The sequence below is a fragment of the Rhodospirillales bacterium RIFCSPLOWO2_02_FULL_58_16 genome, from assembly GCA_001830425.1.
In the GTDB taxonomy this organism is placed as follows: Bacteria; Pseudomonadota; Alphaproteobacteria; order Rhodospirillales; family 2-02-FULL-58-16; genus 2-02-FULL-58-16.
Window position 1 is genome coordinate 1 of the sequence record MIAA01000001.1, and the last position, 42,490, is coordinate 42,490.

Genomic DNA, 42,490 nt, shown 5'->3' on the forward strand with positions numbered 1-42,490 from the left:
AAAAATACGATTTCTTGCAAATCCGACTACGTCAAATCGCTAAAACCGCCCGGCAAATCAAGGGCGTTCGGAGTTTTTAACAGGGGACTAATTTGCGTGAAGCCCATGAGTGGCTCGTAACCGAGAATCCGATATACGCGGCAAAGTGGCTCGCGGGTATTCGCGAAGCGATCATCGGCCTGGAAGTCATGCCGGAATCTCGCGCCCTTGCGCCGGAAAGCGAGGCATTCGATTGTGATATCCGCCAAGCCCTGTTCGGGCGCGGGACTCCGTGGCGCATATTCTTCACCATCAAGGGCGAGACCGTGCAGATACTTCACGTCCGGCATGGCAACCGTGATTACTGGAAACCATGATCTCGGCGTCAGGCGGCGGTGCCGCCGACGGTAAGGCGGTCTATCTTCAAGGTCGGCAGGCCGACGCCGACCGGCGCTCCCTGTCCATCTTTCCCGCAAGTGCCGATGCCGGGGTCCATCTCCAGGTCGTTGCCGATCATCGACACTTTTTTCAGCACTTCGGGACCGCTGCCGATAAGGGTCGCCCCCTTGACCGGGGCGCCCACCTTGCCGTTTTCAATGAGATAGGCTTCGGTGCAGGTAAAGACGAACTTGCCGGAGGTGATGTCCACCTGCCCGCCGCCGAAGGTGACGGCGTACAGCCCCCGATCAACGGAGGCGATGATTTCGCCCGGATCATCCGCTCCCGCCAGCATGAAGGTATTGGTCATTCGCGGAATGGGAGCGTGGGCGTAGCTCTGCCTTCGCCCGTTGCCGGTAGAGACGGTCCCCATCAGGCGGGCGTTCAGCCGGTCATGCAGGTAGCCGGTAAGAATGCCGTCCTCGATCAGCGTGGTGCGCCGGCTTTGGGTTCCTTCGTCGTCGATGGAGATCGAGCCTCGGCGGTCGGGCATGGTTCCGTCATCAATGACGGTAACCCCCGGCGCCGCCACCCGCTCGCCCATAAGCCCCGAAAAGGCCGAGGTCTTCTTGCGGTTGAAGTCTCCCTCCAGACCATGGCCGACGGCTTCATGGAGCAGGATGCCGGGCCAGCCCGGCCCCAGCACCACCGCCATCTCGCCGGCCGGCGCCGGAACCGAGTCCAGATTAACCAGCGCCTGGCGCAGCGCCTCGTCGGCAACCGCCTTCCAGGTTTCCGGCAACAGGTAATGTTCATAGGCGACGCGCCCGCCGGTCCCATAGCCGCCGCTTTCCATGCGGTCGCCGTCCGCCGCCACCACCGCCACGTTGAGGCGCACCAGAGGGCGGATATCGGCGATGCTGCGCCCGTCGATGCGTATGATCCGCACCGCCTGCCATTCGCCGCTGAGGGCGGCCGTCGCCTGCATCACCCTGGAGTCCTTGCCCCGCAGGTAAGCGTCGATATCCGACAACAGTTTCACCTTGACGGCAAAGTCCACCATTCCCAGCGGATTGTCGTCCGCATAAAGCGCCCGGTTTGTGCCGACAGGATGCTCCGCCGATATGCCCGAGCCGCTTGAGCGCACCGCCTTGACGGTCGATGCCGCCCGCCGCAAGGCGTCTTCCGACAACTCCGAGGCGTGGGAATAGCCGGTGGCCTCGCCGCAGACGGCGCGCAGCCCGAACCCCAGGCTGGTGTCGAAGGAGGCGCTTTTCAGTTTACCGTCATCGAAGGCCAGCGCTTCCGACTGACGGTATTCGAGGAACAGTTCGCCGTCATCGGCGCCGTGAAGGGCGTCGTTGACGACGGCTTCCACCTTGCCGGGGTCAAGCCCGGCCCGTCGGAAAAACAGGTCATGAGTTGTGACAAGAGCGCTCATAATCATTCAGCCAGAAGGTTGGCCTTTTTCAGGGTCCGCACGAACAGCGCCAGAATGATTATCGCCGCCGCCCACAAGGCGGCGCCCTTGATGTCCGCCGCGCCCCGCCACGCCCAACCTTCATAGGCATGCGTCAACACCGCCGCGACAAACCATCCGCCGACAGTGGAATAATCCTTGGCGAGCACCCGCTTCCAGTGGAAGGTCATATCTTGCGAGGCCCGGCGGTACAGACGGAAATCCGGCAGGAAGCGCGGCACTTCACGGCAGTAGCGTTGATAATCCTCGCCGAATTTGTCGGCGAGAAAAGTTTCCTCGGCGCGCACGATGCACCAATAATAAAAACCGAAAGCGAGACACCCCAGAACATACACCCAGACGCCGTTATGAAGGATGAACAGGCCCAGATAGGCCAACATGTTGCCGACATAAAGCGGGTTGCGGCAAACGCCGAACATGCCCTGCGTCACCAGGGTCGCGGCGTGGACGCGCTTGTTCAGGCCGCCGCGCTTGATATAGGCGAGTCCGATCACCCACCCGCGAAACGACATGCCGGCTACCGCCGTGGCTATCCCTATGAGATTAAGCCAAAAATCGGCGGCGGGGTCGCCGTTGAAAGGCGCCGGACGAAAGGCGGCGAACAGGGTCACGACCGTCAACGGAAAGACCCAGTTACGGGTCCTGAACAACCAGTTGCCGACGGTAACGGTGAACGGCGTGTTTTGCGTGGATGCGAGGGCCATCGGTAAAAACTTATTTCAACGCCAGGATGCCGCAGAAATTATACCAGCGGAAAAATACCTCGACCGAACGGAAGCCCGCCTGATGAAGCAGTTCGACATTCTCGTCAAGGCGATAGGGGATCAGGATGTTTTCCAGGGCTTCGCGCTTCTGGGTAATTTCCGTTTCTGAATAGCCGTTGCGCTTTTTCATGTTGTAATAATAGTTGATAAACAGGCGGTTGAGCCGCGAGTCGTTTTGCGTCAGCTTTTCGACCAGAATCAGGCAGCCTTGTTCATGCAGGCTGCGCGCAATCTGTTCCATGATTCGTCCACGATGAAGCGGGCGCACGAATTGCAACGTCAGAAGCATGATAACCATCGATGAATTATTCAGTTCCGGCATGGCGTGGAGATCGGACTGCACCAGTTCGATCTTGCGCCCGGTTCCCAGGGAATCCAGCTTGGCGCGGGCGGTCGCCAGCATTTCCGGCGAGTTGTCGATGCCGATGAAAGAGACTTCAGGGTCAACCGTCTGGTCAAGAAGCGACAGGGTCGTGCCGGTGGCGCAGCCGAGGTCATACAACTGCGTGCCGGGGACGGCGAAATCTCCCGCCATCTCCGCGACCATGCGCTGAATCTCAGCGTAGTAAGGCACGGATCGCCCGACCATGTCATCGAAAACCTGAACGGTCTCCTTGCCGAATTTGAAATCCCTGGCCAGGGCCGTCGGCGCCTCGAACAGGCGATCCTCTCCACCCAGCGGTTTCGGAAAAGTTAAATCTTTTTTGGCCATCGTGATCCTTGCCCTGATATCAACGCTTGTTCATCGGCTTGTACTCCCGCAGCACGGAACCCCTGTAGAGCTGGCGGGGGCGGCCGATGCTGGTGGTCGGGTCCTGGATCATCTCGTTCCATTGGGCGACCCAGCCGGCGGTGCGCGCCATGGCGAACATCACCGTGAACATGGATACGGGAATGCCCATGGCCCGGTAGATGATTCCGGAATAGAAATCGACGTTAGGGAACAGCTTTTTGGAAACGAAATATTCGTCTTCCAGGGCGATGCGCTCCAGCTCCATGGCCAGTTCCAGCAGGGGATCGTTCCTGATGCCCAATTCGTTCAACACATCGTGGCAGCTTTCCTTCAGCACCCTGGCGCGCGGGTCGTAGTTCTTGTAGACGCGGTGGCCGAAGCCCATCAGGCGGAAGGGGTCTTCCTTGTCCTTGGCCCGTTTGATGTATTCGGGAATCCTTTTCTTCGAGCCGATCTCCGTAAGCATGTTCAGCACCGCTTCGTTGGCGCCGCCGTGGGCCGGTCCCCACAGCGAGGCAATGCCGGCGGCGATGCAGGCAAAGGGGTTGGCGCCGCTGGAGGAAGCCAGCCTCACCGACGACGAGGAGGCATTCTGTTCGTGATCGGCATGGAGAATGAAAAGCCGGTCCAAGGCCCTGGCCAGCACCGGATTGATTTTGTATTCCTCGCACGGCGTCGCGTACATCATGTGCAGGAAATTTTCGGCGAAGCTCAGGTCGTTGCGCGGATAAACAAAGGGCTGGCCGATGGAGTACTTGTAGGAGACGGTGGCGATGGTCGGCATCTTGGCGAGCAACCTGTAAGACGCTATCTTGCGGCAGCTTGCGTCGCTGATGTCGGTGCTGTCGTGATAGAAGGCCGACAACGCGCCGGCGGCGCCGCACATAATCGCCATCGGATGGGAATCGCGCCTGAACCCCTTGAAGAAGTTATACATCTGCTCGTGCAGCATGGTGTGGTAGGTGATGTGTTTGTTAAATTCCTTTTCCTGCTCCGCCGTCGGCAGCTCGCCGTTAAGCAGCAGATAGCTGACTTCCATGAAGTTTGATTTTTCGGCAAGTTCCTCGATGGAATAGCCGCGATGGCGCAGGATTCCCTTTTCGCCGTCAATGAAGGTAATGGCCGAATCGCAGCTTGCCGTCGATTTGAACCCCGGATCGTAAGTAAACATCCCGGTTTGGGAATATAACTTGCGCACGTCGATAACGTCGGGGCCTGTGCTTCCCTTGAGAATGGGGAACTCAAATTCGCGCCCGTCCCGGTTATCGATAAGGGTAACCGTATCCTTGCCGCTCTTGCCGTTCATGATGCCCTCCCGCCGACTTTAAGTTATCCGGTTGCTCGCCGGTTTAACTATAGTTATGGATTCTTCCCATTGAAAGCGTCCTCGATTCGCCCCAGCGATTCATCCTGGCCCAGCGCCTCCATTACCTCGAAGATGCCCGGCGAGGCGTTGGAGCCGGTCAGCGCCGCCCGCAAGGGCTGGGCGATCATTCCAAGGGAGAAAGAAGAATCTTTCACCGCTTTCTCCGTGGAAGCGGCGGACCATTCCGCTAATTCCGCCAGAACAGGGTAGACGTCTTTAAGGCGGGCGCGGCCGTCATCGTCCAGGATACTGATTGCCTTGGGGTTCAAGGAGAGCGGTCTTTCCTTAACGTAAAATGCCGCGCTTCCGGCGAGTTCGACGATTGTCTTGGCTCGTTCTTTCAGGGCGGTCATGCCCTTTTTAAGGCGATCTTCGGCTTCCCCGGAAAGGGGGCGTCCCACCATTTCAGCAAGCAGGGGAAGGATCAGGGCGATCAACCTGTCATTGTCGGCGGCGCGAAGGTAATGACCGTTCAGGTTGGTCAGTTTGGCCATGTCGAAACGGGCGGCGGCGCGGCCCACGTCGCCGATGTCAAACCATCGGATCGCCTGTTCGGTGGAGATGATTTCATCGTCGCCATGTCCCCACCCCAGACGCAGCAGATAATTGCGCATGGCCTCGGGAAGGAAACCCATGTCCCGGTAGGCGTCAACGCCGAGCGCCCCGTGGCGTTTGGACAGCTTGGCCCCGTCGGCGCCATGAATCAGCGGAATATGGGCGAAGTGCGGAGTTTCCCACTCCAGCGCCCTGAACAGTTGGGTCTGGCGGAAGGCATTGGTCAGATGGTCGTCGCCGCGAATCACATGGGTGATCCCCATGTCGTGGTCATCAACCACCACCGCCAGCATATAGGTCGGCGCGCCGTCGGCGCGCAGCAGCACCATGTCGTCTAACTGGTCATTGGCGATAGTGACCTCGCCCTGCACCTGATCATTGATGACGGTTACGCCGTCCTGCGGCGCCTTGAAGCGGATTACCGGGTTCACGCCCTCGGGCGCCTCCGAGGGGTCGCGGTCGCGCCATTTCCCGTTATAACGCATTGAACGGCCTTCTTTTTTCGCCGCATCGCGCATTTCAGTCAGTTCTTCCGGCGAGCAATAGCAGCGATAGGCTTTGCCGTTCGCCAGCAGTCGCCTTGCGGCCTCGGCGTGGGCGTCGGCTCGGGGGAACTGGAAAACAACGTCGCCGTCCCAATCAAGGCCCAGCCATTTCAGCCCCTGATAGATGGCCTCCACCGCCTCGTCGGAAGAGCGCTTGCGGTCGGTATCCTCGATGCGCAACAGGAAGCGACCGCCATGACGCTTGGCGTAAAGCCAATTATAAAGAGCCGTGCGCGCTCCTCCGATATGGAGGAAGCCGGTGGGCGAAGGGGCGAAGCGGGTGACTACGGTCATGGCGGACAGATATTCTTTCTCGATTTTGTTTTCTTAGAGCATATCCTGTCGGCCTAAAGAAGTATGTTATGCGTTTTATTATTTATGTTAGTTTTGGGGCAATGTCGTTATGAAGCGGAGCGTATTGTAAGTGTTCAACCTTCTTCGTTTTTTTTCTCTTGTCAGCGCGATTGTGGTGATTGCCGTCACCACCGCCATGGTCATTCTCTATAACCGGCATGAAATGAACCGGCTTATCGAGTTCGGCGAAATGGAGAATGTTGCGTTGACGCGCTCTTTCGCCAATTCCATCTGGCCGCAATATTCATCTTACATAACATCGGTTCAGGAAACGGGCGGCGACGCCTTGCGCTCCCGCGAGGAAACCGTCGAAATCAGCGATAACCTCAAAGTCCTCGCCGCCGGGCTACCCGTGCTCAAGGTTAAAATTTATAACCGGCGGGGAGTCACCGTTTTCTCGTCCGATCCAAGGCAGATCGGCGATGACAGAAGCGGCAATCCGAACTTTATTCGGGCGCTTAACGGCTCTCCCGCCAGCGACCTGATCTATCGGGATGACGGCGCGGCCGACAGCCGCGACATGATTTCCAGTTATGTGCCTGTGCATACCAGCGACGGTAATGTGGCGGGAGTTTTTGAACTCTATACGGATGTAACCGCCCTTCTGGACAAGGTCAAGCGCACCACGACCAGAGTCACGGTCGGCCTGTTCACTGTCTCAGGCATGTTGTTCGTCCTGTTTCTGCTGATCACCCGGTACGCCGACCGCATTCTCAGACGCCAGCACGGCGACATCATGGCCGCCGAGAAACGTTTCCGCGATATCGCCGAGTCGACGGCCGACTGGTTCTGGGAAATGGGTCCTGACCTGCGCGTCAGCTTTATTTCAGACCGCTTCCTTTCCGATACCGGCCTCAGCCGCGATGATATTATCGGCAAGACGTACCAGGAATTTATCGGATCGGAAATAATGCATGAAGAACCCGAAAAATGGCGCCAGTATGAAGAAACCCTGAAAGCCCGTCGTCCGTTCAGGGACTTTGAATATTCGGTGAATGACCAGAAGGGACGCCGGCGCTATATCAGGGTAAGCGGCAATCCGGTTTTCGGCGCTGACGGGGATTTCCAGGGGTATCGGGGAGCGGCGACGAACACCACCTTGCGCCGGCTGGCCCAGCAGGCCATGCACGACGCCATGGAAGAAGCCAAGCACGCCAACATGGTCAAGTCGGAGTTTCTCGCCAACATGAGCCATGAGTTACGCACCCCGCTGAACGCCATCATCGGATTTTCCGACGCCATCATAACGGAAATCTTCGGGCCGATGACGGGCAGTGAAAAGTACAAGGAATACATTAAAAACATTCATGGTTCGGGCAAGCATCTTCATAATCTGATCAACGATATCCTGGACGTATCGGTGATCGAAGCCGGCAAGCTGGAGCTATCCGATGACGAGGTGGAGTTTGCCGCCCTGGCCGAAGAGTGCATGAATCAGGTGAAAACGCGCACCGACAAGAACGGAGTGCGCCTTTATTGCGAGATCGAACCGGGCTTCCCCAAACTTATCGCCGATGAACGCAGGTTAAAGCAGATATTGATCAATCTGCTGTCCAATTCGGCGAAGTTCACGCCCAGGGGCGGCGTGATTTGCCTTGCCGTCCGCCTTGACGCCGACGGCTCGCCGGTTTTCTCCGTCGCCGATACCGGAATCGGCATGTCGCCGGAGGACATCCCCAAGGCTATGGCGGCTTTCGGGCAGGTCGGAGACGACAGGTTGCGAAAACAGGAGGGCACGGGATTGGGGCTTCATCTGTGCCGCAGCCTGATCGAAATGCATGGCGGGACCATGACTGTTGAAAGCGAAAAGGGAAAGGGGACCACGGTAACCGTTCGTTTCCCCAAAGAGCGTTCGGCGTGAGCGTTCTTGTCCGGCGCCTTGAAGCGGTGCTGGAACAAGAGCGGGAACGCTGGGTTTTGTGGCTGCCGATAGGCCTGGGCCTGGGCATATCCGTTTATTTCTCGTTGCCGGTCGAGCCGCCCTTGTGGCTGGGGCTGGGGTTGGCGGCGGCAACTCTGATTCTGGGCCTTGCCGGACGCAGTCGGCAGGCGGCGCTGATGACGTTGATCGGACTGGGAGCCGTTTCCCTGGGATTTGCCGCCGCCCAATGGCGGACGGCGCTGGCGGCGGCGCCGGTATTGACGGAGCGCATGGGGCCGACCGGGGTCAGCGGACGAGTCGTTCTGGTCGAGAACTACCCCGACGGCGACCGCATAACCCTTGATCTCCTGCGCATAACCGGGCTTGGTCCGGATCGCACGCCGGACATGGTGAGGCTGGGCCTGCGCGGCAACCAACCTCATCTCTCTCCGGGAGATTGGATCAGGGTAAGAGGCATGTTGTCGCCGCCGTCGCCTCCCGCCGCGCCCGGAGCTTTCGATTTCCAGCGCCAGTCATATTTTCAGCGTCTGGGCGGCGTCGGCTTCGCCATGGGGCGGGCGGAATTGATCGCCAAGGCCCCTGAGAATGGTCTTGACGGCGCATGGCTGATCATAGAGAGGCTTCGCCAACACATCTCTGACAAGGTCATCGCGGCGTTGCCGGGGTCCAGGGGAGCCGTCGCCCTGTCATTAATGAACGGAGACCGCAGCGCCATTTCCCTCAGCCTGATGGAAGATGTGCGCGATTCCGGTCTGGCCCATTTATTGTCGATCTCCGGACTGCATATCGGGCTGGTGGCGGGGATTCTGTTCGGCGTCGTTCGCGGGGGATTGGCTTTGGCGCCGTTCATCGCCCTGCGCTATCCCATCAAGAAGTGGGCGGCCGGCGTCGCCGTCATCGGGGCGCTGGCTTATTCCCTAGTCGCCGGGGCCACGGTGCCGACCATGAGATCATTCCTGATGATCAGCATTGTCATGATGGCGGTTATGCTGGACCGGCGCGGAATATCCATGCGTGTGGTCGCCTGGGCCGCCGTCGTCATCATGCTGATTCAGCCGGAAACCATGCTGGGCGCCGGCTTTCAGATGTCGTTCGCCGCCGTCGTCGCTCTCATCGCCTTCTATGAGTTTGTAATAGATCGCCGTCGCGGCCGGGAACAGCCGCCGCCTGTCTGGTGGCGCTATCCTCTCCTCGGCATCGGCGGCATCGCCATAACCACCTTGATCGCCGGCGCGGCGACGGCCCCGTTCGCTCTCTATCATTTCAATTATTTCCAGGCTTACGGTCTGGCGGCCAATCTGATTGCGGTGCCGGCGACATCGGTATGGGTCATGCCGTGGGCGATAGTCGCCTTTGTCTTGATGCCGCTGGGCCTGGAAAGTCTGGCCTTGACGCCGATGGGGTGGGGCGTGGAGGTGATTATTCAGGTCGCCTCCGGCGTTTCCTCCTGGCCGGGAGCGGTCAGCGTCCTGCCTTCCATGCCGTCTTACGGATTGGCGGCGGTCGTCCTCGGCGGGGCATGGCTGTGCATATGGCGTCTTAAATGGCGACTGTGGGGCTGCCTCGGCGTCGTCGCCGGGGTGGCGACCATATTCTTCGTCCGTCCGCCGGACATCATGATCGATGAACGGGGAAAATTGCTGGCGGTGCGCGCGGCAAAGGGCGGCCTCGCCTTGTCATCGACGAAGGCGGGAGGCATCATCCGCCAAACCTGGCTGCGCCGGGCAGGACAGGTCGAGACTTCTTTTCCGTGGCCGCGCTCGGGGGTCGGCGTCGATGGCCGCCTGTCGTGTGATTTCATGGGATGTATCTATCGCAAGGGAAAGCATGTGGTCGCCCTGGTAGCGCACGCCGGCGCCCTTACCGAGGATTGCCGCGTCGCCGATGTGGTCGTCAGCGCCGAGCCGGTGAGGATTTCCTGCCCGTCCGCCCATACGGTAATCGACCGCTTTGACCTGTGGCGCAACGGCGGTTATGCGCTGTGGCTGGATGAGGACGGCGTGCGTTTTCAAAGCGTCAACGGAGTTCGGGGAAAGCGTCCCTGGGTAGTGAGGCCGGAAAAGAAAAAGAAAGAAGAAAAGGAGAAAGAGGGGGGACTGTGAGCTTACCCCAAAAAACGCCTCAATCGCGTGCGCAACTCGTCATTATTCTTGATCTCGCACTCCCAGATAACCAGCACGCGCCATCCTTTCTTTTTGAGCGCCTTAAGCTGCTCCGCGTCCCTGGCCGCGTTGCCGTCGAGTTTCACCGTCCAAAAGCCGGCATTTGATTGAGGCTTGCCCGCTCTTCGGCAGCCCTTGTGCTGATGCCAAAAGCAGCCGTGGACGAATATCGCCTTCCGTCGCGAGCGGAAAACGAGGTCGGGACTTCCCGGCAATTCTTTGCAATGAAGCCTGTAACGGTAGCCCATGCCGTGGACAAGACGCCGCACGATCATTTCCGACTTGGTGTCTTTTCCCCGTACTGCGCTCATGTTGGCGCTTCGGCGTATTTGCGACAGCCTATCGGTCATTCCCGCAAAACTTCATCGGTTCTTGCCCCGCATAGAATAAATAGCGCAACAATTCTTCACCGATAAACCTGGTATAGGCCGGCGGGATAGATTCGTTAATTTCGTTCTTCGTCATCCAGTCGATACCCATGGCGTGTCGTGCGGCGGCCAGAGTGCAGTTGCCGCCGCCGGTGACCTGAACAAAATCCTCCCATTCATTCGTTTTTCCGAAATGGGACTTGCGGCGGTCAAAGGTATGAACCTTCGGGTGTTTTTTGTGAGGCGGCGGCGTTATTTCAAAATTCGCCTCGAACAGCCGATGACGAAGCACGCGCAGACCGGAAAACATCGTGCCGCACAGGACAACCGGATTAAGCAGAGGAGGCCCTCGACATTTTCGATGACATAAGGAAGCCCGGATCGAACAAGCATATCCCGAACCGGCTCAATGAGGCGCGGCCATTCATCCGCATTGCCGTTCCGCTTGGCCAGGTCGGAATAAGACTGGCAAGGCGGCGAAGCGTGGATGGCGTCAAACGACGCAATAAATTCAGGATCAAGCGCGAGCGCGTCGGTCTGAATGAATGAAAGCGGGTAGTTCGGCTGGGGCTTTATATCCACTCCGACAACTTCAAACCCGGCTTGGGAGTAGCCTATCGCGGCGCCGCCGGCGCAGCAGAACAGGTCAAGAATCCTGAGTTTGCGCGGCGGCGGCTTGAGCGCTTTTTCGTTCCGCTTTCCGCCGGCCGGCGGATATTTCAGTATTTTGCCGGCGGCGGCGTCAAATGCGGCAATGCTCTCACTCATATCGTCAACTCTCTGTAGGGACCATGTTGGAACGGATCAATACTTGCGGATCAGGCCGATCAGTTGACCCTGAACCCTCACCCGGTCGGGACCGAAGATACGGGTTTCGTAATTCTTGTTGGCGGGTTCCAGGGCGATGGAATGGCCCTTGCGGCGGAACTGCTTGAGCGTCACTTCGTTATCGTCGACCAGGGCGACGACGATGGAGCCGTTGTCGGCCGTCTCGCAACGCTGGATGATAACCGTGTCGCCGTCGAGGATGCCGGCCTCGATCATCGAATCGCCGTCCACGCTGAGGGCGAAATGGTCGCCGATTCCCAGCATGTCGATCGGCACGCTGACCAGGGTTGATTGATCGCGAAGGGCCTCGATGGGGGTGCCGGCGGCGATGCGTCCGTAGAGGGGCAGTTCAATGGACTCGCTGTCGCGCGACGAAATGGCGGCGCCCGACAGCTTGAAGTCGCCGTGGATAACGTTAGGCTCGAAGCCGGCGTTTGACGTCTTTTGCTTTTTCTTCGGCTGCTCCGCGAAGTTTTCCGGCAGGCGCAAAACTTCCAGGGCGCGGGCGCGGTGGGGAAGGCGGCGGATGAAGCCCCGCTCCTCAAGCCCGGTGATCAGGCGGTGAATCCCCGATTTGGAGCGAAGGCCGAGCGCGTCCTTCATTTCATCGAAAGAAGGCGATACCCCCATCTCACGCAATTGACCGTCGATATAAACCAAAAGCTCGTACTGTTTTCTGGTCAGCATATGCACCCTCCACCCGGTTGCCGCCCGCTTGCGCTACGGACGCAACACAAAAAGAACAAAAGAAAAACCGTCCTTTTGTTCTACTTAGGTTCTGCTGCGTGGTCAAGCGATTTTTCGAATCGACTATGAAACTTGCCGTCATTGCGAGGAGCGTCATAGCGCGACGTGAATTTTGTCCGCAGATTGCGCAGATTTTCGCAGATTTTCTTTAGGCGTTCTTAATCGGCGTTCATCTGTGTAATCTGTGGATAACTTTCTTAAGCGAACCCCTCCCGGGGTTGCTTGCGTAACGGCTACTTTATGCGTGGGTCCAGACTGCCTGCGGCGTAGCGTTCGAACATGGCTTCAAGGGATATCACCTTGATCCTGGAGGCCCGACCGGCGGCGCCGAAGGCTTCGTAGCGGGACTTGCAGATTTCGCTCATGCCGTCCTGGGCGACCTTGAGATACTTGCGCGGATCGAAGTCGGAGGGATTCTTCGCCATGTGGCGGCGAATCGAGCCGGTGGAGGCCATGCGCAGATCGGTGTCAATATTGACCTTGCGTACGCCGTGCTTGATGCCCTCGACCACTTCGCTTACAGGCACGCCGTAGGTTTGGCCCATCTCGCCGCCGAAATCATTGATGATTTTCAGCCACTCCTGAGGCACGGCGGAAGAGCCGTGCATCACCAGATGGGTATCGGGAATGCGGGCGTGGATTTCCTTGACCCGACTGATCGCCAGAATGTCGCCGGTGGGAGGCCGGGTGAATTTATAGGCGCCGTGGCTGGTGCCGATGGCGATGGCCAGGGCGTCAACTTTGGTTTTCTTGACGAAATCGGCGGCTTCGTCAGGGTCGGTGAGAAGCTGGGAGTGTTCCAGCTTGCCTTCGGCGCCGTGGCCGTCTTCCTTGCCCGCCTTTCCTGATTCCAGCGAACCGAGGCATCCCAGTTCGCCCTCCACCGAGACGCCGCAATCATGGGCCATGGCCACCACTCTGGAAGAGACCTCGACATTGTACTCGTATGAAGAAGGGGTCTTGCCGTCTTCACGCAGCGAACCGTCCATCATCACCGACGAAAACCCGGACTGAATGGAGCGTTGGCACACCGCCGGCGAGGTTCCGTGATCCTGGTGCATGCAGACCGGAATGTGGGGATAGGCCTCGATGGCGGCCAGGATCAAGTGACGCAGGAAGGTTTCGCCGGCGTACTTGCGCGCCCCCGCCGAGCCTTGAAGAATCACCGGACTGTCGGTGGCGTCGGCGGCGATCATGATCGCCTTGACCTGTTCCATGTTGTTGACGTTGAAGGCGGGAAGGCCGTAGCCGTTCTCCGCCGCGTGGTCGAGAAGCTGACGCATTGATACCAGTGCCATTGCCGTTCCTCCCTACAGTTTTTCTTTGGCGGCGGCGACGATGTTTGCCGTGGTTATGCCGAAATGCTCGTAAAGCCGCTCGGCCGGAGCCGAAGCGCCGAATCCCTTCATGCCGATGAAGACTCCATTATCCCCCAGATAGCGATCCCAACCAAGGGAAATAGCCGCCTCGACGCCGACGCGCACGGCGCCGGAAGGGCCGAGGACCATGCTGCGATAGGCGGCGTCCTGGGCGTCAAACAACTCCCAGCAAGGCATGGAGACCACGGCGGCGGGAATGCCGTCGGCCTGGAGGCGATCACGGGCCTCCATGGCCAGGCTGACCTCCGAGCCGGTAGCCAGCAGGGTGACCTTGCGCTTGCCGCCTTCCGCCTCGGCCAGGACATAAGCGCCGCGAGCGCAGCGGTTTTGGTCGGTATGCTCGGCGCGCAGCGTCGGCAGACCCTGGCGGGTCAGCACCATGGCTGACGGGGTATCCGCAGCGGCCAGGGCCAAGGCCCAGCACTCGGCGGTTTCCACCGCGTCGGCGGGGCGGAAGACATTGAAATTAGGCATCGCCCGCAGGCCGGCCAGAGTCTCCACAGGCTGGTGAGTGGGGCCGTCCTCGCCGAGGCCGATGGAATCATGGGTCAGCACATAGATTACCCGCTGCCCCATCAGGGCCGACATGCGGATGGCGCCGCGCATATAGTCGGCAAACACCAGAAAGGTGCCGCCGTAAGGAATAAATCCGCCGTGCAGGGCCATGCCGTTCATCACCGCCGCCATGGCGTGTTCGCGTACGCCGTAGTGGATGTAGCGGCCCGAGAAATCGGCGGCGGTAACGGGCTTGGTGCTGGGCGTCTTGGTGTTGACCGAGCCGGTGAGGTCGGCGGAGCCGCCGATCAGGCCGGGAATAGCGGCGGTCAGCGCCTCAAGAACCTTGCCGGAGGCCTGACGGGTGGCCGGCTTCGGCCTCTCCTTGGCGAAGTTACGCTTGAGATCATTGATAATATCCGGCCAGTTTTCGGGCAAACCGCCCGCTATCATGCGGTTGAATTCCTCTTTGTTGTCCGCCGCCGCCAGGCGTTTCTCCCAGGCGGCGCGTTCGGCGACGCCGCGCTTCCCCGCTTGCCGCCAGGAAGAGAGCACGGCGTCGGGAACCTCAAAGGGGCCATGATCCCAGCCCAGCTTTTTACGGGCGGCAGCTATTTCGTCATTTCCCAGCGGCGACCCGTGAGTGGCCGAGGTTCCCTGCTTGTTGGGAGCGCCGTAGCCGATGATGGTCCTGCATCCGATCAATGACGGCTTATCAGAGGCGCGGGCTTTTTCGATGGCGGCGGCAACAGCCTTCGCATCGTGACCGTCGACGGATTGAACGTTCCATCTGCTTGCCGCAAAGCGGGCAAGCTGGTCGTCAGACAGGGTGGCGGAGGTAGCGCCGTCAATGCAGATGGAATTGTCGTCCCACAGCACGATCAGCTTGGTCAGGCAAAGGTGTCCGGCCATCGAGATGGCCTCCTGGCTGATGCCCTCCATCAGGCAGCCGTCGCCGGCGACGGCATAGGTATAGTGATCGACTATATCGTCGCCGAAGCGGGCGTTCAGCATCCTCTCGGAAAGAGCCATGCCCACCGCCATGGCGATGCCCTGTCCCAACGGCCCGGCGGTGGCTTCAATGCCGGCGGCATGACCGTATTCCGGGTGGCCGCAGGTTCTGGCGCCGAGTTGGCGGAAGTTCTTGATCTCATCCAGCGTCATATCCTCGTAGCCGGTAAGATAGAGCAGCGCGTAAAGCAGCATGGAGCCATGCCCGGCTGAAAGCACGAAGCGGTCCCGATCCGGCCATTTCGGCGCCGTCGGATCGAACTTGAGAAACCGGGAGAACAGCACCGTGGCTACATCCGCCATACCCATCGGCATTCCCGGATGCCCGGAATTAGCCGCCTGCACGGCATCCGCTGAAAGAAAGCGAATGACATCGGCCATATCCCGGTGCGAGCTGGTCGTCATCGATTTGATCTCCCCTGTTTATTTTAAAAGGAGATGTGGCCAATTTAACATGGAATGTCCATTAGATTCCTGCGGAAGATTTCATCCCGCCGTGAGATTTCAGGTAGCAGGAGACGGCCTGCGCCCGATTTTTCACCGTCAGCTTACTGTAAAGGTTTTTCAGGTGGAATTTGACGGTGTTGAGGGATATTTCCAGTTCTCCGGCGATCTGGTCATTGGTGCTGCCTTTGGACAGGGCCGCCAGCAACTCCTGTTCGCGGGCGGTAAGGGTGCCGAACGGGTCGGATCCGGCCCGGTTGATATCCATGAAGGGAAACACCATGCGCCCTTCCGAAACGGCGATGACGGTCTCCAGCAGGGTACTCAAGGCTTCACTTTTGGAACAGAACCCGGCGCCGCCCAACTGCATGGCCTGACGGGGGATATTCAGCGCCGCATTGCCGGTATAGATGACGATGCGCGGCGGATTTTGACGCTTGCGAAGGGCCTGTAGTATTTCCTGGCCGTTGCGATCAGGCATGTCCCAGCCGATAACGCCGACGGCGAACTCCGTCCGCTCGACGATTTCCATGAAAGCCTCGCCGCCGGCGACGGCAGCCAGCAGATTGAACCGACCGTCGTTCTCGAAGAAACCGGACAGACCGGCCCTGACCAGCGGCGACTTGTCCGCGACAACGATCCTGATGCTTTCGTTGATTGCCTCACTCATCCGCCCGCGCCCTCCCTGAAAGGGTAGCTATCCTACCCGGCGTCGCAAGTAAAGAAACATCTTTATCGTAAGGGCATAAATTTGCCGTCCGGAGTGTATACTGATTCTTGATTTTAGGGTGCTGACCAATGAACTTCGGCAGGTTGCGTCGTTTGCTTTTCCTGGGAACGCTGACATTTTCCCTGCTTGCCGCAGAGCGGGCGGGGGCCGAGGAAACGCGCCCCAGCTTCTTCAACAGCACGGAGACCATCTCGACGAATCTGAAACCATTTAACAAATGGACCGACGCCGTAGCGCGCTTTTCCAAAGAACAGGCGGAAAAGATAAAAGGCGACTGCAAATCCACCAAGCTCAACAAGTGCCATTACAAGGAATGGATGGAGTTTCTCGAAAGCCTCAAGGACAAGGACGAAATGACCCGCGTCAACGAAGTCAACCGGGTTATGAACAAGGCCGCCTACATCATCGACAAAGCCAACTGGGGGGTGGAGGACTACTGGGCGACGCCCAACGAGTTTCTGGAGCGTTTCGGCGACTGCGAGGACTACGCCATCGCCAAGTACATATCGCTGAAACATCTGGGGTTCAAGGCGGAGCAAATGCGCGTGGTGGCGGTCAAGGACCTGAACCTGAAAGTCGGCCACGCCGTCCTTGTCGTTTACCTTAACTCAAGGATTTATCTTCTTGATAATCAAATAAAACAGGTGGTGGAGGCAAACAGCGTCTACCACTACTCGCCGGTCTATTCGATCAACGAAAACAACTGGTGGCGTCATAACCCCTTAACGAAGTGAAATTGCAAAACCTTCCCCCGGATTTTTGAGATATTTTTCTATCCTCAAAGGCAATAATTAGAATATGCTCTCGAAATATTTGTATTAAAGGAGATGAAAATGCCTAAGGTAAGAGTGTGGGCGGTTTTGGGCGATTCAGATGCCGGGAAATCTACGACTATCGGGCATCTCACTTCACGGTTAAATCAAGGACCGGTAGGAATAGTTAAGGTACTTTTGCGCGGAGGAGGCTACCTGCACATCTATGGGAAAAAGATGGCGTTACAAGAAGCAGAAGTGTATCCGGATGATGAGACTACGCCAGCTATAGACCAGAAGGGCTTTATGACAAATATAAATGATAGGGCGGCGGAACTTCAACACAATCCCACCATTAGCGCCGGATACTTTAACATTTTGATTGCTCTGCGATTTAACCAAGTAAATAATTATCCATGTGGCTTGGATTATCTTTCATCTTTCGTCGAAAAAGGCTGGTCGATTGAATCGCTCGTCCTCCTGTCGCCTACCCCTGAACAGCAAGAAGAGTATGGCCGATTCGGCGCACCAACCTTATCTGTTGATAATTCTAGGAATATCGAAATTAACCATATGGTTGGACAAGTTCGCAACCACTTTGGCTGGGCCTAGTGGAGTGACGCCTAAAGATATGGGGACAACGCATATGAGGACACAATACTTAATTGCTCACGTTTTTCAGGGCTGAATTAAATATTATGTCCCCATATCTCCCCGTGACTAATAACCAAAATGAAAAAACCACGGATGAACGCCAATTAACGCGGATAGCAATTCAAAAACGGCATTTCTGGGTTTTATGATTTGCGAAACAAGTAATGAGTCCCCGGAACGGGTCCAAAATGGGAGCAGACGGCAGGCGGTATGCAGATGGCGGCAGTTTGGAAGCGTTTCATGCGATAGTTGTCCCACCGCACACGGAAATGATTGTGTTCACCATTTTCTTAAGCTCCGTGCATTGATTGATCGCGACAGATAGGTCATTCTTGCGAAGAATCCGCCCGGCGTCGCGCGGCTTGACATAGCTGTCCCGACACTGCCCTTTCTCAAAGATTTCCCTAATATGATAAGCGGGCGGCTTGTTATGATTCACCGTCTCGGGATGCCCGGCAGGAACTGTACTGTTGTGGCCCGCCAACTTCTGGATCGTCAGCCAATCAAGGACCTGAACCTGAAAGTCGGCCACGCCGTCCTTGTCGTTTACCTTAACTCAAGGATTTATCTTCTTGATAATCAAATAAAACAGGTGGTGGAGGCAAACAGCGTCTACCACTACTCGCCGGTCTATTCGATCAACGAAAACAACTGGTGGCGTCACAACCCCTTAACGAAGTGAGCTTGAGCGGTCGGTCGCCGCCGTCCCAGCCACCACAGCACCAGCAGTCCCGGAACGGCGAGGGCGGCGCTGAAAATGAAAAAGCCGAACCAGCCCATCGTCTCCGCCGCCCATCCCGACGACGACGACAGCATGTCGCGGGCGAAGGCCATCAGGGAACTCAACAAGGCATACTGGGTGGCGGTGTAGGCCTTGGTGCACAGCGAGGACAAATAGGCGACAAAGGCGGTGGTGGCCATGCCGGCGGTGACGTTTTCAGCGGTAATGGTCGCCATCAGCATCAAAACGTCGTGGCCGACCACGGCCTGAACGCAAAACATCAGGATGCCGGCGATCTGTAGAATTCCACATATCATCAGGCTTGGCATAATGCCGTAGCGGCTGACCGCGATGCCGCCGATCAGGGCGCCGACCAGCGTGGCCCCCAGGCCGAAAACTTTGCTGACGGCGGCGATTTCGGTCATCGAAAATCCCATCTCCACATAGAAGGGATTGGCCATCACCCCTTGGTAGGCCTCGCCCAGCTTGTAAAGCATGATGAACAAAAGAATGGCGACCCAGCCGGGACGCCGCATAAAATCGTTGAACGGCGCGATAACGGCTTCGTAAAGCCAGGCCAGCCCCCGCGCCGACCACAGGGGAAGCCCGGCGGCCAGATGGTCGGCGATGCGCTTTTCCTCGTTATCGGCCAAAGTCAGGGAAACATCCGGCCGAGGCTCCCCGGCGCATAGAACGGTGATCATGCCGACTGCGCCCAGCGCCGCCATGACCATATAAACCTGGGGCCACGTCAAAACCGAGGCCAGCCACAAGGCCCCGGCCCCGGCGCTCAACATGCCGACCCGGTAACCGAGAACGATGGTCCCGGCGCCCGCGCCTTGTTGGTCTTCGTCCAGGGATTCCACCCGATAGGCGTCGATTACAATGTCCTGACTGGCCGAGCAAAACGCCACCAAAAGGGCGAACAAGGCGGTGGCCGCAGGATTGACGCCGGGGCCGGTCATGGACATGGCGAAGATCGCCGCCATCAGCGCCGCCTGGGTAACCAGCGCCCATCCGCGCCGACGTCCCAGCATCTTACTCAACACCGGCAACGGCAAGCGGTCGATCAACGGCGCCCACAGGAACTTGAGGGCGTAGGGGGTGCGGACCAGGGAAAACAGCCCGATGGCGGTCAGCGACACGCCCTCCACCTTGAGCCACACCGACATGGTGGAAAAAACCAGCAACAGGGGCAGGCCGCTGGAGAACCCAAGGAAAAAAATGACGACAACCCGGCGATCAAAATAGACCCTGGCGGCGTCATGCCAGCTTTTCATGCCGCCCCGCCTTTTTTCAGAAGCTTCAAGACCGCCGCCGTCACCTTATCGGGATCAAGGCGGGCGACGCACGGATAGACGCCGTTCTCCGGGGGATGAATACACTCGCCGAGGCAGCCCCGACACTCCATGTCGTGATAAAGGAAGACGACATTATCCGGAGTCATACGGATATCGTAAGGAATGCTGTCAACGACATGGGCGGCCCCGGCCAGACATAGAGTGGGAACGCCGATTCCCGCCGCCAAATGCATCACCGAGGTATCCACCGACGCCACCAGACTCGCCGCGCCCAGCAATGCCGCCTTGGCCTCAAGCCCCTCCTCGTTGACGATGACGCCGGCAAGCTCCGAATATTCAGGATTGCGCGCAAGGTCGCCCGGTCCCGCCGACAGGATCACATCAAAATCCGCCTTCACGGCGTCGATAATCCGCCGGTATTGCCTGATGGGATGTTGGCGCAGGGCGACGGCGGAAAACGGATGCAGGACGACAAACGGCCGCTCGCGCTTGGCCGGATTAGGCACCCTTTCCGGCGCGAAGCGAACCATGGGCGGCGGATCATCGCGAGCGGTCAAGGCATTGGCCAGTTCCGTCCACCGCACCGCACGATGAGCCATGCCGCTTTTGACCTTGACCCAGCGGTCATACCAACAACGGTTGGCTAAAAGCTGCTTGTCGTGCTTGGGCCAGGAGCGCGGCTCCATGGCTATGGAGTATTCGGCGTTACAGGCCATGACGATGACATCATCCACCGTCGGCAAACGCAAATGATCGGCGCTTACGACCAGCCGGTAGCCGGCGTTATTGAAATCCAGGCAGACGCCCAGACGATAGACGGGATTGCGCAGAAAGCGGCGGTAATCCATCCCGATCAACCGGACATCGGGAGGAAACAGGAAGGCGACGGCCTGCGACTTGGTCTGGACCAGCACATGAATCGGCTCGCCGTCCATGGCCAACGCCCTGAAGCGGGGAATCATCAGCGAGAACAAGATAGTGTCGCCCAGTCCGCCGCTGGAAATCAGCAGCACGCCGCGCCGCCGCCGGCTTCGGCCCTGCCGCCGCCTTCTCAGCATCACATAGCGGTCAACCAGAGCGGAAAGTTTCAGGCGCGACACGTCAGGCCGCCCCGCCGCTTTTCAGCAGCCCTTCTATTTCATCCCACACCCGGTCCTCGCCGATGGCGCTGATGCAGGGGAAAACATCGAACTTGGTCGGTCGTTTGTGACATCGCCAGAAACAGTGATAGCACTCCATCTCATGGAAGACGAAACGGGCATTGGCGGGGGTTACGCTTTCAGGATAGGGAACAAAGCTGCCGAAATGTCCGCCGCCGACGATGACCAGGGTCGGCGTCCCGAGGGCGATGCCGAGGTGGGCCGGCCCGGTATCATTGCTGATCATGCCCGCCGCATGGTTGATGATATCCAGTAAAACAGGCAGGCCGGTCAATCCGATGAGGTCGATAACGCCGGCTTCCCTGCCGATTTCGCTCATCCGCTCCTCGCCGGTTTTTTCTTCCTGGGCGCCGACGAAAACCACGCGATAGCCTTCCTTGAGCAGCCGGCGGGCGATGTTCAGATAACAGGCCAAAGGCCAGCGGCGGCCCGGCTCGTTGCTGCCGGGATTGAGAACCACATAGGGCGCTCCGTCCTCAATCGGCGGCGCATCGCTGCGCCAGGCAATTTTCGGCGGCGTCGGCGTGATTTCCGAACCGGCGACGGCCGAGACAAAGCGAAAATGGCGGATCACCTCGTGGGTGGGGTAGTCGCCGGTCGTGATAATATCGTCAACCTGACTCAGATAGTACAAGAACTCAGGCCGCGTCGGCTCATTGATATAGGGCAGGGAAACGACGGTCCTCGGCGCTCCTGAAACCCAGGTCAGGCTGTCGGCCATCATCGCCCGCCGCAGAAATGAATCACAGACGGTGACCGCAGGCGCCAGGTTGCGCACCCAAAGCGAAACCTTGAACCGATAAAGCGGACGACGCGCATAGGCGTGTTCGTCGATAGTGTAAACGCGGTAGCCGGCGAAAATCACATCGGCGATGACGGCCCAACTGGCGCAGCCGAGCACCGTAATATCTTCGCGCGCGATGCCGAAAACCTCGGAATAATGATCCAGAGCGCCGCGAAACAGCACCATATCGCCGATGCCGTCCATGCGCACCACCAGCAGACCGCGACGGGGCTTGAACACCGGCCAGAAGCGGGCAATCAAATCCGGCGCCCGAAACATCCACCAGCGCCGCCGCATGCCCGCCGGCAGGGAGCGCCAGAACCATGACGTTTCAAACCGATGACCGGGGATCGCCGGAAGCCGCCTGTTATTGTCCGAACCGACCATGGGTCAAGTACTAGAGCATTTAAAGATTGATTGGAACACTCAAGACCGTTGTGGGCCATGCCTTATCGTCTTTGCGAGGATTGCGAGAAGCGGAGCGACGAAGCAAGACGAAGCAATCCAGAGAGCGCCACCGGCCACTGGATTGCTTCCCGTGTCGCTGACGCTCTCACGGTCGCAATGACGCCAAGGCGCAACGCGGGTGATCCTGATCAATCCTGATGCGCCGGCTTCTTCTCACTTCCCGCATTGGGCCTTGTGGCGCAGCAGGTGATCGGCCAGGACCAGGGCGATCATGGCCTCGGCCACCGGCGCGGCGCGGATGCCGATACAGGGATCATGGCGGCCCTTGGTGATGATCTCGGTGTCTTCGCCGAGGGCGGTAACGGTCTTGCGGGGGATCAAGACGGAACTGGTCGGCTTGACGGCGATCCGGGCGATTATGTCCTGACCGCTGGAAATGCCGCCCAGAATGCCGCCGGCGTTATTGGAAAGGAATGCCGGGCGTTCGCCGTCCATGCGCATTTCGTCGGCGTTCTCGGGGCCGGTGAGTTCGGCGGAAGCGAATCCGGCGCCGATCTCGACGCCTTTGACGGCGGGGATGCTCATCAGGGCCTTGGCGATATCGGCGTCCAGCCGGTCAAAGACCGGAGCGCCGAGGCCCGCCGGAACGCCCGAGGCCACAATTTCAACCACGGCGCCGATGGAAGAGCCGTCCTTACGAATGGCGCCCAGGTAATTTTCCCAAACTCCCGCCATCGCCTTGTCGGGGCACCAAAATGGATTATTTCCGGTCTCGGCCCAATCCCAGGCCTGACGGTCGATACGGTGCGTTCCCATTTGCACCAAAGCGCCGCGAATATTCACCTTAGGCCCAAGCACTTTGCGGGCGACGGCGCCGGCGGCGACCCGCATCGCCGTTTCCCGGGCGCTGGAGCGGCCTCCGCCGCGATAGTCGCGGATGCCGTATTTTTGCTGATAGGTAAAGTCGGCATGGCCGGGACGGAACTTGTCCTTGATCTCGGCATAGTCCCTGGAGCGCGCATCCTCGTTGATGATCAGCAATCCTATGGGGGCGCCGGTGGTCAGTCCCTCAAAGACGCCGGAAAGGATTTCGACCCGATCCGGCTCTTGGCGTTGAGTGGTAAATTCGGATTGACCGGGGCGACGCTTGTCCAGGTAGGGCTGGATATCCTCTTCGCCAAGCTCGATCATGGACGGAACGCCGTCGATAACACAGCCGATGGCGGGACCGTGACTCTCGCCGAAGGAGGTGACGCGGAACAAGTGGCCGAAGGTGTTGCCGGACATGGAAGACCTATACGGTTGAAATGTCAGGCGCGTCCACCGCCTTCATGCCGACCACATGGTAACCGCAATCAACGTGATGTATCTCGCCGGTTACGCCGCTGGACATGTCGCTCAAAAGATATAGGCCGGCGCCGCCGATGTCTTCAAGGGTGACATTGCGCCTGAGCGGTGAATTGTATTCGTTCCACTTGAGGATATAGCGGAAATCGCCGATACCCGACGACGCCAGGGTCTTCATCGGACCGGCGGAAATGGCGTTGACGCGGATGTTGCGCGATCCCAAATCCTCAGCCAGATAACGGACGCTGGCTTCGAGCGCCGCCTTGGCGACCCCCATGACGTTATAATGGGGCGTAACCCTTTCGGCGCCGAGATAGCTGAGGGTCAACAAGCTGCCGCCATTGGTCATAAGCGGCGCCGCAAGCCGGCACAGGGCGGTGAAGGAGTAGCACGAGATATTCATGGTCCGGGTGAAATTATCAAGCGAGGTGTCGATGTATTGGCCCTTCAGTTCCTCTTTGTCCGAATAAGCGACGGCATGGACCACGAAATCCAGCTTTCCCCAGCGTTTGGCGATAACGGCGAAGACCGCGTCCATGCTTGCCGCATCGGTAACGTCGCAAGGAAGCAGCAAATTGGACCGGATCGATTCGGCCAACGGCGTCACGCGCTTCTGCAAGGCCTCGCCCTGGTAGGTGAACGCCAGTTCGGCGCCTTGGGCGCTGGCCGCACGGGCGATGCCCCAGGCGATCGAACGGTCGTTGGCGACGCCCATGATCAGGCCTCGCTTTCCGGCCAGGAGCGGCATAGGGGCCGTCATCGTTTCATGGCTTATTGGGTCCAGCAATTTTCCCCCCTTTGAGGAGATACGAATAAGCCCGTATAGAGATGGTGTCCATTACTCTAATCACCCTTGGCAATATATGGTATAGCGGGGAACCGTCAATCGCTTGTAGTGCCCGGCGTGATCACAATGCTGCAATGGAATGAAACATTTGCCGGGAAAATAATTTGTCCGCAAGCGGGACGCCGTGCATGATAAAGTTAATCCTGATTTGTCGGCGATCATCGTTATAGAGTGATGGAACATGGCTGAGAAAAAGAAACCCGAAGAACCTAAAAAAGAAGCCCCTAAAAAGGAAGACCCTAAAAAGGAAGCGCCCAAGAAAAAGGAAAGCTTCTGGCGCTCCAAGGCCGCCAAGCGGGCCATTTTGGTGTTCGGATTGCCGATCATCGGGATACTGGGATGGTATGCCTACACGGTGACCTACGAACTCAACAAGCCGACCATGAAGAAGTTCGAAGAGGAAATGGTCAGTAAAGCCAAAAGCATGGCCGAGAAGGCGATCAAAGAAGGATTCGCGGTCAAGGATGTCGATGCCTGCCAAAAAATGATTGACGAATACACCACGCCGAAAGGATGGACCTACACGGACGCAACACTCTATGAGCTTGTCGGCCTGCCGAAGACGACCTCCAGGGAAAAAATGGAGGAACGCTGTATCTTCTACGCCAAGACGGTAGTCGAGATGGAGAAGTTGTCCCACCACACCCGGCATGTTTTTGTCTGTGGAGAGTCGCGCTTTGAGGCGGGAAAAAGCGGTCACCACTATATCACGGCCGATCCGGGCGGACGGGGAGCAATCGAGCATGTCGGCGCCAAGGAGACTCTGGTCCCCATCCCCGTCGGGAAATCAAAAGTCCATACGCTATGGCAGTTCTACAACGTCGGGGACGGCTGCATCATCGTCGGCTTGTCAAAGAGCGAAGCTTTCAGCATGTCGGGGCATGTAACCCACGCCAAGGAGGATATGAAAGAGGAACCGAAAAAGGAGGCGAAAGAGGAGCCGAAAAAAGCTCCGCCAAGCGGGCATTAATACTCTAAAGCCCGTAGTACCATGGGACAAACATGGTGAAGACGGTCCACATTACGATGGCCAGGGGGATGCCGACGCGGGCATAGTCAGTGAACTTGTAATGACCGGGGGCCATCACCAGCAAATTGGTCTGATACCCTATCGGCGAGAAGGAGCAACTGGCGCCGATAATCACGGCGACGGCGAACGGTTCATGGGGGAGACTCATCGCCTGGGCCAGATTAACGGCAATGGGCGTAAGCAGGACGGCGACGGCGTTATTGGCGAGCACGTTGGTGAACCCCACCACCATCAGGAAAAAAAGCGACAGGATTACGGTCGGCCCGAAGCCTTCAAAGGCCTTCACAAAGGCATTGGCCAGATAGGCCGCCCCTCCGGTCCCGTGCAGAGCGGCGCCCATAGCCATGGAGGCCAGGATCATGGAAACGAGCATCGGATCAATGGCGCGGGCCGCCTGGCGGACATTGAGGACGCCTAAAGCCACCATGGCGGTGGCCCCCGTCAATGTCGCCGCCACCACCGGAAGCAGCTCCGAAGCGGACAACAAGATGGTTATCAAAAAAATCAGGCTGGCCCGCTTGGCGTGGTCCAGCGTCGGCAGTTCCTCCGTTGACCATTCGATCAGCACTACGTCGCCTTGCCTTTTCAGGGCGCTGATGTTCTTGGGCTGGCCCTGAACCAACAGCATGTCCCCCGCCCGTAGCTGGATATCGGCGAGGCGAGAGCGAATCATCCGCGAGCGGCGCTGGATGCCGAGTACGATGCATTGCGTCTTGTAGTGAAATCCGATCTGGGGAAGGGTCTGGCCGATAAACCGCGAGGCCGGAGCCACCATCACCTCGGCCAGCATCCGCTGGCTGTTTCGCTGCGAACGCTCGCCATCGGGGATACGATCATCGTCAATATCCGGGTCCAGCAGGCCCGGATCATGGGACAACGCCATGGTCAGCACCTTGCGGGTGGCCGCCACCACCAGCACGTCGCCGGCTTGGGCCTGATAGTTTTCGAAGGGAGGAAGGATGCCTTCTTCGCCCCGCTGAACCATGCGCACCGTCATGTCGGGCAAACTGGCGAAGTGGCCGCCGGCCGCCTCCTTGCCCACCAGTTGCGAACCCTCGGTGATGATGATCTGGGCGATGAACTGCTTGCCGCCGCCTTCGAACATGGTATTGACCAGCGAGGTTCTATCCGGCAGCAGACGCGACGCGAACAGCAAAATAAAGAGCAGCCCGGCCCCGCCCACCGCCAGACTGGGAATCGTAAAATCAAAGAAGCCGAAGGGCCGAACCGACATCTGGATCAGCGCACTGTTGACCAACAAGTTGGTGCTGGTGCCGACCAGCGTCGTCATGCCGCCCAGCAGGGCGACATAGCTGAGGGGGAGCATTATCCTGCTCGCCGAGAAGCCCAGGCGCGTCGCCAGCGCCTGCATAATGGGAATAAACATGATAACGACAGGAGTATCATTGATGAAGGCGCTGATCGCGAACACCATGATCAGGGAAACGGTTATGGACACTCCCGCATGGTGACCGCAGATACGCATCAACAGCCGGGCGCTGCGATCCATCACGCCGGTGCGGACCATGCCCTGACCCATCACCAGCAGCGACAGCATCGCAATCAGCGCCGGATTGGCGACCCCCTCAAGAAGATCGGCGGGGCCAAGCAGGTTGCCGCCCTTCCCGTCGGCCACAGGAAACACGGAGAAAAACAGCAGCAATGCGCAGATAACGCCGAAAGACGACACCTCCATAGGCAGCCGCTCGCTTATATAAAGCGCCAGCGCCCCCAGAATGACGGCAAACACCGCCCACATCTGAAAATCAGTAGCCGCCGCCGCTTGTGTTATCTCATGCATTTGGTCGGATAACGCTCTAATGATTGGGAATAGACAAGGACCGGCGGCGGGTGAACCGATTGTCAAGGCTACCCCTTCGGGAAAGAATGGTCAACCATCCCCGGACAGGACTGTCCCCGGACAGGATCTTCCCCAAAAATTTCAGCAAAAAAGTTGAGGATAAGCTGCGGTCGCCTTGCCGTCATTGCGACCGCGCCCCGAGCGTAGCGAAGGGGGCAGCGACGCGGGAAGCAATCCAGATGGCGGTTTTGCTGACTGGATTGCTTCGTCGCTCCGCTCCTCGCAAAGACGGTGAGGCTCGGCCCGGCGCGGACTTGACGGCGGCCAAAATAACTTGGCGTCTTAGCGTCTTCGCGTGAACAGACCATGTTTCACGCGAAGACGCTAAGACGCGAAAGCATGATGAAAGGTAAGCCGTTTCATTACCGTCATGCACGGCCAAGAAAGGCTGTTGTGAACAACTTTTTGTTATTATGGAGACATTCAATAGATTGCCCTGCGAGATATATTAATAGGCCTTGCGGTCGGGAAGAACCAGAGAAACAAAAGCCGAGCACAAAAACGTGAAGCCGATGAAGATGGTTCCAAAGACGGTAGTAGCCAGAAGAGCATACAGGGTATCCATGACGGACCTCCCATGGTTTGACGTTAAGCTGAGCGAATTATCGCACTGACGCCCTTAACCAGGGCTGATCATGCCGTTAATCCGGCATTCATAAAAAACATTCGGTGGTTATCAATAACTTTATAAACAAATAACTTTATAACTGTTAGCATTACAGAATAACTACGCAGGATCAGGCATGGCGCGGAGCAAAACCGGCAGGAAGGGCATCCTAAGCAGTCGTAGGAAGCTTCGGATATCAATGGCTTTCAAGAAAGCCGTTGCCGCCGCCGCCATGACCAAGCTGCTGGAAGGGGCCTATAGCAAGGATTATGCGGCCTTCTATGTCATCACTCAACTCGGAGATATGGTTTTCCCCTCCGAAATTACCAGGGAGGCGGCGGAGGCGCTTAAGGAGTTCCACGGCAAGATACTGGCTATAAAGGCCGTCAAGGGAAAGGAAGAGAGCGTCGCTCGTTTTCATTACCATGAATGCCTGAAGCAAATTAACGGCTACCGGTTTGATCCGAAATTTTCCGCCGATACTCTGATCAAGACACTGCGCTTAGGTCAGTAAAAAAAAGGGAAAAGGAATGAGCGCGAAGACCGGAGTAATGATCTGCGGTCATGGAAGCCGCGATAAACAGGCCGTCAATGAATTCAATGAGTTTGCCGGAATCCTGCGCCGGCGACTGTCGGGCCGGGAGATAGAAAGCGGTTTTCTCCAGTACTCGCTCCCCACCATCAGACATGGCCTGGAGACACTGAAAGCGCGCGGCGCCGAACATATCATTTGCCTGCCGTGTATGTTGTTTTCCGCCGGGCATGTGAAAAATGACATTCCTTCCGCAATCAACGCCTTCACCGATGCCGCCCCCGGCGTTCGGGTGATGACGGCCCGCGAGTTGGGCGTTGACGCCAAATTGCTGACGCTGGCGGCGAAACGCATCGCCGAGGCGGAGGATGCCTCATCATCCGCCGGGGCCGCCCGCAAGGACAGTCTGCTCCTGGTGGTGGGGCGCGGGAGCAGCGATTCCGGCGCCAACTCCGATATCTCAAAAATCACGCGCATGTTGTGGGAAGGAATGGGCTTCGGCTGGGCCGAAACGGCGTTCAGCGGCGTCAGCGCCCCCGGCGTCGGCGAGGCGCTGGACCGTGCGGCGATGTCGGGCTACAGGCAGGTCGTCGCGCTGCCCTATTTCCTGTTCACCGGCGTCCGGGTCAAGGGGGTGCAGGCCGAGGTCAAGCAAGCGGCGTCACGATGGCCGAACATCAAAATGCTGACGGCCGGTCACCTGGGGCCGCACCCGCTACTGGTGGAATGCTTTGTCGAACGCCTGGAGGAAATGATTTCAGGCGTTGCCGACATGAACTGCCGGGACTGCGCCGCCAGAAAGCGGGCGTTATTACCGGCGGTCGTAAAAAATGACTCTGAAAATTCTCCCCCTTGCTTCAAGGGGGAGTTAGAGAGGGTCGTTGCAACAACCTCCCCTGACCCCTCCTTGGTAAGGAGGGGAAAGAATGATTAAGGCCGCGGGCGTTATTACCGTGATTTGGCGACGGCGGCTTCTCCGGCCAGACAGACGGCGACATCCACCCGCGTCTTCAGGTCGGCGATATGGGCTTCGAGTTCCTTTCCTTGCAGCAAGGCGCCGTCCTTGGTCTTGGCGGTCCCGTCCCGGGATAAAATGTCTTTCATCAAAACAAGTTGCTGTTCCCACTTGGCGATGTAGGGCGCCCAGTCTCCGGCATGTCTTTGATTGACGTATTCAACCATGTTTTTGTGGGTCAGCGTCCCCCACCACGATACCTTGGGGATAGCCCCGCAACTTGTGTTCTTTACCCAATCCACAGATGAAGCGCGGCCCGGCGAATCGGGCTTGGCCGGGATGTACGACCTGGATTGCGGGGCGTCCGGCGGCGCGGGAGAATCCTTGAAGTATTTTCCATAGCCGATGCCGGCAAAAAGCAAAAGCGCGGCTACGGCGGCAATCTTGCCTGTCTGCCGGGACAGCAGTCTGTTTTTCAAAGAACTGCGGTCGTTTTTCCCGGCTCTGCGGCATCCGCCCTCCACGGCCCTGCGACCGTTACCCTCGGCCTTGCGGGGAGCATCTGCGCCCCTGCGGCGACTGTCGGCACTACCATTAACGGTCGAGGCGGGCAAGTGAGCAAGCAGACTCTTCACCTTTGCCGCGATGATCGGCAAATTGAAGGGCTTGGTGACGTAATCTACCGCGCCCAGTTCAAAGCCCCGGGTTTGGTCATGGCCGTCATCTTCGGCGGCGATAAAAATTACCGGAATGCTTTTGGTCTGCGGGTCATTTTTCAGCTTGCCGCAAACCGCAAAACCGTCCATTCCCGGCATCGCAACGTCCAACAGGATCAAGTCGGGTTTGTTGGCCTTGGCGATCATCATGGCGTCCTCGCCGCTGGTGGCCAAGGTTACGCTTGCCTCCTCGCGCAATAAACTGCCGAGGGTCTGGATGATCCTCGTATCGTCATCGACGATAAGAACCTTACGCATCGGGAGTCGCGCCAACATTTTTAAACCATATCCTCAAAAAGTTGTTTTATGTTCGAGTATGGCAATATCAACCGATTCGGATGACCTTAGCCTAAACACTTCCCGGAGCCTGTGATGGCCGTCACACCCTCCTTTACGCCGGTGGCGATCCCTCGGCAAGGAAAAGGCGCGCAAGAACATATCATGACCATTAATTATACACATAAATTATATGGTCTTTAGGCGTATTTTATACAAAAGCCAGTTGTCAGGCCGTTGTCAGGAAGGGCGACCGTATTTTTATAATCCTGATATAATTTATAATTGGTATAACTAGGCGCGTTCATATTGTCAGTAGGATTTTTTTCTGCTACCGGAAACAGCGGCTCCCGCAGCAACGACGAGGCTCCGCCGCGAAGCAATTGCTTACAGCCGATGATTGATTGTTCTTTGACGGTATTGAAGGATTTATTGTGGGTTATAATGCCGGTGGCCGTAAAGAGTGACTCTGAAAAATCCTCCCCTTCTTACAAAGAGGGAATTATCAGTCTGTGTGCTTTGAACACAGAGGCGCAGAGGCGCAGAGAAGATCAAGCGAAGTTTTCTTCCTGCTTTTTATTTATCTTCTCTATCCTCCTCTGTGTCTCTGAGCCTCTGTGTTTCATAAAACAGTATCGGCTCCTTGGCAAGGAGGGGAAAGCGCGAAAGGCCGCATCCTTTCCCAAACGCCCGGAAATTTGTGCTATTGCTGCGTCATGAAGATGCGGTTGTTTTATTCTTTGGTCGTTTTTTTGCTCTTGAGTCCGGCGGCGGCGGATGAGGGGCGTCTCAGGCTTGGCCTTCCCCTTGATTGCGTTCCCGGCGCGACCTGCTGGATTGCCAATTACGTCGATCTCAAACCGGGCAAGGGGGTATTGGATTATAATTGCGGCGTCGCCACTTATGACGCGCCGCCGGACGACCGGCACAAGGGAACCGATTTCGCCGTCCGCGACATGGCGGAGGTGCGCCGGGGCGTCGCCGTGACGGCGGCGGCGCCGGGGGTCGTCATCGGCGTGCGCGACAGCATGCAGGATGTCGATTTCAGGAGCCTGCCCCAAGGCCGCCTGGACAACAAGGAATGCGGCAACGGCGTCAGAATCAAGCATGACAACGAACTGATAACCCAGTACTGCCACCTGCGCCGGAACAGCGTCATCGTCAGGGAGGGGGAACGGGTGGGGCGCGGCAAACCGCTCGGCATGGTCGGCCTCTCGGGCATGACCATGTTCCCCCATCTTCATTTTCAGGTGGAGAAAGCTAAAAAAATCCTTGATCCCTTCTCCGGCGCCGATGAGATGATCCGTTGCGGACCCGGCGAACAGCCGCTTTGGGACGACGCGGCGCTGGCGGCCCTTCCTTACCGCCCCACGGCTATCTATAACTCAGGCTTTGCCCCCCTGGTTCCGAAAGATGAAGATGCCCGCGAGGGACTTTATCGGGAGGCGAAGTTCCCTATGGATACGCTTCACATCGCCTTGTGGGCCGATATTTTCAATGTGCAGGACGGAGACGAGGCGACTCTCGCCATCACCGGCCCCAAGGGCGAGAAGGTTATGGAAAAAACCAACAAGATCAAGAAAACCCAGGCGCGGCGCTATTTCTTCATCGCCAAGCGCCGCGACGGATCAATCTGGACGCCGGGAATCTACCGGGGAGAGGCGAAGCTGGTTCGCAAAAACGGCGACCCCAAGGAGTATTCCGTCAGGCAGGAGATAACTGTGCGCTGATGCCAAGCTCTGCGAACAATTCTCGATCCTCGTCAAGATCACGGTTGTCGGCGGTCAGCAGCTTGTCGCCGTAAAAGATGGAATTGGCGCCGGCGAAGAAGCACAAGGCCTGGGTCTCCGCCGTCATCCCCTTGCGTCCCGCCGACAGGCGCACATAGGAGCGGGGCATGAGAATGCGGGCCGCCGCCACCATACGCACCATCTCCAGCGGACTCAGCGGCGGAACGCCCGCAAGCGGCGTCCCCGGCATCGCCACCAGCATGTTGATGGGGACGCTGTCGGGGTGAGGGTTCATGTTGGCCAGGGTCTCCAGCATCCCGGCCCTGTCGTCGCGGCTCTCGCCCATGCCGATGATGCCGCCGGTGCACACCTTGATCCCCGCCTTGCGCACCGATCCCAGCGTCGCCAGCCGGTCATGGTAATCATGGGTGGTGACCACCTTGCCGTAGTACTCCGGCGAGGTGTCGATATTGTGGTTGTAGTAGTCCAGACCGATTTCCTTTAACGCCGTCGCCTGGGCGTCGGTCACCATGCCCAGCGTCATGCAGGTTTCCATGCCCAGCGCCTTCACTGCCCGGATCATCTCGACGGCGGCGGCGAGATCACGGTCCTTGAGTCCGCGCCAGGCGGCGCCCATGCAAAAGCGGGTGGCGCCCGCCGCCTGGGCCTTTTTCGCCGCCGCGACCACTTCGCCGACGGGCGCCATCGAAGTGACCTCGGAGCCGGTGTCAAAATGGGCGCTTTGCGTGCAGTAGGCGCAATCTTCGGCGCAGCCGCCGGTCTTGATGGATATCAATGAGCTTAGTTGCACCGTGTTGGGGTCGAAGTTCTCACGATGCGTCTGATGGGCTTGCCAGAGAAGATCGTTGAACGGCAGTTGAAAGAGGGAAAGTATCTCCGCCCGCGTCATTTGATCACCTCAACGACGGCGGCGGCTATGGCGTCATAGGCTCTGTGAAGCTGATCTTCGCTGACGCAGTACGGAGGCAGCAGATAAATCACGTTGCCCAGCGGGCGAATCAACAATCCCCGGTCCATGAAAAATTCCCTGAGTATCGGCCCCACTTCCGCCGCATAGCCGGCGTCTCGGCATTCTACATCAACGGCGGCGATTGTTCCCATAACGCGGTGACGAGCCAGCCTGGGACTTTCCGGTAATGAAAACAGGCGCCGATGGTGAACGGCCTCGATCATCTTTATGCGCTCTTTGGTTTCGTCTTTCTCCAGCAGATCAAGGGACGCCAGCGCCGCCGCGCAACCCGACGGGTTGGCGGTAAACGAATGGCCATGAGCGAAGGCCTTGCTCAAGGCATCCCCCACAAAGGCGTCATAAACGGCGTCGGCGGCGACAGTTACCGACATCGGCAGAAAACCTCCGGTCAATCCCTTGGACAGGCAGATGATGTCCGGCGTCACCTCGGCCTTAAGGCAGGCGAACATGTCGCCGGTGCGTCCGAATCCGGTCATCACCTCGTCCAGGATGAGTAATATTCCGGCGTCTTTGATCCGCCCGGCGACGGCGCGTAAAAACTCCGGCCGGCACATGCGCATGCCGCCGGCGCCCTGCACCAGCGGCTCGACGATAAGGGCGGCGGTCTCGCCGCTCATTTCGTCGAGACAGGCATCCAGCACATGCAGGCTCAGGGCTTCCTTTTCTTCCACGTTCAGGTCGCCCTCCCAGGTGGCCGGAAAGGGAAGGGCGGTCACCTTGAACATCAAATCCTGCCAGTGGTCGAACAGCCCCGACTTGCTTCCCGCCGACATCGCTCCCACCGTATCGCCATGGTAGCCGCCCTCGAAGGAGAGATAGCGCCGCCGTTCGGGATTTCCTGTATTGCGCCAATACTGATGGGCCAGCTTGAGCGCCACCTCCACCGCCGTCGAGCCGTCGTCGGAGAAGAATACGCGGTTGAGGTCGCCGGGCAGCAACGTCGCCAGTCGCTTCGCCAGACGAACGGCGGGAGCATGGGTAAAGCCGGCGAAGATAACCTGTTCCAGCCGCGCCGCCTGATCGGCCACGGCCTCGGCGATGGCCGGATGGGCGTGGCCGTGCAGGGTGACCCACCACGACGAGATCATATCCAGGAACTCGCGCCCGTCCTCGGCGTACAGCACCGCGCCCCTGGCCTCGCGCACCACCACCGGATCGGGCGATGTCCCGGCTTGGGTAAACGGGTGCCAGACGTGGCGACGGTCCAGGCCCGACAGTTCCCCGGCGCGGCTCATCCCGGTATTCCTGACAAACTCTCCGCCGCCCGCTTTACCGCCGCGCCGTCGAGAGGGACCAGCTCCGGCATCTCGAAGATAACCCGGACCCGGCCATAATGCCGAATGGCCTCGACATTGCCCGGATTCGATGGTCCGTTGACGATGACCCCGATAACGGAAACGGCGCGGGCGTTCAACGCTTCCAGACTCAACAGGGTATGGTTGATGGCGCCGAGACCGCTGCGCGTCACCAGCGCCACCGGCAGGCCGAGGCGGATGATCAAATCAATCATGGTATGCGTATCATTTAATGGAACCAGCAACCCTCCGGCGCCTTCCACCACCAGCGGGCGGCTGGTCCGGGGCAGTTGAAAGCGCTCCATGTCGATGGCGACGCCCTCCAGCAGCGCCGCCTGATGAGGGGACAGGGGGTTTGTGAATTCATAGGCGGGAGGATGCAGACGATCACCGGACAGGCCCGTCAACCGGGCCACCGTCGCCGTATCCGCGTCGTCGCCAAGTCCTGATTGCACAGGCTTCCAGTAGTCGCCGTCCATCGCCTTGACCAGACAGGCGGCGACGACGGTCTTGCCGACACTGGTATCAGTGCCGGCGACGAACAGACCGCCGGTCATCGCCTGCCCTCGGTATAGATGCCGTAAGCCACCCTGTAGGTGATAGCGGTGGCGGCGTTGCCGTCCAACTGACGCAGTACGCGGCGAAAAGTCCCGGCGGACAGGGGCCGCTTGCCCGGCGCCGGGGTGTGAGCGCCGATGGCCTTGAGGGCGGCGACGAAGGCGTGCGCCGATTCATAGGTCTGAACGATTTCCTCTTCCTCCACCGCTACGCCCTTGAGAATCGAGGTAAAGACGCCGATATCAGGATAGGCGGGCGTGGCCGGAGACAGCCCCAGCGCCAGATGAGCCAGCCGCCATTCCTCCAGCGTCCCCGCCGTCAGGGTGGAAAAAGCGAGGCGCCCGCCCGGCCCCAGCAATCCCGCCATCTTGCGAATGCCGGATTCCAGGTCGCCAAACCACTGGAAAACGAGGTTGGCGCAAACCAGATCGAACCCGCCCGCCAGCGCCGGCCGCTCGGCGTCCATGGCGAGGAAAAGAATGTCTTCCGGCGCCCCCAATTCACGGCGACAATTAGCCACCATCGGCGGGGCGATGTCGCTGACCACCCATCGACCGTCCGCTACGTCCTGACGCAGAGCCTTGGTAAGAAACCCGGTTCCGCAGCCGACTTCCAGCACCCTCGGCCTCGGGGGCAAGCCGGTGATGCGCCCGGCGAGCCGCCCGGCGACAAGACGCTGAAGCCCGGCGGCGCCGGCGTATCCGTCAGACACCGCGCCGAATGAGCCGGCGATACGCGCCTTGTGCTCGGAATTCATAGCCGTTCCAGGCATTCCCTGATCCTTTCGGCGCACCGGTCAGGCGCGGTGCGCGGCAGCAAGTGGCCGCCGTCATGCCAGCGCAGGACGACATTGGCAAGGCCTTTGAAGGCGGCTTCGCTCATCGCCGGCGGCACGATGGGGTCAAAGCGTCCGGCCAGCGCCAGCACGGGCGTCCTCTCGCTTTCCAGCGCCGCCCGCCGGTCCCAGTCTCTCAGCCACTCAAGTCCCCGGCGCAGCCGTTCCTTGTCCAAGCCGTCAGGCGGTTTGTCGCCGCCGCAACGAGTCATGAAATCGGCAACGGTTTTTTCCGGCGAGCGCTCCAGTCCGGCGCTCATCCTTTCAAGCGTCTTCGGCTCCACCGCCGGTGTGAAACCGTCGCCTTCGGTAAAACGGGGAAAGCCGTTGATCGACACCATTGCCCGCCAGGGAAACGGTTTTTCGTGTAATAACCAGAGGAATCCCAGCGAGTGGCCGACGGCGACCAGCGGACCCGGCGGGATTTCACCGGACCATGCCTTGCCGCCGCAAAAACCGAGTTCAATGGTTACCGAGGGAAATTCCGGCAAGGCCGCCCGCAGGGGGTCCCAGAAACCCGCATCGAATCCCCAGCCGTGGACCAGCGCCAGCGTCGGAGTCTTGATAGTCATCGGCGCAACCCGGCGAGGCGGGGAAGGATGCCGATCAGCAAGTCCATGTCCTCGTCGGTATGATCGGCGGTGACGGCAAAGCGGATGCGACTGCTTCCCCTGGGGACGGTAGGCGGACGAATGGCGATGCCGAGTACACCCTCGTCTTCCAGGATGCGGGAGGCCTCCACAGCCGCCGCCTCGCCGCCGATTACGGCGGGGACGATCTGGGTGGTCGAGCCGGCGCCGGCGATTCCGGCCATAGCCAGCGCCCGGCGCAGTTTATCGGCGTTGGCGTGCAGGCGTCGACGTTCGGCGTTCATGCCGGGGGCGATATCCAGCGCCGCGTCCATGGCCCCGAGAACGCCGGGAGGCAACGCCGTCGAGTAAATGAACCCCGAACAACGGTTGATCAGGTAGTCCTTCATCGGCTTGGAACAGGTGGCATAGGCGCCGAAACAACCGAGCGCCTTGCTGAAAGTGCCGATTGCCAGATCGGCGCCGTCGGCAAGCCCCATGCCGTTCGGGCCGAGCACCCCGGTGGCGTGGGCATCGTCAACGTAGAGGAAGGCGTTGAAGCGTTCGGCAAGACCGGCCAGCGCCTCAAGGTCGGCAACGTCGCCATCCATGCTGAATACGGATTCGGTGAGAATAAACCGTTGTCCCGGCTTTCCTTCGTTCTTGGCGAGAAGGGATTCCAGATGACCGAGATCGTTATGGCGGTATCTGATTTGGCGCGTTCCGGCGCTTTGACAGCCGTGGTGGATGCTGGCGTGCGCCAGCCGATCACTGAATACCAGGGCTTTTGCCCCCGGCAGATCGCCGTCCAGCAGCGCCGGCAGTATAGAACTGTTGGCCTGATAGCCGGAGTTAAAGATAAGGGCGGCCTCGGCGCCCTTGAGACGCGCCAGCTTGTCTTCCACCGCCTGATGTATTTCATAGGTTCCGGTGACCAGCCGCGAAGCTCCGGCGCCGGCGCCCCATTTTCGCGTCCACTCGTCGGCGCGTTCTATCAGCGCCGGGTGTTGGGCCAGGCCCAGGTAGTTGTTGGATGAAAAATTGACCAGGCGCCGCCCGTCCCGCCACAACGCCGCCGCGCCGTCGGGGCGACCGGCCTTGAGCGTACGGAAGCCGTCGCGCCGCCGCAATTCCTTCAGGAAAGGTTTTAATCGATCATCCAGCCGAGCCATTTCGCCCATCCTTCTTTATCAACAAATATGATGGTAATATCATCGGCCTTAATCATTTGCTCCCGTGTTTTCCCCTCCTTACCAAGGAGGGGGCAGGGGGAGGTTGCCGCCGATATCCCCTAACGCCCGGCGCGTTGACCGGAATAAGCGCTATTTTATGAAACACAGAGGCTCAGAGACACAGAGGAGAATAGAAAAAAAGAAAAAGTAGGAGAAAAAACTTCGCTTAATCTTCTCTGCGCCTCTGTGCCTCTGCGCCTCTGTGTTCAAAGCACACAGGCTGACAACTCCCCCTTCTAAAGGGGGAGGATTTTTCAGAGTCGTTCGTTAAGGCCATTTAGTATAATACGACTCGCGATGATTCAGAAGCGGCGCGAGACCAGCTTCGGCGTCGAGCGCAATATGCGCACGGCGCGTTTCGCGCCGACTTTTCGATCCGGTCGAAGCGGCTTCAGGGGTGCGGCTTCGTCCTCAACCTTGTTCCTCATCAAAAAATCTTCCGGCCTGAACAGGTCCGAGCGGGAGGCCTTGGAGCGTAATCTCGCCTCGATCATGCGCAGGGTGCGCGCCACCATCGGATGGCGATCCGGGCTTTTGAGGCAATTGAGCAGATGCGCCCTGGCGATGGCTTTTATGGAAAGGTCGATGTCGGGAGAACGCAGGCTGCGCTCGCACCATCTGAGATACGCCGATATGGTCCACGGATGGGAAGGCAAGGGCTTAAGTCCCCGCGTCCGGCACCAACGGACATACTCTCTCCACATCTTGTCATGAACCCGTTTCCTCATTGATCATTCCGCTTCCTTGCGGATGAGCAGGCGGTAAACCGATACGTCTCCCAATGAAATATTTTCGGCCTCCAGCCGGAGCACGGTATGTCCGCTGTCACGCACTGACCGGGGTACGTTTTCCAGGGGTTCGGCCCCTTTAAGACGCACTTCGACTACTTGGCCGGGGGTCATTCTTTCGATCAATAGTTTGGTCTTGACGAACGTTAGTGGACAAATTTCAGAAGTTATGTCGAGAAACCAATCAATATCGACTTTCATATTGTCCATTGTTGAGTTTTTCATGAGAAGTTCTTGCGTATTCTGGAAATGTAAATTATATGTAAGTCACTTTAATGGGAGTTGGGAAGTTTTTTAAATGTCAGAAAAATCAAGCGCAAATGAATTATTGGAGTTAACGACGGAGATCGTCGCTTCTTATGTAAGCAATAATTCCGTGGCGGTCGGTGAAATCCCTCAGTTAATTCACGACGTTTACAGGTCTCTGGGGTCGGTGGGAGGCGCCGTGGTCGCGCCTGATCGGCCCAAGCCCGCCGTTCCGATAAAGAAATCCGTATTTCCTGATTATGTTATTTGTCTTGAAGACGGCAAGAAGTTGAAGATGCTTAAGCGGCATCTCAAAACCGCCTATAACATGCTGCCTTCCGAGTACAGGGAACGTTGGGGGCTGGCTTCGGACTATCCGATGGTGGCGCCGAACTACGCCAGGCATCGCAGCGCCCTGGCCAAGAAGATCGGACTCGGCACCAAGCCCCGCATGGCCCGTCGCAAGGCCGGTTGATCACTTGTTTGCGCCGATCATATAGGCGAATTCCCCTGCCGACACCGGCTTGCTGTACAGATAGCCTTGGCCGATATCGCAGCCGAGGGCGTGAAGGAATACCTCCTGGCCCTTGGTTTCCACGCCTTCGGCGATGATGTTGAGCCTCAGGTTCTTGGCCATGCTGACGATGGCCTTGGCGATGGCCACCGCGTCCCGATCATCGGGCAGGCCGGCAACAAAAGAACGGTCGATCTTAAGGGCATAGATGGGAAAGCGGGTAAGATAGCTCAGCGAGGAATATCCGGTTCCGAAGTCGTCAATGGAAAGGCGCAGGCCCATGTCTTTCAACGCGCTGAAAACACGGATGGTTTCATCGGCGCCTTCCATTAACATGCTTTCCGTCATTTCCAGTTCCAGGTTATCGGTGCTCATCCCCGTTTCAGCCAGGATTTCTGAAATCCGGTCGGTCAGGTTATTTTGCCTGAATTGATGCGCGGAAATATTCACCGCCACATTAACGGCCGGCAACCCTTCGTTGATCCATGACGCGACTTGGGCGCAGGCTTCGCGCAACACCCATTCTCCGATGGAAATGATCAGTCCGATTTCTTCGGCCACCGGAATGAATTCCGTCGGCGAGATCAGGCCCAGGTCTCTGCTGTGCCAGCGCAGAAGCGCCTCGGCGCCGACGACGGCGCCGGTTTCCAGATCGACCTTGGCCTGATAAAGAAGTTTGAACTCATCGCGCTCCAGGGCGCGCCTAAGCCCGCTTTCGATTTCCACGCGGCGCAAAACCTTGGCGCTTAGTTCTTCCGTGTAGAACTGGAGGGTATTGCGGCCGATCCTTTTGGCGTGGTGGATGGTCGTGTCCATATGCTTCAACAGGTCGGAGATATTGTCGGCGTCGTCGGGATAAAAAACTATGCCGATGCCGGCCGAGGCGCAGATTTCCTTGCCCTCCAGGGAGAACGGCGCGGACAGTCTATCCAGTATCCGGCGGGCGATTACCTCGGCTTCGTCCTTATTGGTGTTATCCAGGATAATGGTGAATTCGTCACCGCCGAAGTGGGCGACCATATCGCCATCCTTTACGCATTCAGCGATTCTTTCCCCGGCCGCCTTCAGGACTAAATCTCCCATGAAATGGCCGAAAGCGTCGTTAATGTTCTTGAAATTATCGATATCGACGAACATGACGGTGGTCAGATGACTATTAACGGCGGCGGCAGCGATGGCGCTCTCCAGACGCTCGCGGAACAGGGTGCGATTGGGCAAGCCGGTCAGGGGATCGCGGGTGGCCATATGGCGCAGGCGTTCCTCGTTCTGTTTGCGCTCGGTGATATCCCTGACGACGCCGATGAAACGACGCACTACGCCATGATGTTCGGAAATGGAAATTTCGATAGGGATCAGCTTGCCCGTTTTGCTTATGCCCGTGACATCGCGTCCCTTGCCGATAACCTTGGCGACATGCGTGCGAAGATAATCGGCAAGATAGCCGTCATGCCGGGAGGCGTGGGGTTCGGGCATCAGCAGGTTGATATTGCTGCCGATAATTTCTTCCGACGAATAGCCGAAGATTCTTTCCGCCGCCGGGTTAAATGTTTCGATGACGCCGGCCTCATCAATGGTGATGATGCCGTCGGCCACCGTTTCCAGGATATTGCGCAGCCGTTTTTCGCGGGCGGCCAACTTTCTGGTCGAGCGGTTGCGCTCGGTGACATCGCGGGCGATCAGCATCTCGGCGTCGTCCTCGCCTTCTTCATGATAAGACAGGGCGGCTATTTCCACCTCGATCTCGCGACCGGAGGAGGACACCAGTTTTATTGACACCCGTTGCCGTTCGCCCACCAGACTGTCGAGGCCGCCGTCGAAGATGTCGCGGTAATCAGGATGCACAAAGTCAACGAAAGCGCGCCCGACAAGCATGTCCGCCGGCCAGACGCCGACCATGGCGGCGCCCGCCTGGTTCATCATAACGATCACGCCTTTACGGCATATGCAGATAAGGTCGGGAGCCAGTTCGATAATATGGCGGTAGTCTTTTCCCGCCTTACTGACGATCTCGAATCGCTTGCGATCCAGCATATCATTAAGATTGGCGAGCATGCCTTGGCCCGATTTGCAAATATGTTCGGCGTATTCCTTATACTTGGGGTTGGACATCGGCCCCAGCATCTCGCCGCGCATCATGTCGGAAAAGCCGATGATGGTGTTGAGCGGGGTGCGCATTTCATAGCTGATCGCCGCCAGGATATCCACGTCGTCGTCATCGGCGTCCTTCGCCATTTCCTTGGTCTCCATGGCGCATTCCCTCTTGTCTTGGCGTCCAGAGTTGCATAGCTTCCGGGCGGCGACAAGAGGCCCCGTAAACAAAAAATAATTGGGTATGTTCTGATATGCGATTTAAGATAATTGTGCCGAATTTGGTTATATTTTTTATAACAGGCCTTTTTATATCGTTATTTTTACTTAACCTGTTCAACTATGAATTTTATACGGATTCTTTATTTGATATTTTTATTTGCCTTGTCGTTCCCGTTCTTCTGGCGGCGTTGTCGCTTTTCGCCTTCCGGCTTTCAGAAGACGGGCGTCTGGCGCTGGCTAACGCCTTCTTTGCCTTTGTAGTCGCCGTTTACGGCGCGGAATTATTCCTGACCGTCACTCTGAAAAAATCCGAGACCATCAAAGGAAGTAAATTAGGGATCATTCATGACCTGCGCGGCGAAGGAATCGACGCCTATCCGGCGATGCGGGCATTATCGCTGCTGGCGGAAGATAAAAACGGCGAGGTTGTTTCCGACCTGAAAGACGGCGATGCCCAGCTTTTGCCCCTCGGCGGCCTTCCCGACAAGACCACAGTCGCCTGCAACGAGAGCGGCCAATGGATGATTTACAAAAGCGACAAGTACGGTTTCAACAACCCACCGGAAGCCTGGGATGACCGGCCTTTGAAGATCGGCATGGTCGGCGATTCCTTCACCCACGGCAATTGCGTTAAACAGTACAAGAACATGGCCGCCGTCCTGAGCGAAAAGTTCGGTCGCGTCGTCAACACGGGAATCAGCGGCAACGGGCCGCTGCTGGAGCTGGCGGCGCTTAGGGAATATCTGGCGCCGCTGACTCCAGAAACCGTTATTTGGAGTTTTTATGAAGGCAACGACATCACGGAAAACATGCCTTTTGAAAGGAAGTCAAGACTTCTCCGGTCCTATGTGGATGACGATAGCTTCAGCCAGGGCCTGATGGCGCGTAATGACGAAATCGCCGACCACCTCAAGCAATATCTCGATAAACAGATGGCCGAGGTGATCTATCGAATGAACGAGATCGAACCATACAAAGATTTTCTGCAAATCAATTCCCTGCGCGGGCGGCTGGGATTGGGCGTCGTGTCAATCGGCGTGTTCGAGGGCGGCAAGGACGAGGATTACAAGATGTTACGCGCCGTGCTTTTAAAGGCAAAAACGCTGGTGGAATCCTGGGGAGGACGGTTCTATTTCGTTTACCTGCCCGAATCCGACCGCTATTTCGGCGGCTTTTCCCGCAACAGAATTCGTGAGAAAATTCACAGCCGCACGCTGGAAACAGTTTCAGAGCTGGGGATTGAGGCGATTGATATCAGCAAGACTTTCGCG

The 42,490-nt window shown here is 58.3% G+C and carries 39 protein-coding genes and 2 pseudogenes (1 of these 41 cut by a window edge); 12 read left to right on the forward strand and 29 right to left on the reverse strand.

The window, feature by feature from the left end; all coding sequences use genetic code 11:
- Nucleotides 1–92: 92 nt before the first annotated feature.
- Nucleotides 93–356 carry a plasmid stabilization protein gene (locus A3H92_12680; GenBank protein ID OHC76461.1) on the forward strand — a complete coding sequence of 88 codons (264 nt, stop codon included), beginning with the start codon at nt 93–95 and terminating at the stop codon, nt 354–356.
- Between the two features lie 8 nt (nt 357–364).
- Here the strand turns inward: A3H92_12680 and tldD are convergent, their stop codons facing one another.
- The 5 genes from tldD to A3H92_12705 are packed head-to-tail and all read right to left on the reverse strand — an operon-like array spanning nt 365 to nt 6,094.
- Complete coding sequence (tldD, locus tag A3H92_12685) at nt 365–1,798, reverse strand: metalloprotease TldD (GenBank protein OHC76462.1); 1,434 nt, start codon at nt 1,796–1,798, stop codon at nt 365–367.
- A 2-nt stretch (nt 1,799–1,800) separates the two neighbouring features.
- Entirely contained in the window at nt 1,801–2,541 is a 741-nt protein-coding gene (locus tag A3H92_12690; GenBank protein OHC76463.1) for a hypothetical protein, read from the reverse strand.
- 10 nt (nt 2,542–2,551) lie between these two features.
- A complete protein-coding gene (locus tag A3H92_12695) occupies nt 2,552–3,313 on the reverse strand; it encodes a carboxy-S-adenosyl-L-methionine synthase CmoA (protein OHC76464.1) in 762 nt (253 codons plus the stop codon).
- A 19-nt stretch (nt 3,314–3,332) separates the two neighbouring features.
- Nucleotides 3,333–4,640 (reverse strand): citrate (Si)-synthase, encoded by a 1,308-nt coding sequence (locus tag A3H92_12700; protein ID OHC76465.1) that lies wholly within the window; start codon nt 4,638–4,640, stop codon nt 3,333–3,335.
- Nucleotides 4,641–4,693: 53 nt separating this feature from the next.
- Nucleotides 4,694–6,094, reverse strand: coding sequence for a glutamate--tRNA ligase (locus tag A3H92_12705; protein ID OHC76466.1), 1,401 nt, complete (start codon nt 6,092–6,094; stop codon nt 4,694–4,696).
- Between the two features lie 130 nt (nt 6,095–6,224).
- Here A3H92_12705 and A3H92_12710 point away from each other — a divergent pair, with 130 nt between their 5' ends.
- Together A3H92_12710 and A3H92_12715 are read left to right on the forward strand one after the other, a co-directional pair.
- The gene (locus A3H92_12710) at nt 6,225–8,015 is read left to right on the forward strand and encodes a hypothetical protein (GenBank protein ID OHC76467.1); all 1,791 of its coding nucleotides are present in this window, start codon (nt 6,225–6,227) and stop codon (nt 8,013–8,015) included.
- Nucleotides 8,012–10,138, forward strand: a complete 2,127-nt coding sequence (locus tag A3H92_12715) for a hypothetical protein (GenBank protein ID OHC76468.1) — start codon at nt 8,012–8,014, stop codon at nt 10,136–10,138. The genes A3H92_12710 and A3H92_12715 overlap by 4 nt, the downstream gene beginning before the upstream one ends.
- A 2-nt stretch (nt 10,139–10,140) precedes the next feature.
- Here A3H92_12715 and A3H92_12720 read toward each other — a convergent pair whose 3' ends face one another.
- From A3H92_12720 to A3H92_12745, 6 genes and pseudogenes are all read right to left on the reverse strand, one after another.
- On the reverse strand, nt 10,141–10,548 hold the full coding sequence (locus A3H92_12720; GenBank protein OHC76469.1) for a very short patch repair endonuclease: 408 nt from the start codon (nt 10,546–10,548) through the stop codon (nt 10,141–10,143).
- Nucleotides 10,538–11,220 (reverse strand): annotated as a pseudogene (locus A3H92_12725) (hypothetical protein). The gene A3H92_12720 and the pseudogene A3H92_12725 overlap by 11 nt, the downstream one beginning before the upstream one ends.
- Before the next feature lie 150 nt (nt 11,221–11,370).
- Nucleotides 11,371–12,081, reverse strand: a complete 711-nt coding sequence (locus tag A3H92_12730; GenBank protein ID OHC76470.1) for a repressor LexA — start codon at nt 12,079–12,081, stop codon at nt 11,371–11,373.
- Between the two features lie 293 nt (nt 12,082–12,374).
- Nucleotides 12,375–13,439, reverse strand: coding sequence for a fructose-1,6-bisphosphate aldolase (locus A3H92_12735; GenBank protein ID OHC76471.1), 1,065 nt, complete (start codon nt 13,437–13,439; stop codon nt 12,375–12,377).
- Nucleotides 13,440–13,451: 12 nt separating this feature from the next.
- The gene (locus A3H92_12740) at nt 13,452–15,431 is read right to left on the reverse strand and encodes a transketolase (GenBank protein ID OHC76472.1); all 1,980 of its coding nucleotides are present in this window, start codon (nt 15,429–15,431) and stop codon (nt 13,452–13,454) included.
- A gap of 61 nt (nt 15,432–15,492) precedes the next feature.
- Entirely contained in the window at nt 15,493–16,140 is a 648-nt protein-coding gene (locus tag A3H92_12745; GenBank protein OHC76473.1) for a DNA-binding response regulator, read from the reverse strand.
- A gap of 128 nt (nt 16,141–16,268) precedes the next feature.
- On the opposite strand from A3H92_12745, the gene A3H92_12750 reads away from it, so the two are divergent.
- A complete protein-coding gene (locus tag A3H92_12750; protein OHC76474.1) occupies nt 16,269–16,934 on the forward strand; it encodes a hypothetical protein in 666 nt (221 codons plus the stop codon).
- A gap of 93 nt (nt 16,935–17,027) precedes the next feature.
- Entirely contained in the window at nt 17,028–17,564 is a 537-nt protein-coding gene (locus A3H92_12755; GenBank protein OHC76475.1) for a hypothetical protein, read from the forward strand.
- Between the two features lie 280 nt (nt 17,565–17,844).
- Here A3H92_12755 and A3H92_12760 read toward each other — a convergent pair whose 3' ends face one another.
- From A3H92_12760 to A3H92_12785, 6 genes are all read right to left on the reverse strand, one after another.
- Nucleotides 17,845–18,138, reverse strand: a complete 294-nt coding sequence (locus A3H92_12760; protein ID OHC76476.1) for a hypothetical protein — start codon at nt 18,136–18,138, stop codon at nt 17,845–17,847.
- Between the two features lie 128 nt (nt 18,139–18,266).
- Complete coding sequence (locus A3H92_12765; protein ID OHC76477.1) at nt 18,267–19,607, reverse strand: MFS transporter permease; 1,341 nt, start codon at nt 19,605–19,607, stop codon at nt 18,267–18,269.
- Nucleotides 19,604–20,719: a hypothetical protein gene (locus tag A3H92_12770; GenBank protein OHC76577.1), complete on the reverse strand. Its 1,116-nt coding sequence runs from the start codon at nt 20,717–20,719 to the stop codon at nt 19,604–19,606. The genes A3H92_12765 and A3H92_12770 overlap by 4 nt, the downstream gene beginning before the upstream one ends.
- A 10-nt stretch (nt 20,720–20,729) precedes the next feature.
- The gene (locus A3H92_12775) at nt 20,730–21,869 is read right to left on the reverse strand and encodes an ADP-heptose--LPS heptosyltransferase (protein ID OHC76578.1); all 1,140 of its coding nucleotides are present in this window, start codon (nt 21,867–21,869) and stop codon (nt 20,730–20,732) included.
- Between the two features lie 324 nt (nt 21,870–22,193).
- Complete coding sequence (locus tag A3H92_12780; protein OHC76478.1) at nt 22,194–23,267, reverse strand: chorismate synthase; 1,074 nt, start codon at nt 23,265–23,267, stop codon at nt 22,194–22,196.
- Between the two features lie 7 nt (nt 23,268–23,274).
- Nucleotides 23,275–24,087, reverse strand: a complete 813-nt coding sequence (locus tag A3H92_12785; protein ID OHC76479.1) for an enoyl-[acyl-carrier-protein] reductase — start codon at nt 24,085–24,087, stop codon at nt 23,275–23,277.
- 268 nt (nt 24,088–24,355) lie between these two features.
- On the opposite strand from A3H92_12785, the gene A3H92_12790 reads away from it, so the two are divergent.
- Complete coding sequence (locus tag A3H92_12790; protein ID OHC76480.1) at nt 24,356–25,144, forward strand: hypothetical protein; 789 nt, start codon at nt 24,356–24,358, stop codon at nt 25,142–25,144.
- A 4-nt stretch (nt 25,145–25,148) separates the two neighbouring features.
- Here A3H92_12790 and A3H92_12795 read toward each other — a convergent pair whose 3' ends face one another.
- Entirely contained in the window at nt 25,149–27,005 is a 1,857-nt protein-coding gene (locus A3H92_12795) for a potassium transporter TrkA (protein ID OHC76481.1), read from the reverse strand.
- Nucleotides 27,006–27,871: 866 nt separating this feature from the next.
- Here A3H92_12795 and A3H92_12800 point away from each other — a divergent pair.
- Both A3H92_12800 and A3H92_12805 read left to right on the forward strand, forming a co-directional pair.
- Entirely contained in the window at nt 27,872–28,186 is a 315-nt protein-coding gene (locus tag A3H92_12800; GenBank protein ID OHC76482.1) for a hypothetical protein, read from the forward strand.
- Between the two features lie 16 nt (nt 28,187–28,202).
- Nucleotides 28,203–29,138 carry a hypothetical protein gene (locus tag A3H92_12805; protein OHC76483.1) on the forward strand — a complete coding sequence of 312 codons (936 nt, stop codon included), beginning with the start codon at nt 28,203–28,205 and terminating at the stop codon, nt 29,136–29,138.
- A 14-nt stretch (nt 29,139–29,152) separates the two neighbouring features.
- Here A3H92_12805 and A3H92_12810 read toward each other — a convergent pair whose 3' ends face one another.
- Nucleotides 29,153–30,133 carry a hypothetical protein gene (locus tag A3H92_12810; GenBank protein OHC76484.1) on the reverse strand — a complete coding sequence of 327 codons (981 nt, stop codon included), beginning with the start codon at nt 30,131–30,133 and terminating at the stop codon, nt 29,153–29,155.
- Nucleotides 30,134–30,351: 218 nt separating this feature from the next.
- Nucleotides 30,352–30,534, reverse strand: a complete 183-nt coding sequence (locus A3H92_12815) for a hypothetical protein (protein ID OHC76485.1) — start codon at nt 30,532–30,534, stop codon at nt 30,352–30,354.
- 13 nt (nt 30,535–30,547) lie between these two features.
- Between A3H92_12815 and A3H92_12820 the strand changes: the two genes are divergently transcribed.
- Together A3H92_12820 and A3H92_12825 are read left to right on the forward strand one after the other, a co-directional pair.
- Nucleotides 30,548–30,871, forward strand: coding sequence for a hypothetical protein (locus A3H92_12820; protein ID OHC76486.1), 324 nt, complete (start codon nt 30,548–30,550; stop codon nt 30,869–30,871).
- Between the two features lie 2 nt (nt 30,872–30,873).
- Nucleotides 30,874–31,881 carry a hypothetical protein gene (locus A3H92_12825; GenBank protein OHC76579.1) on the forward strand — a complete coding sequence of 336 codons (1,008 nt, stop codon included), beginning with the start codon at nt 30,874–30,876 and terminating at the stop codon, nt 31,879–31,881.
- Here A3H92_12825 and A3H92_12830 read toward each other — a convergent pair.
- The 8 genes from A3H92_12830 to A3H92_12865 all read right to left on the reverse strand — a co-directional run bounded on the left by A3H92_12830 (nt 31,856) and on the right by A3H92_12865 (nt 38,350).
- On the reverse strand, nt 31,856–32,791 hold the full coding sequence (locus A3H92_12830) for a biotin synthase BioB (GenBank protein OHC76487.1): 936 nt from the start codon (nt 32,789–32,791) through the stop codon (nt 31,856–31,858). The genes A3H92_12825 and A3H92_12830 overlap by 26 nt on opposite strands.
- A complete protein-coding gene (locus tag A3H92_12835) occupies nt 32,788–34,107 on the reverse strand; it encodes an adenosylmethionine--8-amino-7-oxononanoate transaminase (protein OHC76488.1) in 1,320 nt (439 codons plus the stop codon). The genes A3H92_12830 and A3H92_12835 overlap by 4 nt, the downstream gene beginning before the upstream one ends.
- On the reverse strand, nt 34,104–34,724 hold the full coding sequence (locus A3H92_12840; protein ID OHC76489.1) for a dethiobiotin synthase: 621 nt from the start codon (nt 34,722–34,724) through the stop codon (nt 34,104–34,106). The genes A3H92_12835 and A3H92_12840 overlap by 4 nt, the downstream gene beginning before the upstream one ends.
- A complete protein-coding gene (locus A3H92_12845; GenBank protein OHC76580.1) occupies nt 34,721–35,458 on the reverse strand; it encodes a hypothetical protein in 738 nt (245 codons plus the stop codon). Before A3H92_12845 ends, A3H92_12840 begins: the two co-directional genes overlap by 4 nt.
- Before the next feature lie 20 nt (nt 35,459–35,478).
- A complete protein-coding gene (locus tag A3H92_12850; protein OHC76490.1) occupies nt 35,479–36,132 on the reverse strand; it encodes a hypothetical protein in 654 nt (217 codons plus the stop codon).
- Nucleotides 36,129–37,301 carry an 8-amino-7-oxononanoate synthase gene (locus tag A3H92_12855; GenBank protein ID OHC76491.1) on the reverse strand — a complete coding sequence of 391 codons (1,173 nt, stop codon included), beginning with the start codon at nt 37,299–37,301 and terminating at the stop codon, nt 36,129–36,131. The genes A3H92_12850 and A3H92_12855 overlap by 4 nt, the downstream gene beginning before the upstream one ends.
- Nucleotides 37,302–37,663: 362 nt before the next feature.
- Nucleotides 37,664–38,017, reverse strand: a complete 354-nt coding sequence (locus A3H92_12860; GenBank protein OHC76492.1) for a hypothetical protein — start codon at nt 38,015–38,017, stop codon at nt 37,664–37,666.
- 75 nt (nt 38,018–38,092) lie between these two features.
- A complete protein-coding gene (locus A3H92_12865; protein OHC76581.1) occupies nt 38,093–38,350 on the reverse strand; it encodes a hypothetical protein in 258 nt (85 codons plus the stop codon).
- Nucleotides 38,351–38,447: 97 nt separating this feature from the next.
- On the opposite strand from A3H92_12865, the gene A3H92_12870 reads away from it, so the two are divergent.
- On the forward strand, nt 38,448–38,870 hold the full coding sequence (locus tag A3H92_12870) for a MucR family transcriptional regulator (GenBank protein OHC76493.1): 423 nt from the start codon (nt 38,448–38,450) through the stop codon (nt 38,868–38,870).
- Here A3H92_12870 and A3H92_12875 read toward each other — a convergent pair whose 3' ends face one another.
- On the reverse strand, nt 38,871–41,156 hold the full coding sequence (locus A3H92_12875) for a hypothetical protein (GenBank protein ID OHC76494.1): 2,286 nt from the start codon (nt 41,154–41,156) through the stop codon (nt 38,871–38,873).
- 95 nt (nt 41,157–41,251) lie between these two features.
- On the opposite strand from A3H92_12875, the pseudogene A3H92_12880 reads away from it, so the two are divergent.
- A pseudogene (locus tag A3H92_12880) lies at nt 41,252–42,490 on the forward strand (hypothetical protein); it runs 111 nt beyond the window's last position.

What these genes read in the sequence shown, in the direction of transcription:
- A3H92_12790 (OHC76480.1), top strand. Translation starts at nt 24,356, where the DNA reads ATGGCTGAGAAAAAGAAACCCGAAGAACCTAAAAAAGAAGCCCCTAAA.
- A3H92_12825 (OHC76579.1), top strand. Translation starts at nt 30,874, where the DNA reads ATGCGGTTGTTTTATTCTTTGGTCGTTTTTTTGCTCTTGAGTCCGGCG.
- A3H92_12795 (OHC76481.1), bottom strand. Translation starts at nt 27,005, where the DNA reads ATGCATGAGATAACACAAGCGGCGGCGGCTACTGATTTTCAGATGTGG.
- A3H92_12850 (OHC76490.1), bottom strand. Translation starts at nt 36,132, where the DNA reads ATGACTATCAAGACTCCGACGCTGGCGCTGGTCCACGGCTGGGGATTC.
- A3H92_12705 (OHC76466.1), bottom strand. Translation starts at nt 6,094, where the DNA reads ATGACCGTAGTCACCCGCTTCGCCCCTTCGCCCACCGGCTTCCTCCAT.
- A3H92_12830 (OHC76487.1), bottom strand. Translation starts at nt 32,791, where the DNA reads ATGACGCGGGCGGAGATACTTTCCCTCTTTCAACTGCCGTTCAACGAT.
- A3H92_12875 (OHC76494.1), bottom strand. Translation starts at nt 41,156, where the DNA reads ATGGAGACCAAGGAAATGGCGAAGGACGCCGATGACGACGACGTGGAT.
- A3H92_12855 (OHC76491.1), bottom strand. Translation starts at nt 37,301, where the DNA reads ATGGCTCGGCTGGATGATCGATTAAAACCTTTCCTGAAGGAATTGCGG.
- A3H92_12835 (OHC76488.1), bottom strand. Translation starts at nt 34,107, where the DNA reads ATGAGCCGCGCCGGGGAACTGTCGGGCCTGGACCGTCGCCACGTCTGG.
- A3H92_12700 (OHC76465.1), bottom strand. Translation starts at nt 4,640, where the DNA reads ATGAACGGCAAGAGCGGCAAGGATACGGTTACCCTTATCGATAACCGG.
- A3H92_12820 (OHC76486.1), top strand. Translation starts at nt 30,548, where the DNA reads ATGATTGATTGTTCTTTGACGGTATTGAAGGATTTATTGTGGGTTATA.
- A3H92_12840 (OHC76489.1), bottom strand. Translation starts at nt 34,724, where the DNA reads ATGACCGGCGGTCTGTTCGTCGCCGGCACTGATACCAGTGTCGGCAAG.
- A3H92_12740 (OHC76472.1), bottom strand. Translation starts at nt 15,431, where the DNA reads ATGACGACCAGCTCGCACCGGGATATGGCCGATGTCATTCGCTTTCTT.
- A3H92_12785 (OHC76479.1), bottom strand. Translation starts at nt 24,087, where the DNA reads ATGACGGCCCCTATGCCGCTCCTGGCCGGAAAGCGAGGCCTGATCATG.
- A3H92_12870 (OHC76493.1), top strand. Translation starts at nt 38,448, where the DNA reads ATGTCAGAAAAATCAAGCGCAAATGAATTATTGGAGTTAACGACGGAG.
- tldD (OHC76462.1), bottom strand. Translation starts at nt 1,798, where the DNA reads ATGAGCGCTCTTGTCACAACTCATGACCTGTTTTTCCGACGGGCCGGG.
- A3H92_12750 (OHC76474.1), top strand. Translation starts at nt 16,269, where the DNA reads ATGAACTTCGGCAGGTTGCGTCGTTTGCTTTTCCTGGGAACGCTGACA.
- A3H92_12775 (OHC76578.1), bottom strand. Translation starts at nt 21,869, where the DNA reads ATGCGGCGGCGCTGGTGGATGTTTCGGGCGCCGGATTTGATTGCCCGC.
- A3H92_12690 (OHC76463.1), bottom strand. Translation starts at nt 2,541, where the DNA reads ATGGCCCTCGCATCCACGCAAAACACGCCGTTCACCGTTACCGTCGGC.
- A3H92_12865 (OHC76581.1), bottom strand. Translation starts at nt 38,350, where the DNA reads ATGAAAGTCGATATTGATTGGTTTCTCGACATAACTTCTGAAATTTGT.
- A3H92_12720 (OHC76469.1), bottom strand. Translation starts at nt 10,548, where the DNA reads ATGACCGATAGGCTGTCGCAAATACGCCGAAGCGCCAACATGAGCGCA.
- A3H92_12805 (OHC76483.1), top strand. Translation starts at nt 28,203, where the DNA reads ATGAGCGCGAAGACCGGAGTAATGATCTGCGGTCATGGAAGCCGCGAT.
- A3H92_12730 (OHC76470.1), bottom strand. Translation starts at nt 12,081, where the DNA reads ATGCTGACCAGAAAACAGTACGAGCTTTTGGTTTATATCGACGGTCAA.
- A3H92_12800 (OHC76482.1), top strand. Translation starts at nt 27,872, where the DNA reads ATGGCTTTCAAGAAAGCCGTTGCCGCCGCCGCCATGACCAAGCTGCTG.
- A3H92_12810 (OHC76484.1), bottom strand. Translation starts at nt 30,133, where the DNA reads ATGCGTAAGGTTCTTATCGTCGATGACGATACGAGGATCATCCAGACC.
- A3H92_12780 (OHC76478.1), bottom strand. Translation starts at nt 23,267, where the DNA reads ATGTCCGGCAACACCTTCGGCCACTTGTTCCGCGTCACCTCCTTCGGC.
- A3H92_12695 (OHC76464.1), bottom strand. Translation starts at nt 3,313, where the DNA reads ATGGCCAAAAAAGATTTAACTTTTCCGAAACCGCTGGGTGGAGAGGAT.
- A3H92_12735 (OHC76471.1), bottom strand. Translation starts at nt 13,439, where the DNA reads ATGGCACTGGTATCAATGCGTCAGCTTCTCGACCACGCGGCGGAGAAC.
- A3H92_12745 (OHC76473.1), bottom strand. Translation starts at nt 16,140, where the DNA reads ATGAGTGAGGCAATCAACGAAAGCATCAGGATCGTTGTCGCGGACAAG.
- A3H92_12755 (OHC76475.1), top strand. Translation starts at nt 17,028, where the DNA reads ATGAAAATGCCTAAGGTAAGAGTGTGGGCGGTTTTGGGCGATTCAGAT.
- A3H92_12765 (OHC76477.1), bottom strand. Translation starts at nt 19,607, where the DNA reads ATGAAAAGCTGGCATGACGCCGCCAGGGTCTATTTTGATCGCCGGGTT.